The 55,880-nt window shown below is 67.8% G+C and carries 56 protein-coding genes and 1 tRNA gene (1 of these 57 only partly in view); 28 read left to right on the forward strand and 29 right to left on the reverse strand.

The window, feature by feature from the left end; translation table 11 throughout:
- Window positions 1-32 precede the first annotated feature (32 nt).
- The 7 genes from dnaN to CJ301_RS06330 all read left to right on the forward strand — a co-directional run bounded on the left by dnaN (window position 33) and on the right by CJ301_RS06330 (window position 7,474).
- Window positions 33-1,151 (forward strand): DNA polymerase III subunit beta, encoded by a 1,119-nt coding sequence (gene dnaN / locus CJ301_RS06300; protein ID WP_099275427.1) that lies wholly within the window; start codon window positions 33-35, stop codon window positions 1,149-1,151.
- 49 nt (window positions 1,152-1,200) lie between these two features.
- A complete protein-coding gene (recF, locus tag CJ301_RS06305; protein WP_099275429.1) occupies window positions 1,201-2,301 on the forward strand; it encodes a DNA replication/repair protein RecF in 1,101 nt (366 codons plus the stop codon).
- A gap of 245 nt (window positions 2,302-2,546) precedes the next feature.
- Entirely contained in the window at window positions 2,547-4,961 is a 2,415-nt protein-coding gene (gene gyrB / locus CJ301_RS06310) for a DNA topoisomerase (ATP-hydrolyzing) subunit B (protein ID WP_099275431.1), read from the forward strand.
- A gap of 65 nt (window positions 4,962-5,026) precedes the next feature.
- Entirely contained in the window at window positions 5,027-6,148 is a 1,122-nt protein-coding gene (locus CJ301_RS06315; protein WP_301553812.1) for a PAS domain-containing protein, read from the forward strand.
- Window positions 6,149-6,164: 16 nt separating this feature from the next.
- A complete protein-coding gene (locus CJ301_RS06320) occupies window positions 6,165-6,554 on the forward strand; it encodes a response regulator (RefSeq protein WP_162620436.1) in 390 nt (129 codons plus the stop codon).
- Between the two features lie 372 nt (window positions 6,555-6,926).
- A complete protein-coding gene (locus tag CJ301_RS06325; protein WP_099275432.1) occupies window positions 6,927-7,190 on the forward strand; it encodes a hypothetical protein in 264 nt (87 codons plus the stop codon).
- 29 nt (window positions 7,191-7,219) lie between these two features.
- Complete coding sequence (locus tag CJ301_RS06330) at window positions 7,220-7,474, forward strand: hypothetical protein (RefSeq protein ID WP_099275434.1); 255 nt, start codon at window positions 7,220-7,222, stop codon at window positions 7,472-7,474.
- Between the two features lie 55 nt (window positions 7,475-7,529).
- Here CJ301_RS06330 and CJ301_RS06335 read toward each other — a convergent pair whose 3' ends face one another.
- The 8 genes from CJ301_RS06335 to leuC all read right to left on the reverse strand — a co-directional run bounded on the left by CJ301_RS06335 (window position 7,530) and on the right by leuC (window position 15,429).
- The gene (locus CJ301_RS06335; protein WP_099275436.1) at window positions 7,530-8,552 is read right to left on the reverse strand and encodes an aspartate-semialdehyde dehydrogenase; all 1,023 of its coding nucleotides are present in this window, start codon (window positions 8,550-8,552) and stop codon (window positions 7,530-7,532) included.
- A gap of 98 nt (window positions 8,553-8,650) precedes the next feature.
- Window positions 8,651-8,727 (reverse strand) — tRNA-Pro (locus CJ301_RS06340).
- A 54-nt stretch (window positions 8,728-8,781) separates the two neighbouring features.
- On the reverse strand, window positions 8,782-9,747 hold the full coding sequence (locus CJ301_RS06345; protein WP_099275438.1) for a DMT family transporter: 966 nt from the start codon (window positions 9,745-9,747) through the stop codon (window positions 8,782-8,784).
- A 111-nt stretch (window positions 9,748-9,858) separates the two neighbouring features.
- On the reverse strand, window positions 9,859-10,965 hold the full coding sequence (gene leuB, locus CJ301_RS06350; RefSeq protein WP_099275440.1) for a 3-isopropylmalate dehydrogenase: 1,107 nt from the start codon (window positions 10,963-10,965) through the stop codon (window positions 9,859-9,861).
- A gap of 115 nt (window positions 10,966-11,080) precedes the next feature.
- Window positions 11,081-12,193: an endonuclease/exonuclease/phosphatase family protein gene (locus CJ301_RS06355; protein WP_173812329.1), complete on the reverse strand. Its 1,113-nt coding sequence runs from the start codon at window positions 12,191-12,193 to the stop codon at window positions 11,081-11,083.
- On the reverse strand, window positions 12,190-12,954 hold the full coding sequence (locus CJ301_RS06360) for a hypothetical protein (RefSeq protein WP_348773634.1): 765 nt from the start codon (window positions 12,952-12,954) through the stop codon (window positions 12,190-12,192). Before CJ301_RS06360 ends, CJ301_RS06355 begins: the two co-directional genes overlap by 4 nt.
- A 466-nt stretch (window positions 12,955-13,420) precedes the next feature.
- On the reverse strand, window positions 13,421-14,026 hold the full coding sequence (gene leuD, locus CJ301_RS06365) for a 3-isopropylmalate dehydratase small subunit (protein ID WP_099275444.1): 606 nt from the start codon (window positions 14,024-14,026) through the stop codon (window positions 13,421-13,423).
- Entirely contained in the window at window positions 14,026-15,429 is a 1,404-nt protein-coding gene (gene leuC, locus CJ301_RS06370; protein ID WP_099275446.1) for a 3-isopropylmalate dehydratase large subunit, read from the reverse strand. The genes leuD and leuC overlap by 1 nt, the downstream gene beginning before the upstream one ends.
- 289 nt (window positions 15,430-15,718) lie before the next feature.
- Here leuC and CJ301_RS06380 point away from each other — a divergent pair, with 289 nt between their 5' ends.
- The 8 genes from CJ301_RS06380 to CJ301_RS06415 all read left to right on the forward strand — a co-directional run bounded on the left by CJ301_RS06380 (window position 15,719) and on the right by CJ301_RS06415 (window position 23,248).
- Window positions 15,719-17,146: a mechanosensitive ion channel family protein gene (locus tag CJ301_RS06380; protein ID WP_099275450.1), complete on the forward strand. Its 1,428-nt coding sequence runs from the start codon at window positions 15,719-15,721 to the stop codon at window positions 17,144-17,146.
- A 132-nt stretch (window positions 17,147-17,278) separates the two neighbouring features.
- A complete protein-coding gene (rsfS, locus tag CJ301_RS06385; protein WP_099275452.1) occupies window positions 17,279-17,644 on the forward strand; it encodes a ribosome silencing factor in 366 nt (121 codons plus the stop codon).
- Window positions 17,644-18,114, forward strand: a complete 471-nt coding sequence (rlmH, locus tag CJ301_RS06390; RefSeq protein WP_099275454.1) for a 23S rRNA (pseudouridine(1915)-N(3))-methyltransferase RlmH — start codon at window positions 17,644-17,646, stop codon at window positions 18,112-18,114. Before rsfS ends, rlmH begins: the two co-directional genes overlap by 1 nt.
- 112 nt (window positions 18,115-18,226) lie before the next feature.
- Window positions 18,227-19,741: a 2,3-bisphosphoglycerate-independent phosphoglycerate mutase gene (gene gpmI / locus CJ301_RS06395; protein WP_099275456.1), complete on the forward strand. Its 1,515-nt coding sequence runs from the start codon at window positions 18,227-18,229 to the stop codon at window positions 19,739-19,741.
- Window positions 19,738-20,856: a murein hydrolase activator EnvC family protein gene (locus CJ301_RS06400; protein WP_099275458.1), complete on the forward strand. Its 1,119-nt coding sequence runs from the start codon at window positions 19,738-19,740 to the stop codon at window positions 20,854-20,856. Before gpmI ends, CJ301_RS06400 begins: the two co-directional genes overlap by 4 nt.
- Before the next feature lie 63 nt (window positions 20,857-20,919).
- The gene (locus CJ301_RS06405; RefSeq protein ID WP_099275460.1) at window positions 20,920-22,302 is read left to right on the forward strand and encodes a S41 family peptidase; all 1,383 of its coding nucleotides are present in this window, start codon (window positions 20,920-20,922) and stop codon (window positions 22,300-22,302) included.
- Entirely contained in the window at window positions 22,299-22,781 is a 483-nt protein-coding gene (locus CJ301_RS06410) for an RNA pyrophosphohydrolase (protein WP_099275462.1), read from the forward strand. The genes CJ301_RS06405 and CJ301_RS06410 overlap by 4 nt, the downstream gene beginning before the upstream one ends.
- A gap of 53 nt (window positions 22,782-22,834) precedes the next feature.
- Window positions 22,835-23,248: a hypothetical protein gene (locus CJ301_RS06415; protein ID WP_099275464.1), complete on the forward strand. Its 414-nt coding sequence runs from the start codon at window positions 22,835-22,837 to the stop codon at window positions 23,246-23,248.
- Between the two features lie 30 nt (window positions 23,249-23,278).
- Here the strand turns inward: CJ301_RS06415 and CJ301_RS06420 are convergent, their stop codons facing one another.
- The 9 genes from CJ301_RS06420 to dapD all read right to left on the reverse strand — a co-directional run bounded on the left by CJ301_RS06420 (window position 23,279) and on the right by dapD (window position 32,958).
- The gene (locus tag CJ301_RS06420; protein ID WP_420215839.1) at window positions 23,279-24,535 is read right to left on the reverse strand and encodes a lytic murein transglycosylase; all 1,257 of its coding nucleotides are present in this window, start codon (window positions 24,533-24,535) and stop codon (window positions 23,279-23,281) included.
- Between the two features lie 107 nt (window positions 24,536-24,642).
- Complete coding sequence (locus CJ301_RS06425; protein WP_099275468.1) at window positions 24,643-26,157, reverse strand: FAD-dependent oxidoreductase; 1,515 nt, start codon at window positions 26,155-26,157, stop codon at window positions 24,643-24,645.
- A gap of 69 nt (window positions 26,158-26,226) precedes the next feature.
- Complete coding sequence (gene rnr, locus CJ301_RS06430) at window positions 26,227-28,491, reverse strand: ribonuclease R (protein WP_099275470.1); 2,265 nt, start codon at window positions 28,489-28,491, stop codon at window positions 26,227-26,229.
- A 53-nt stretch (window positions 28,492-28,544) separates the two neighbouring features.
- Window positions 28,545-28,973 carry a GNAT family N-acetyltransferase gene (locus CJ301_RS06435; RefSeq protein ID WP_099275472.1) on the reverse strand — a complete coding sequence of 143 codons (429 nt, stop codon included), beginning with the start codon at window positions 28,971-28,973 and terminating at the stop codon, window positions 28,545-28,547.
- On the reverse strand, window positions 28,970-30,118 hold the full coding sequence (gene dapE / locus CJ301_RS06440; RefSeq protein ID WP_099275474.1) for a succinyl-diaminopimelate desuccinylase: 1,149 nt from the start codon (window positions 30,116-30,118) through the stop codon (window positions 28,970-28,972). Before dapE ends, CJ301_RS06435 begins: the two co-directional genes overlap by 4 nt.
- Window positions 30,119-30,183: 65 nt before the next feature.
- Entirely contained in the window at window positions 30,184-30,549 is a 366-nt protein-coding gene (locus CJ301_RS06445) for a hypothetical protein (RefSeq protein WP_099275476.1), read from the reverse strand.
- A 108-nt stretch (window positions 30,550-30,657) separates the two neighbouring features.
- Window positions 30,658-30,915, reverse strand: a complete 258-nt coding sequence (locus CJ301_RS06450) for a GlsB/YeaQ/YmgE family stress response membrane protein (RefSeq protein ID WP_099275478.1) — start codon at window positions 30,913-30,915, stop codon at window positions 30,658-30,660.
- 87 nt (window positions 30,916-31,002) lie between these two features.
- Window positions 31,003-32,031: a sodium:calcium antiporter gene (locus CJ301_RS06455; RefSeq protein WP_099275480.1), complete on the reverse strand. Its 1,029-nt coding sequence runs from the start codon at window positions 32,029-32,031 to the stop codon at window positions 31,003-31,005.
- 93 nt (window positions 32,032-32,124) lie between these two features.
- Window positions 32,125-32,958 (reverse strand): 2,3,4,5-tetrahydropyridine-2,6-dicarboxylate N-succinyltransferase, encoded by an 834-nt coding sequence (dapD, locus tag CJ301_RS06460; RefSeq protein ID WP_099275482.1) that lies wholly within the window; start codon window positions 32,956-32,958, stop codon window positions 32,125-32,127.
- 90 nt (window positions 32,959-33,048) lie between these two features.
- On the opposite strand from dapD, the gene CJ301_RS06465 reads away from it, so the two are divergent.
- On the forward strand, window positions 33,049-33,900 hold the full coding sequence (locus tag CJ301_RS06465) for a TIGR00730 family Rossman fold protein (RefSeq protein ID WP_099275484.1): 852 nt from the start codon (window positions 33,049-33,051) through the stop codon (window positions 33,898-33,900).
- Window positions 33,901-34,034: 134 nt separating this feature from the next.
- On the opposite strand, the gene CJ301_RS06470 is transcribed toward CJ301_RS06465, so the two are convergent.
- The 6 genes from CJ301_RS06470 to serB all read right to left on the reverse strand — a co-directional run bounded on the left by CJ301_RS06470 (window position 34,035) and on the right by serB (window position 38,513).
- Window positions 34,035-34,247 (reverse strand): DUF2945 domain-containing protein, encoded by a 213-nt coding sequence (locus tag CJ301_RS06470; RefSeq protein ID WP_099275486.1) that lies wholly within the window; start codon window positions 34,245-34,247, stop codon window positions 34,035-34,037.
- A 55-nt stretch (window positions 34,248-34,302) separates the two neighbouring features.
- Entirely contained in the window at window positions 34,303-35,115 is an 813-nt protein-coding gene (locus CJ301_RS06475) for a hypothetical protein (protein ID WP_099275488.1), read from the reverse strand.
- 41 nt (window positions 35,116-35,156) lie between these two features.
- On the reverse strand, window positions 35,157-36,344 hold the full coding sequence (gene rlmN / locus CJ301_RS06480; RefSeq protein ID WP_099275489.1) for a 23S rRNA (adenine(2503)-C(2))-methyltransferase RlmN: 1,188 nt from the start codon (window positions 36,342-36,344) through the stop codon (window positions 35,157-35,159).
- Between the two features lie 114 nt (window positions 36,345-36,458).
- Complete coding sequence (locus CJ301_RS06485) at window positions 36,459-36,998, reverse strand: invasion associated locus B family protein (RefSeq protein ID WP_099275491.1); 540 nt, start codon at window positions 36,996-36,998, stop codon at window positions 36,459-36,461.
- Window positions 36,999-37,243: 245 nt separating this feature from the next.
- A complete protein-coding gene (locus CJ301_RS06490; RefSeq protein ID WP_099275493.1) occupies window positions 37,244-37,567 on the reverse strand; it encodes a YciI family protein in 324 nt (107 codons plus the stop codon).
- A 73-nt stretch (window positions 37,568-37,640) separates the two neighbouring features.
- A complete protein-coding gene (serB, locus tag CJ301_RS06495; protein WP_099275495.1) occupies window positions 37,641-38,513 on the reverse strand; it encodes a phosphoserine phosphatase SerB in 873 nt (290 codons plus the stop codon).
- 159 nt (window positions 38,514-38,672) lie between these two features.
- On the opposite strand from serB, the gene CJ301_RS06500 reads away from it, so the two are divergent.
- The 10 genes from CJ301_RS06500 to CJ301_RS06545 all read left to right on the forward strand — a co-directional run bounded on the left by CJ301_RS06500 (window position 38,673) and on the right by CJ301_RS06545 (window position 49,504).
- Window positions 38,673-39,827, forward strand: coding sequence for a phosphoserine transaminase (locus tag CJ301_RS06500; RefSeq protein WP_099275497.1), 1,155 nt, complete (start codon window positions 38,673-38,675; stop codon window positions 39,825-39,827).
- Between the two features lie 85 nt (window positions 39,828-39,912).
- Window positions 39,913-41,508 (forward strand): phosphoglycerate dehydrogenase, encoded by a 1,596-nt coding sequence (gene serA, locus CJ301_RS06505; protein WP_099275499.1) that lies wholly within the window; start codon window positions 39,913-39,915, stop codon window positions 41,506-41,508.
- A gap of 216 nt (window positions 41,509-41,724) precedes the next feature.
- Window positions 41,725-42,777, forward strand: a complete 1,053-nt coding sequence (gene mnmH, locus CJ301_RS06510) for a tRNA 2-selenouridine(34) synthase MnmH (protein WP_099275501.1) — start codon at window positions 41,725-41,727, stop codon at window positions 42,775-42,777.
- 54 nt (window positions 42,778-42,831) lie between these two features.
- Window positions 42,832-43,434, forward strand: coding sequence for a bifunctional nicotinamidase/pyrazinamidase (pncA, locus tag CJ301_RS06515; RefSeq protein WP_099275503.1), 603 nt, complete (start codon window positions 42,832-42,834; stop codon window positions 43,432-43,434).
- A 96-nt stretch (window positions 43,435-43,530) separates the two neighbouring features.
- On the forward strand, window positions 43,531-45,276 hold the full coding sequence (locus CJ301_RS06520) for a carbamoyltransferase family protein (protein ID WP_162620438.1): 1,746 nt from the start codon (window positions 43,531-43,533) through the stop codon (window positions 45,274-45,276).
- 5 nt (window positions 45,277-45,281) lie between these two features.
- Window positions 45,282-46,145, forward strand: a complete 864-nt coding sequence (locus tag CJ301_RS06525) for a polysaccharide deacetylase family protein (protein WP_099275507.1) — start codon at window positions 45,282-45,284, stop codon at window positions 46,143-46,145.
- A gap of 10 nt (window positions 46,146-46,155) precedes the next feature.
- Window positions 46,156-47,445 carry a nicotinate phosphoribosyltransferase gene (gene pncB / locus CJ301_RS06530; RefSeq protein ID WP_099275509.1) on the forward strand — a complete coding sequence of 430 codons (1,290 nt, stop codon included), beginning with the start codon at window positions 46,156-46,158 and terminating at the stop codon, window positions 47,443-47,445.
- Between the two features lie 22 nt (window positions 47,446-47,467).
- A complete protein-coding gene (locus CJ301_RS06535; RefSeq protein WP_099275511.1) occupies window positions 47,468-47,707 on the forward strand; it encodes an Lrp/AsnC ligand binding domain-containing protein in 240 nt (79 codons plus the stop codon).
- Between the two features lie 115 nt (window positions 47,708-47,822).
- Complete coding sequence (locus CJ301_RS19285; protein ID WP_099275513.1) at window positions 47,823-48,065, forward strand: AAA family ATPase; 243 nt, start codon at window positions 47,823-47,825, stop codon at window positions 48,063-48,065.
- Window positions 48,066-48,070: 5 nt separating this feature from the next.
- Window positions 48,071-49,504, forward strand: coding sequence for an ATP-dependent nuclease (locus CJ301_RS06545; RefSeq protein ID WP_162620439.1), 1,434 nt, complete (start codon window positions 48,071-48,073; stop codon window positions 49,502-49,504).
- Window positions 49,505-49,549: 45 nt separating this feature from the next.
- Here CJ301_RS06545 and arfB read toward each other — a convergent pair whose 3' ends face one another.
- The 6 genes from arfB to CJ301_RS06570 form a co-directional block, all read right to left on the reverse strand.
- Window positions 49,550-49,975, reverse strand: a complete 426-nt coding sequence (gene arfB, locus CJ301_RS06550; RefSeq protein ID WP_099275517.1) for an alternative ribosome rescue aminoacyl-tRNA hydrolase ArfB — start codon at window positions 49,973-49,975, stop codon at window positions 49,550-49,552.
- A gap of 343 nt (window positions 49,976-50,318) precedes the next feature.
- Window positions 50,319-51,173, reverse strand: coding sequence for an esterase-like activity of phytase family protein (locus CJ301_RS06555; protein ID WP_254050088.1), 855 nt, complete (start codon window positions 51,171-51,173; stop codon window positions 50,319-50,321).
- Between the two features lie 4 nt (window positions 51,174-51,177).
- Window positions 51,178-52,086, reverse strand: a complete 909-nt coding sequence (gene mepA, locus CJ301_RS06560) for a penicillin-insensitive murein endopeptidase (RefSeq protein ID WP_099275521.1) — start codon at window positions 52,084-52,086, stop codon at window positions 51,178-51,180.
- Complete coding sequence (locus CJ301_RS06565; RefSeq protein WP_367869637.1) at window positions 52,083-52,949, reverse strand: MFS transporter; 867 nt, start codon at window positions 52,947-52,949, stop codon at window positions 52,083-52,085. The genes mepA and CJ301_RS06565 overlap by 4 nt, the downstream gene beginning before the upstream one ends.
- Window positions 52,949-53,443, reverse strand: coding sequence for an MFS transporter (locus CJ301_RS19290; RefSeq protein ID WP_367869638.1), 495 nt, complete (start codon window positions 53,441-53,443; stop codon window positions 52,949-52,951). Before CJ301_RS19290 ends, CJ301_RS06565 begins: the two co-directional genes overlap by 1 nt.
- Window positions 53,444-53,705: 262 nt before the next feature.
- Window positions 53,706-54,275, reverse strand: a complete 570-nt coding sequence (locus CJ301_RS06570; RefSeq protein ID WP_099275523.1) for an acyl-CoA thioesterase — start codon at window positions 54,273-54,275, stop codon at window positions 53,706-53,708.
- 169 nt (window positions 54,276-54,444) lie between these two features.
- On the opposite strand from CJ301_RS06570, the gene CJ301_RS06575 reads away from it, so the two are divergent.
- Together CJ301_RS06575 and recQ are read left to right on the forward strand one after the other, a co-directional pair.
- Window positions 54,445-54,732, forward strand: a complete 288-nt coding sequence (locus CJ301_RS06575; RefSeq protein ID WP_099275525.1) for a YggT family protein — start codon at window positions 54,445-54,447, stop codon at window positions 54,730-54,732.
- 107 nt (window positions 54,733-54,839) lie between these two features.
- Window positions 54,840-55,880, forward strand: partial view of a DNA helicase RecQ gene (gene recQ / locus CJ301_RS06580; RefSeq protein WP_099275527.1) — the 5' portion only. Its footprint extends 1,008 nt past the window's final position; the window shows 1,041 of its 2,049 coding nt (coding positions 1-1,041); it begins with the start codon at window positions 54,840-54,842; its stop codon lies beyond the right edge, outside the window.

Genomic DNA, 55,880 nt, shown 5'->3' on the forward strand with positions numbered 1-55,880 from the left:
CCCCGGTCGGCGACAACAGCGGAGCGAAGCACATGAAATTCTCGATCGAACGCGGCGTTCTGCTCAAGGCCGTCGCACAGGCCCAGTCGGTCGTCGAACGGCGCAACACCATCCCGATCCTCGCCAACGTGCTGATCGAGGCCACGGGCGGCGAGGTGCGCTTCCGCGCGACCGATCTCGACATCGAGGTCGTGGACCGTGCCGCCGCCACCGTCGACACCGAGGGCGCGACCACCGTCGCCGCGGTGCTCCTCAACGAGATCGTGCGCAAGCTGCCCGACGGGGCGCTGGTCACGCTCACCGATCAGGGCGGCAATGGCCGGCTGACCATCGAGGCGGGGCGCTCGAACTTCCAGCTCGCGACCCTGCCCAAGGAAGACTTCCCGGTCATGGCTTCCTCGGAATACGAGGCGAGCTTCACCGCGCCTGCGCCGGTGCTGCGCCGCCTCTTCGACAAGGCCAAGTTCGCCATCTCCACCGAGGAGACGCGCTACTACCTCAACGGCGTCTACATGCATGTGGCCGAGGGCGATGGCGGGCGCGTGCTGCGCTGCGTCGCCACCGACGGGCACCGCCTTGCCCGGATCGACGCCGAGCTGCCCGAGGGGGCCGAGAAGATGGCCGGGGTCATCGTGCCGCGCAAGACCGTGAACGAGCTGCGCAAGCTGCTCGACGACGACGAGGCGCAGATCGAGGTCTCGGTCAGCGAGACCAAGGTGCGATTCGTCACTCCCTCGATCACCCTGACCTCCAAGGTCATCGACGGCACCTTCCCCGATTACAGCCGGGTGATTCCGCAAAACAATCAGAAGCGGCTCGAAGTCGATGCCAGCGAATTCGCCAAGGCGGTCGACCGAGTCGCCACCGTCAGCTCCGAGCGGTCGCGCGCGGTCAAGCTCTCGCTCGAAGAGGACCGGCTGGTGCTTTCGGTCAATGCCCCCGATTCGGGCGCGGCCGAGGAGGAGCTCGCCGTGGCCTATGGCGACGAGCGGCTGGAGATCGGCTTCAACGCGAAATACCTGCAGGAGATCGCCAATCAGGTCGACCGCGAGAACGCGGTGTTCCTGTTCAACTCCTCGGGCGATCCGACCCTGATGCGCGAGGGCGACGACACCTCGGCCGTCTATGTCGTCATGCCGATGCGCGTGTGACGCGGGCGGGATTTGCGTATTTGAAGAAAGATGAAGGGGAGGGTCGCGCGTGAGGGCGGCCGTCACCGCGCTCGAGCTGTCGCATTTCCGCTCGCACAAGCGGGCGCGGCTCGCGCTCGACGGGCGGCCCGTCGCCATCCACGGCCCCAACGGCGCGGGCAAGACCAACCTGATCGAGGCCGTCTCGCTGCTCTCCCCGGGGCGGGGGATGCGCCGGGCGGGGGCCGAGGAAATCGCGCGCCGGCCCGAGCGGCTGGGGTGGAAGGTGCTTGCCTCGGTCGAGGCCGAGGGCGCGCCGCACGAGATCGAGACGCGCGCCGAGGCCGGGCAGAGCCGGGCCGTGCGGATCGACGACAAGACCGTGCCGCAGGTGGCGCTGGCGCGGGTGCTGCGGGTGCTGTGGCTGGTGCCCTCGATGGACCGGCTCTGGATCGAGGCGGCCGAGGGACGCCGCCGGTTTCTCGACCGCGCGGTGCTCAGCTTCGAGCCCGGCCATGCCGAGGCGGTGCTCGACTATGAAAAGGCGATGCGTGAGCGCAACCGGCTCTTGAAGGACGGGGTGCGTGACGCGCATTGGTACGGCGCGCTGGAAGGGCGCATGGCCGAGGCGGGAGAGGCGATCGGCAGCGCGCGCCGCGCCGCGATCGCCCGGCTCATGGCCGCGCAGGACGAGACCGAAACCGCCTTTCCCACCGCCGACCTCGCGCTGTGCTACCCCGACGAGACGCCCGAGGAGGCCGAAGGGCTGCGCGCGGCCCTAGCCGCGATGCGAAGCCGCGACATGGCGGCGGGGCGCACGCTGATCGGCCCGCACCGCGCCGATCTCGACGCGCTGTGGCGCGCCAAGGGGGTGGCCGCGCGCGATGCCTCGACCGGCGAGCAGAAGGCGCTGCTCATCTCGCTCATCCTCGCCAATGCCCGGGCACTGGCGGCCATGGGCGGCGCGCCGCCCGTGCTGCTGCTCGACGAGGTGGCGGCGCATCTCGACACGCGCCGCCGCGCGGCGCTCTATGACGAGATCTGCGCGCTCGGGCTGCAGGCCTTCATGACCGGCACCGAACCGGGGCTGTTCGAGGCCCTGGGCGACCGCGCACAGCGCATCGAAGTCACCGAGACCGCCGGTGTTTCGCAGATCAGGGACGAGACATGACGCCTTGGGGGTGAACCCGGACGCCCTTGGGGTGGACGACCTTACGCCCGATGCCGGTCCGGGCCGCGCGGGCCGCATCCCGACCTTGCCGCCAGCGCCCGGGCGGGCCGGTCTCTGGGCCATCGCGGCGCCGGTCGGCATGGGGCTGCTCATACCCCTATTATGGCGCAAAATATGGGGGAAAATCGTGACATCCCCCACCATAGGTCGTATATTCCGCGGGTAACGTCCCGAGGATTTCCCCCATGGCTGAACCCGCTTTGCAACCCAACGCCTACGGCGCCGATTCCATCAAGGTTCTCAAGGGCCTGGATGCGGTCCGCAAGCGTCCGGGCATGTATATCGGCGACACCGATGACGGCTCGGGCCTGCACCACATGGTCTACGAGGTCGTCGATAACGGCATCGACGAGGCGCTGGCCGGTCATGCCGATTTCGTGCAGGTCAAGATCCACGCCGACAACTCGGTCAGCGTGCGCGACAACGGCCGCGGCATCCCCACCGACATGCACCGCGAGGAGGGCGTCTCCGCGGCCGAGGTCATCATGACCCAGCTGCATGCGGGCGGCAAATTCGACCAGAACTCCTACAAGGTGTCGGGCGGCCTGCACGGTGTCGGCGTCTCGGTGGTCAACGCGCTGTCGGATTGGCTGGAGCTCAGGATCTGGCGCGATGGCAAGGAACACGTCGCCCGCTTCGAGCGCGGCGAGACCGTCAAGCATCTCGAGGTGGTGGGCGAGACCGAGCAGACCGGCACCGAGGTCCGCTTCCTCGCCTCGACCGACACCTTTTCCAATCTCGACTACGAGTTCTCCATTCTGGAAAAGCGCCTGCGCGAGCTGGCCTTTCTCAATTCCGGCGTGCGCATCATCCTCGAGGATGACCGTCCGGCGCAGCCGCTGCACACCGAGCTCTTCTACGAAGGCGGCGTGCGCGAATTCGTGAAGTATCTCGACCGTTCCAAGCATGCCGTCATGCCCGAGCCGATCTGGATCGAGGGCGAGAAGGACGGCATCGGCATCGAGGTGGCGATGTGGTGGAACGATACCTTCCACGAAACCGTGCTGCCCTTCACCAACAACATCCCGCAGCGCGATGGCGGCACCCACATGGCGGGCTTCCGCGGCGCGCTGACCCGGACCATCAACGCCTATGCGCAATCCTCCGGCATCGCCAAGAAGGAGAAGGTGAGCTTCACCGGCGACGACGCGCGCGAGGGGCTCACTTGCGTGCTTTCGGTGAAGGTGCCGGATCCGAAATTCTCGTCGCAGACCAAGGACAAGCTCGTCTCGTCGGAGGTGCGCCCGGCGGTCGAGAACCTCGTGGGCGAGAAGCTCTCCGAGTGGTTCGAGGAAAACCCCACCATCGCCAAGCAGGTCGTCGGCAAGATCATCGAGGCGGCGCTGGCGCGCGAGGCCGCGCGCAAGGCGCGCGAGCTCACCCGCCGCAAGACCGCGATGGACGTGAACTTCCTCGCCGGCAAGCTCAAGGATTGCTCCGAAAAGGACCCCTCCAAGACCGAGGTCTTCCTCGTCGAGGGGGATTCGGCGGGCGGCTCTGCCCAGACGGGCCGTGACCGCGGCACGCAGGCGATCCTGCCGCTCAAGGGCAAGATCCTCAACGTCGAGCGCGCGCGCTTCGACCGGATGCTCTCATCCCAGGAGATCGGCAACCTCGTCATGGCGCTCGGCACCGGCATCGGCCGCGACGAGTTCGACATCAGCAAGCTGCGCTACCACAAGATCGTCATCATGACCGACGCCGACGTGGACGGCGCGCATATCCGGACGCTGCTCCTGACCTTCTTCTTCCGGCAGATGCCGGAGCTGATCGAGGCGGGGCACCTCTACATCGCCCAGCCGCCGCTCTACAAGGTGACGCGCGGCAAGTCCGAGGTCTATCTCAAGGACCAGGCCTCGATGGACGACTACCTGATCCATCAGGGCGTGGAGGGCGCCTCATTGCGGCTTGGCACCGGCGAGGAGATCACCGGCAACGACCTGCTGCGCGTGGTCGAGGAGGCGCGCCAGCTGCGCCGGGTGCTCGATGCCTTCCCGACCCATTACCCGCGCCACATCCTCGAACAGGCGGCGATCTCGGGCGCCTTCGTGCCCGGCGCGGTCGATGCCGACCTGCAGGGCGTGGCCGACAAGGTGGCCCGCCGCCTCGACCTGATCGCGCTCGAATACGAGCGCGGCTGGCAGGGGCGGATCACCCAGGATCACGGCATCCGGCTGGCGCGCATCCTGCGCGGGGTCGAGGAGGTGCGCACGCTCGACGGGCCGATGCTGCGCTCGGGCGAGGCGCGCAAGACCGGCAGCTTCACCAAGTCGCTGCAGGAAATCTACGACCTTCCCGCGACGCTGGTGCGCAAGGACCGCCACCAGCTGATCCACGGCCCGCTCGATCTGCTCGCCGCGATTCTCGAAGAGGGCCAGCGCGGCCTGACGCTGCAGCGCTACAAGGGCCTCGGGGAGATGAACCCCGCCCAGCTGTGGGAAACCACGCTCGACCCGGAGGCGCGCACGCTCCTGCAGGTGAAGATCGAGGATTCGACCGAGGCCGACGATCTTTTCACCAAGCTGATGGGCGACGTGGTCGAGCCGCGCCGCGACTTCATCCAGCAGAACGCGCTCAACGTCGAGCACCTCGATTTCTGACGCAACGACGGGGGTGAATTCCCCCGTCGGTGTTCTATCTTGCGGGCTTGACCGCCGCGCCCGCCATGCGGGTGCGGCGCACAAGCAGCGAGGATGCGCATCACATGAGCGATCAGGCCCATCGCAGCGCGAAGGCGAACGAGACGCACCGCCAGCAATTCGAAAGCGCCCGCCAGGATGCGGAGCGCATGGATCTGGGTGCCGAATCCGGCGTGCTGTTCGAACAGGCCATGGTGCAGACCCGCATGGCCGTCGCGCTGGCCGATCCCAACCGCGAGGATGCGCCGCTGGTCTTCGTCAACCGCGCCTTCCGCGAGCTCACCGGATATCCCGAGGAAGAGATCATCGGCCGCAATTGCCGCTTCCTGCAGGGGGAGGGCACCGATCCCGGCCAGGTGCGCAAGCTGCGCGAGGCGATCGAGAACGAGGATGTCGTGATCGTCGAGCTGCTGAATTACCGCAAGGACGGCACGCCGTTCTGGAACGCGCTGCATCTGGGGCCGATCTACAATGCCGACGGCTCGCTGCGCTACATCTTCGGCTCGCAATGGGACGTGACGGATGTCCATGCCGCGCGCGCCGACGAAAAGCACGCGCGGATGATGGAGCGCGAGATCAGCCACCGCATGAAGAACATGTTCGCGGTGATCTCCTCGATCGTGACCATGACCGGCAAGCTCGATGCCGCCGAGGGGCTGGCCGAGAAGATCAATGCCCGCATCCGCTCGCTCGGGCGCGCGCATGAGGCGATGCTGGAGGTCTCCTTCACCGACGGGCCGACCGACCCGACCAAGCTGTTTCGCGACCTGCTGCAGCCCTATGCGCCCGGCGGCGCGGGCAGCGTCACCCTCGATGGCGGCAAGGTGCCGCTCGACAGCAATGTCGTCTCGCTGCTGGCGCTGTCGCTGCACGAGCTGGCGATCAACGCGGTCAAGCACGGCGCCTATTCGGTACCCGAAGGGCATGTCCGGCTCGATTGGAGCGTGATCGACGGGCCGGAGGGCGAGCCGCAGCTCAGGCTCGGCTGGACCGAGACCGGCGGGCCCGCGCCGCGCGACGGCGCCCGGCGCGAGGGCGTCGGCATGACCATCATCTCGCGCATGCTCGCGCTCGGCGATGGCGAGATCGCCTATGACTGGCGCCCCGAAGGGCTGCATGTCGACATTCACTTTCCGACCAGCCTGTGAGGCACTGATGAATCAAATGGACCCTCAGCTTTGCGCCGGCCTCGGCACATTGGCCGGCAAGACCATCCTCGTCGTCGAGGATGAGGTGCTGATCGCCATGGACATCAACGAATGCCTCGAGGAGGCGGGCGCGAAAGTGCTCTATGGCCGCAACCTGCGGCAGGGGATGAAGCAGCTCGACCACGAGATCGACGTGGCGCTGCTCGATGTCTCGCTGGGCCACAGCGAAACCTGCCTGCCGATCGCCGAGGCGCTGCGCGACCGCGGCGTGCCCTTCGTGCTGCATTCGGGCGATCTGCAGCGCCTTGGCGAGACGATCTCCAGCATCGGTGCGCCGGTCTTGGAAAAGCCCTGCGACGTGGCCGTGATCCGCGGGGCGCTCCTCAAGGCGCTCGCCTCGCGCTAGGTCGAATCGGCGGCGCGGCTCGGGCGCACTTCAAGGTTGCGGCCCCGGAGGAGCTGAAAGCCCCTCCGGCTGAAGGGTGCTGCGCCGGGCGGCGCCGATCATGGTGATGGCCGGAAATTGCAATTCGCACGACCGTCAACGGCTTGGGGCTGCATCCCGCCGCGAGAAATGGTTCCAAAAGGCCAATTCTGACTCGAAAAACCGCGTATTGTTGCCGAATTGTGCAAAATCGCGTAATCTATGGGGACCGGACCATGGAGGCAGCCCCATACGACAGGCGCCATGGCCGGACCATCCTTTGTTGAACCGTCCCTTCACCGGAGCCGCATCGGCACCGGGGAAAGCGCTCTTTACCAGTTGATTGGATACATCATGAAAAGCCTGTCTCTGGCGAGCGGTGTGTTTTGTGCCGCCCTGGCCCTCCCCTCATTCGTCACGGCGCAGGAGACGCCGGGCTATTTCGACGGCGTGATCTCCACGTTGACGCAGAACGGCTACCGCGAGGCCCGGCTGGTCGACGCCGGAACGCGCCGCATCGTGGCCTTCGACGCCTATGGCAGCGAGGTCTCGCTGACCATCCATCCCCGCAACGGCAGCATCGAAAGCTGGGATTACGTCAACCTGCGCGATCGGTGATCGCCCCGGCACGAGGAAAGGAAAACGCCATGACACATATCGTTCGCATGAGTGTGACGCTCGGCCTTCTGGCGGCCGCGACGCTCGCGCAGGCGCAACCCATGCCACGGCAGATGCAGGATTTCGCGGCCCTCGGCTGGACGATCCAGGGCCATGTGGGCCAGGCCGAGGGGCAGGAGAGGATGCTGGTGCGCGATGCCCAGGGGCAGGACCGGATCGCGGTGCTGCACTCCTATTCGGGCCTGATCACCTATGAGATGGCGCCGCATCCGGCGGAACGCTGAGCCATCCCGCCTTGGAAGAGAAGGGGCGGCCCCGGTGGCCGCCCCCGATCCCGTCTCAGCCCTTCTTCAGGGCCTTCTGGCCGAGCGCCTCGGCGATCTGCACCGCGTTGAGCGCGGCACCCTTGCGCAGGTTGTCGGAGACGCACCACAGGTTCAGCCCGTTCTCGATCGTGCTGTCCTGCCGGATGCGGGAGATGAAGGTGGCGAAATCGCCCACGCATTCGACCGGCGTGACGTAGCCGCCGTCTTCGCGCTTGTCGACGACCATGATGCCCGGCGCCTCGCGCAGGATGTCGCGCGCCTCGTCCTCGTCGAGAAACTCCTCGAACTCGATGTTGAGCGCCTCGGAATGGCCGACGAAGACCGGCACGCGCACGCAGGTCGCGGTGAGCTTGATCGAGGGGTCGAGGATCTTCTTGGTCTCGACGACCATCTTCCACTCTTCCTTGGTGCCGCCATCTTCCATGAAGACGTCGATATGCGGGATCACGTTGAAGGCGATCTGGCGCGGATAGACGGAAGGTTCCACCTCCTGACCGGGGACATACATGCCCTTGGTCTGGTTCCACAGCTCGTCGATCGCCTCCTTGCCGGTGCCGGAGACCGACTGGTAGGTCGAGACGACGACCCGCTTGATCTTCGCGCGGTCATGCAGCGGCTTCAGCGCCACCACCATCTGCGCGGTCGAGCAGTTGGGGTTGGCGATGATGTTCTTCTTGGAATAGCCCAGCACCGCGTCGGCGTTGACCTCGGGCACCACCAGCGGCACGTCGGGATCCATCCGGTAGAGCGAGGAGTTGTCGATCACCACGCAGCCCTGCGAGGCGGCCTTGGGCGCGTATTCCTTGGTCGCCTCCGAGCCGATGGCGAAAAGCGCCATGTCCCAGCCGGTGAAGTCGAATGTGGCGAGGTCCTGGGTTTTCAAAGTTCGGTCGCCGAAGCTCACCTCGGTGCCGAGCGAGCGGCGGCTGGCGAGAACGGCGATTTCCTCGATCGGAAACGCGCGCTCGTCGAGGATGTTGAGCATTTCGCGACCCACGTTGCCCGTGGCGCCGACGACGACGACCTTGTAGCCCATGTTCTGGAGCCTCCTGAAAGTTCGTGCGGTCCCTACACGTTTCGCCACGGAAGGGAAAGCGCCCGGGGGCGGTTCATGTGGCGTGATGTGGGAAAAACTGGTCGGAGTGAGAGGATTCGAACCTCCGACCCCCTGCTCCCGAAGCAGGTGCGCTACCAGGCTGCGCTACACTCCGACCGTGGCGCCGACCTAACGCCTCGCGCCGGGCTTTGCAAGAGGGTGCGCGCGCTCAATCCGCGCGGAAGCGTCCGGGCCGCAGAAACCGCTTGAGCACGCTGGCGCGAGGCGCGGAGCCGCTTTCCCAGCGCAGCCGGGTCTGCAGCACCGGCCGATGCGCCGAGCGGCCGCCGCGCCCCTCGCGCACCACGATGTAGAGCCCCGAGGCGATGATGATGCCCGCGCCGAGCATGGTCGGCCCGTCGGGCAGCTCGTCGAAGAACAGCGCGCCGTAGAGCGTGGCCCAGATGATCTGGCTGTATTGCATCGGCGCGACCACGACCGCCTCGCCGGTGGAATAGGCCGCGACCATGATCCGCCCGCCGATCCAGCCCAGAGCCGAGATCACCGCGATCAGCCCGAAATCCGAGATCGGCATCGGCTTGTAGACGAAGGCCAGCGCCATCCCCATCAGCACGAAATTGGCGATCATCGGGTAGAGCAGCAGCACCACGGGCCGCTCCTCATGGCCGATCTTGCGCACCACGATCGAGGCGGTCGAGCCGCCCACCGCCACGCCCAGCGCCGCGAGATGGCCCAGCGACAGCTCGGTCTGGCCGGGGCGCAGCACCACCAGAACGCCCGCGAGCCCCACCAGCACCGCCGCCCAGCGGTGGATGCCGACGGTCTCGCCCAGCACCGGGATCGCCAGCACGGTGATCAGCAGCGGCGTGGCGAAGATCAGCGCGTAGACCTGCGCCAATGGCAGGGCCGAGAAGGCATAGAAGGCGGAGGTGGCGGTGAGGAAGCCCGCGGCGGTGCGCAGCGCGACCCACCACGGGTGGCGCGGCCTCAGCGTGCCGGGTTCGGGATCGCCGATGATCATCACCAGCGCCAGCGGAAAGGCGAGCGTGACCGAGAAGAAGATCAGCTGGACCGGCGAGTAGCCGCTGCCCAGAAGCTTGATGACCGTGTCATGGGTGGCGAAGACGCCAAAGGAAACGAGCGCGAACAGCGCGCCTTTCGCGTTGTTGCCCATGCGTGTTCTCCCGGCCGGTTGATGCTCTCGACATCACCCTTGGCCGAGCCCGCGGCCCGATGCAAGGCGGCGGGGAAGGGGGCCGGGCGGATGCGCCGCCCGGCCACCGGCTCACAGCGAGGCGTCGAGCGCCGCGAGGATGGCGTCGCCCATCTCGGCGGTGGAGATCGGGCTGCCGCCCTCGGGGCCGAGCAGGTCGCCGGTGCGCAGCCCGTCGGCCAGCACCTTTTCGACCGCCTTTTCCAGCCGCTCGGCCTCGGCGCCCTGATCGAAGCTGTAGCGCAGCGCCATGGCAAAGGAGAGGATGCAGGCGATCGGGTTGGCCTTGCCCTGTCCCGCGATGTCGGGGGCGGAGCCATGCACCGGCTCGTAGAGCGCCTTGGGGCGGCCATTGGCCATCGGTGCGCCAAGCGAGGCGGAGGGCAGCATGCCGAGCGAGCCGGTGAGCATCGCGGCGGCGTCCGACAGCAGGTCGCCGAACAGGTTGTCGGTGACGATCACGTCGAACTGCTTGGGCCAGCGGCAGAGCTGCATCGCGCCCGCATCGGCATACATGTGGCTCAGCTCGACATCGGGGTATTCGGCCTGGTGGATCTCGGTCACCACGTCGCGCCACAGCACGCCCGATTCCATGACATTGGCCTTCTCCATCGAGCAGACCTTGTTGTTGCGGCGGCGGGCCAGCTCGAAGGCCGAGCGCGCGACGCGGGCGATCTCGCTTTCGGTGTAGCGCTGGGTGTTGATGCCGACGCGCTCGTTGCCCTCCTTGTGGACGCCGCGCGGCTCGCCGAAATAGACGCCCGAGGTCAGCTCGCGCACGATCACGATGTCGAGCCCGGCGACCACGTCGCGCTTGAGCGAGGAGAAATCGGCCAGCGCGTCGAAGCACTGGGCGGGGCGCAGGTTGGCGTAAAGGTCCATCTCCTTGCGCAGGCGCAGCAGGCCGCGCTCGGGCTTTTGGGAGAAGTCGAGCGTGTCGTATTTCGGCCCGCCCACGGCGCCCAGAAGCACGGCATCGGCGTTTTGCGCCTTTTCCATCGTGGCGTCGGTGAGCGGCGTGCCATGCGTGTCGAAGGCGATGCCGCCGACGAGGTCTTCCTCGACGTCGAAGGCGAGGTCGCGCTTCTCGCCATACCAGCCGATGATCTTCTTCACCTCGTTCATGACTTCGGGGCCGATGCCGTCGCCGGCGAGGATCAGAAGGGAAGGATTGGACACTTTGGCGCTCCGGGTTGAAACGAATGGAATGCCGATGCGGTAGCCTCTGGCCGCCGCAGGGTCAAGTTCGGGGCGGGCGCGAAAGGATCTGCCGCGCGGCTTTCGGGGGGCGGTTCTAGTCGAGCAGCAGGTCGACCCAGACCAGCCGGTGCGCCGAGGCGCGCGTGGCGGCCTCGGCCAGATCGCCCGCCTCGGGCCAGACCACGCCCGCGCCGAGGACGGCGAGCCCCTCGCGCGAGGGCAGGACGTAATCCACGCGCAGGTTGCCCGGGCCCTCGGGCGGCGCGCTCCAATCGGCGGTGTCGAGCGCCGGCTCGCCCGCATGCGCCGCGTCGGCGGCGGCGCGGGCGCCGGGGCTTTCGGGGCGCGCATCCTGCAGGCGCGGATCGGCGAGCAGGGCGCGCATCGTCTCGCGCCGTCCCGCGCCATCGGCGGGGTCGAGATTGGCCAGCCCGAGGATCGCGAAGGGAGGTTTCGGGGGCGGGCCGAGATCGCCGTCCATGAACCGCTGCCAGAGCCGGATCTCGTCGCGGTTGCGCAGCCCGTTGGCGTCCTCCGGCCCGTCGAAGACCGGCGGCGTCGCGGCGAAGGCCATGAGGGTGAGCGGCCCGTCGGGCGTGCGCGCCGTCACCACCCAGTGCCCGGTGCTCGACAGGCGGCGCGCGGCCTGCGCCTCGGCCGAAGGGAAGGGCGCGCCGCCGCGCGCGGGCTGCTCCGCGCCGGGCAGGTCGCGCCACAAGAGCGGGGTGAAGTCGCGCCTGAGGTCGAGCGGGTGGCGCGACATGAGCGCCATCGCGCCCTCGCCGGTGAAGCGGCCATAGCCCTGCGCATCGCGCGCGCGACCGGTCCGGCCATCGCCGTCGAGATCATGGCCCGAGGCGCGGCCCGCATTCGACGGCAGGGCGATGAGATGGGGGTAATCCGGCCCGCCCGCATCGCGCAGCAGCGCCGCGAATGCCGCGAGGGCCGCGCCCTGCGCGTCGTGATCGAAACCGGTCAGCAGCAGGATGTCGGGCGCGGCATGGGCGATGACGCGGGCGGCGTCCTGCACCTGCGCCTCATCGCGGCGGATGTCGCGCAGCAGCAGGCCGGGGCCGTCACGGCCCAGATCCGGGGCATAGGTGGCAAGGCGGAGCGGCTCGGCGCTGGCGGAAAGGGGGGCCGCGAGCAGGGCGGCAAGGGCAGAAAGGGCGGCAGGCAGGGCGCGGTGGCGCGCCGCCTGCCTCACGCCGGGATCAGCCCGGCCTCGCGCGCGGAGGCGCGTTCGCGCTGGGCGCCGATCATCTCGGCCACGCGCTGCAGCGCGACGCCGCGCATCAGAAGGCTCGCCGGCAGGAAGGCCCAACAGGTCATGGTCCAGATCAGCGTATGCGGGTTCGACAGGTCGAGCGGGCCGAGCAGCGGCGCGCCGAGCGACAGCAGCGCCGGGATCACGAAGGGCAGCAGGAAGCCCAGCACGAGGTTGAACTGCCCGTCGCGGCGCAGGCGCCAGATCACGTCCGGCCCGGCGGTCGGGTCGAAGGTGGGCAGGTTGATCCAGACGTTGAAATGGCCCGAGCGCATCGGCCAGCCGCGATAGCGCAGCAGCCCGGCAAAGGTCACCAGCGAGCCGAGCGAAAGCAGGTAGCTCAGCGCCGCGCTGGCGCGGACCTGTTCGGTCAGCGCGGCGGGCGCGCCGTCGGGCAGGGTCAGCATGACGAGGCGCACGGGCGAATAGGGGATGTCGAGCAGCTGGCCCAACCCCGCGCCCAGCGTGGTGACCAGCGCCGCGATGGGCGCGGCTTCGGCCCCGTCGCGCAGCAGCACCGACAGCAGGAACACCGACAGCGCCGCGGCCAGAAAGCGGATGCGGTTGAAGGGCGGCGCGTCGCGGAATTCGACGAGGCTCGGCGAGAGCGAGGTGTATTCGACCACCGTGAAGAGCCCCGCGCCCAGCGCCACGAGAGCGACGATTTCCGGTGTGCCCGAACCGCCTGTCTGCAGCAGCATGGAGGGGGTTGCGATCATCAACACCACCAGCGCCGCCCGCAGGAGTCCTCCTGTCAGTCGCGTGACCATAGTTTGCCCATTTCTACGCCGAGCGGCCACGTTTCGATGTCGCGGCTCTGTACCGACGTGCCTCGGTCCTCGCGGACCCGATTGCCTCAATCCTGCCACTATTTGTGCCCTTTCCCGATGAAGGCAGCAACGACTGTTTTCCAACAAGCCGTTGAACTGCGGCGCTTTTGCGACGGGTCGGGCACGGCAATGAAGCGATAATGCGGCAAATCCCCCAAGATCGCAGGTTTGTCGATCCTTCATGTGGTGGTGAATGAGGGCCAATCCACCATATGGGGGGACCTTGGGCTGACCCTACGGCACGATCCGGCCATATGGGGCCGGATATGCAAGAGGCGGCCCCGAAAGGCCGCCTCATTCCTGTCCGAATCCGGCGATGAGCCGGTGCCCGGAAAGCTCAGACCCAGGGGCGCGCCTGGCCCGCCTGCGCCTCGAAACTGTCGATCGCGCCGGCCTTCTCCATGGTCAGGCCGATATCGTCGAGCCCCTCGAGCAGGCAGTGCTTGCGGAAGGGATCGACCTCGAAGGAGAAGCTTTCGCCCTCGGAGGTGGTCACCGTCTGGTTTTCCAGATCGATGTCGAGCCGGGCGTTGGAGCCCTTCTCGGCATCCTTCATCAGCACGTCGATCTGCTCTTGCGGCAGGGTGATCGGCAGGATGCCGTTCTTGAAGCAGTTGTTGAAGAAGATGTCCGCGAAGGAGGTCGAGATCACGCATTTGATCCCGAAATCCTTGATCGCCCAGGGCGCGTGCTCGCGCGAGGAGCCGCAGCCGAAATTGTCGCCCGCGACGATGATCTCGGCATTGCGGTAGGCCGGCTTGTTGAGCACGAAATCGGGGATCTCGTTGCCCGCGTCGTCATAGCGCATCTCGGCGAAGAGGTTCACCCCGAGCCCCGACCGCTTGATGGTCTTGAGGAACTGCTTGGGGATGATCATGTCCGTGTCGATGTTGACCAGCGGCATGGGGGCGGCGACGCCCGAGAAGCTTTCGAACTTGTCCATCACATGATCTCCCGCACGTCGGTCAAATGTCCGGTGATCGCGGCGGCCGCCGCCATCGCCGGGCTCATCAAATGGGTCCGCCCGCCGCGGCCCTGCCGGCCCTCGAAATTGCGGTTCGAGGTCGCGGCGCAGCGCTCGCCGGGGGCGAGCTGGTCGGGGTTCATGGCAAGGCACATCGAGCAGCCCGCGAGGCGCCACTCGAAGCCCGCCTCCTTGAAGATCTCGGCCAGGCCCTCTTCCTCGGCCTGTGCGCGCACGAGGCCCGAGCCGGGCACGACCATGGCGCGCATGCCGTCCTTGACCTTCTTGCCCTTGAGGATCGCGGCCGCGGCGCGCAGATCCTCGATCCGGCCATTGGTGCAGGAGCCGATGAAGACCGTGTCGATCTCGATCTCGCTGAGCTTCTGACCGGCCTTGAGCCCCATGTAATCGAGCGCGCGCCGGGCGGCGTCGGCCTTGCCGCCCTTGAAGCTTTCGGGCGCGGGCACGACATCGGTGATCGGCAGCACGTCCTCGGGCGAGGTGCCCCAGGTGACCAGCGGCGCGATCTCCTCGCCGGGGATGGTGATGACCTTGTCCCAATGGGCGTCGTCGTCGGAATGGAGCGTCTTCCACCATTCCATCGCCGCCTCCCACTGCGCGCCCTTGGGCGCGTGGGGCCGGCCCTTGACGTAGTCGAAGGTGGTCTGGTCGGGCGCGATCAGACCGGCGCGGGCGCCGCCCTCGATCGCCATGTTGCAGACCGTCATCCGGCCTTCCATCGACAGCGAGCGGATCGCCTCGCCGCAATATTCGATCACGTAACCGGTGCCGCCCGCCGTGCCGGTGCGGCCGATCACCGCCATGGTGATGTCCTTGGCGGTGACGCCCGGCGCGAGCCGGCCGGTGATCTCCACCTTCATGTTCTTGGACTTGGACTGGATCAGCGTCTGGGTGGCGAGCACGTGCTCGACCTCCGAGGTGCCGATGCCATGCGCCAGCGCGCCGAAGGCGCCATGCGTCGCGGTGTGGCTGTCGCCGCAGACCACGGTCATGCCCGGCAGGGTCCAGCCCTGCTCGGGGCCGACGATGTGGACGATGCCCTGGCGGATGTCGGAGACGGGATAGTAGTTGATGCCGAAATCGCGCGCGTTCCTGTCGAGCGCCTCGACCTGGATGCGGCTGTCCTCGTTCTCGATGACCTTGTCGCGGCCTTCGGTGGTCGGCACGTTGTGGTCCGGCACGGCGATGGTCTTTTCGGGCGCGCGCACCTGGCGGCCGGCCATGCGCAGCCCTTCGAAGGCCTGCGGGCTGGTGACCTCGTGCACGAGGTGGCGGTCGATGTAGAGCAGGCTGGAGCCGTCCTCGGCCTCGTGGACGAGATGCGCGTCCCAGATCTTGTCGTAGAGTGTCTTGCCGGTCATGGGAGATGTCCTCTTGCGGCTGGATGATGGTGACAAGGCGCGATGGCGCGCCCGCAGGGGTCGATCGGGCGCGCGGTCGCGCCCCGCCGCGTCAAAGCCGCGCGAGGATCGTGCAGGTCGCGCCGAAGAACCGCCAGGGCAGCCGCGCGCGATCGTCCATGTCGAAGACCCGTGTCATGCGGCCGGGATACTCTTTCGGACCCTGCGGCACAAGAGCCTCGCGCGGCTGGACCGGGGCGGGGCGGCGCTACATGCTGCGAAGGCAGGCGGAGGCAGGACGGAGCGCGGAATGGAGCCGGAAACGGGGGGCGAGGCGGCGGCGGAGACCGCCGAGGAGATCGCGGCGCAGGCGGCCGAGGCGCCGGAGGTGATCGCCGCCGCCGCCAGCGATTTCGGCGAGCGGCTCGTGAGCGATGCCGAGCGGGTGGCGCAGGGCGTGATGCAGCCCTGGAACGCCTGGCAGCTCCTGATCGTGCTGGCGGCCTTCGCCCTCGCGCATCTGGGCCGGGCCTGGCTCGCGCCGAAGCTGCATCGCTGGATGCGCGGGCGGGCGAACTGGCCGCGCTGGCGGATGCGCTACGCGGTGACGCTGCACCGGCGGCTGCGCGCGGTGCTCTTCGTGGCGCTGTTGTGGCTCATGGTCGCGGTGCTGCGGCAGCTCGACCCTTCGGGCGGGGCGGCGGTGCTGCGCATCGCGGCCAACCTCGCCACCGGCTGGCTCATCGTGGCGCTGGTGGCGCGGCTGATCTCCAACCCGCTGCTGCGCGGCATCGTGCGCTATGGCGCCTGGACCTGGATCACCCTGCGCATCCTCGACCTGACGGAAGAGACGGCGCGGCTGCTCGACAGCCTTGCCATCCAGACCGGCGATCTGCGCCTTTCGGTGCTTCTGGCGCTCAAGGCGGCGCTGGTGCTGGGGGTGGCCTTCTTCGTGGCGCGGCTCCTGGCGCGCAGCTCGGCCCACCGGATCGAGAGCAACCGCGAGATCAGCCCCTCGATGCAGGTGCTGGCGGTCAAGCTCAGCCAGCTGCTCTTTTACGGCATCGCCGTCTTCGTCGGGCTGCGCGCGGTGGGGGTGGACCTGACCGGGCTTGCGGTGCTGTCGGGCGCGATCGGGGTGGGCTTGGGCTTCGGCCTGCAAAAGGTGGTGTCGAACCTCGTTTCGGGGCTGATCATCCTGATGGACAAGTCGATCAAGCCCGGCGACGTGATCTCGGTGGGCCAGACCTTCGGCTGGATCTCGACGCTGGGGGCGCGCTACGCCAGCGTCGTCACCCGCGACGGCAAGGAATACCTCATTCCGAACGAGGACCTGATCACCACGCAGGTCGTCAACTGGACCCATTCCAACAACTCGGTGCGCATCGACATAGATTTCGGCACCTCCTATGGCGACGATCCGCATCTCGTCCGGCGGGTGGCGGTGCAGGCGGCGGCGGGTTGCGGCCGGGTGCTGGCGCAGCCCGTCCCGGTCTGCCATATCACCGCCTTCGGCGATTCGAGCGTGGACTACACCCTGCGCTTCTGGATCGACGACGCGAAGGCGGGGCTGGTCAATATCCGCGGCGACGTGTTCCTCGCCCTGTGGGACGCGTTCAAGGCCGAGGGCATCTCGATTCCCTTCCCGCAGCGCGAGGTGCGGATGCTCGACGGCTCGGCCCTGCGCGTCGCGCAAACCCCCGCCGAAGTGACGGCGCGAGAGGGGCGGGATCGTTGAAAAAGAGCCCTCCTCTTGCTACATTGGAACCATGCCCGGCGCCGGGGCAAAGTCGGCGGCGTGAAACCGGAGGATGATGACCTGTCCCTTTCCACCCAAGCGGCACAAGCCGCTCCCCAGGGCGCGGGCCTGATGGCCGGGGCGCCCTCCGCGACGAGCGAAAAGCTGCTGGCAGCGATCCTCGTCTCCCTCGATGACGACAAGGCCGAAGAGGTCGTGCAGATCGATCTGCGCGGGCGCTCCGAGATGGGCGATTACATGGTGATCGCCTCGGGCCGCTCCTCGCGCCAGGTCGCCGCCATCGCCGAACACCTGACCGACAAGCTCAAGCAGGAGTACGGCGTGCTCTCGAAGACCGAGGGCAAGGAGACCGGCGACTGGGTGCTGATCGACACCGGCGACGTGATCGTGCACGTGTTCCGTCCCGAGGTGCGCGAGTTCTACCAGCTGGAGAAGATGTGGGCGCCCCAGGGGGCGGCCGCCGACGCCTTCCGCTGATGCGCGTCAGGATCTGCGCGGTGGGCCGGATGAAATCCGGCCCCGAACGCGCGCTGGTCGACGACTACACCACCCGGTTCGACCGGACCGGGCGGGCGCTGGGCCTCGGACCTCTCACCATCAGCGAAGTCGACGACCGCAAGGGCGGCGGCATGGCCGCCGAGGCCGCCCTGCTGGAGCGCGCCATCCCGAACGGGGCCGTGATCTGCGCAATGGACGAGCGCGGCCGCGAGATGACCTCGCCCGATTTCGCGAAGATGCTGGCGGGCTGGCGCGATGCGGGCCGCTCCGATCTGGCCTTCGTGATCGGCGGCGCCGACGGGATCGACCCCGCCCTGCGCGCCCGCGCCGACGCCATGCTCTCTTTCGGCCCGATGGTCTGGCCGCACATGCTGGTGCGCGCCATGCTGACCGAACAGCTCTACCGCGCCGCCTCGATCCTTGCCGGATCGCCCTATCACCGGGTCTGAGACGGTCTTCGAGACGGCCCGCGAGACTGGTCACAAGACGGGCCTTCGGTGGACAAGCGCGCCGCTTTGGCTCAGGACTGGGCCCGAGTTTTGAGCGAAGGGGCTTTTTCCGATGGCGACACCCAAACCCGTGGTCCTGTGCATCCTCGACGGCTGGGGCCTGCGCGCCGAGCGGGAGGGCAACGCGCCCGCTCTGGCCCGGACCCCGGCCTTCGACCGGATCATGCAAGGCCCCAACGCGACGCTGACCACGCATGGACCGGATGTCGGCCTGCCCTCGGGCCAGATGGGCAATTCCGAGGTCGGCCACACCAATATCGGCGCGGGCCGCGTCGTCGCCATGGATCTCGGTCAGATCGACCTCGCGATCGAGGACGGCTCCTTCCACGACATGGAGGCGATCGAGAGCTTCGCGAAGACCTTGCAGGATTCGGGCGGCACGGCGCATCTCTTCGGCGTGGTCTCGGATGGCGGCGTGCATGGCCATCTCGATCATATCGTCGCGGCGGCGAAGGCGCTGCGCGACCGAAACGTGGCCGTGACCATCCACGCCATCACCGACGGGCGCGACGTCGCGCCCTCCTCGGCGGATGCCTATGTCGAGGATCTGCAGGAGAAGCTGCCCGAGGGCACCAGGATCGCCACCGTGATCGGGCGCTACTTCGCCATGGACCGCGACACCCGCTGGGACCGGGTGAAGACCGCCTATGACGCCATCGTCCGGGGCGAGGGGCCGACCGCCGCCGACCCGCTTTCGGCGGTGAAGGCCGCGTGGGAGGCGGGCAAGACCGACGAGTTCATCCCCGCCACGGTGATCGAGGGCTACGAGGGCATGCAGCCGCAGGACGGGCTGTTCTGCCTCAACTTCCGCGCCGACCGGGCGCGCGAGATCCTCGCCGCCATTGCGGACCCGGCCTTCGACGGCTTCGATCGCGGCGAAGCCCCGGCGCTGGCCGCGCGGCTCGGCATGGTGGAGTATTCCGACCGCCACGTGGACTGGTACGAGACGGTGTTTCCCAAGCGCGACATCGTCAACACGCTGGGCGCATGGGTGGCTGCGAAGGGCCTCACGCAGTTCCGCCTCGCCGAGACCGAGAAATACCCGCATGTCACCTTCTTCCTCAATGGCGGCAAGGAGGAGCCCGAGGCGGGCGAGGACCGCTTCATGCCGAAATCGCCCAATGTCGCGACCTATGACATGCAGCCCGAGATGTCGGCGGGCGAGGTGACGGACGCCTTCGTCGGCGCGATCGAGAAGGGCTATGACCTGATCGTCACCAACTTCGCCAACCCCGACATGGTCGGCCATACCGGCGATCTCGACGCCGCGATCGCGGCCTGCGAGGCGGTGGATCGGGGGCTGGCCAAGGTCTGCGAGGCGCTGGAAAAGGCGGGCGGCGCGATGATCGTGACCGCCGATCACGGCAATTGCGAGATGATGATCGACCCCGAGACGGGCGGCGCGCATACCTCGCACACGCTGAACCCGGTGCCGGTGGCGCTGTTCGGCGGGCCGGAGGGCGCGGCCTTGCGCGACGGGCGGCTCGCCGATCTCGCACCGACGCTGCTCGATCTCATGGGGCTCGACCTGCCGCCCGAGATGACCGGGCGCAGCCTCATCGGATGAGGGCGGCGCTTTTCCTCGCGCTGGCGCTCTTCGCCGCGCCCGCCGCGGCGCAGGACACGGCCCGGGCGGCGGAGGCGGCCGCCGACCGGCTTGCCGCGGCGTCCGAGCAGCTTGCCGCGGCGCAGGCCTCGCGCGACCGGGTCGCCGCCCTCACGGAGACGGTGCGCGCCTATGAGGCGGGGCTCGCCTCCCTGCGCGACGGCCTGCGCCGCGCCGCGATCCGCGAGCGCAGCATCGCGGTCGAGCTCGAGGCCCGGCGCGACCGGATCGCCGCACTCCTCGCCGCGCTGCAATCGATCTCGCAGACGCCCGCGCCCGTCTTGATGCTGCATCCCGGCGGCGCGCTGGGCACGGCGCGTGCCGGTCTCATCGCCTCGGAGGTGACGCCCGCATTGCAGGCCGAGGCGCAGGCGCTGCGCGCCGATCTGCAGGAGGCCGCCGATCTTGCCGCCTTGCAGCAAAGCGCCATCGGCACGCTGGAGGAAGGGCTGGCGGGCGCGCAGACCGCGCGCAGCGCCCTGTCGAAGGCGATCTCGGACCGGACCGACCTGCCCAGGCGCTTTACCGAAAACCCGGTGGCGACGGCGTTGCTGCTGGCCTCGACCGACACGCTCGATGCCTTTGCCTCGGGGCTGGCGCGGACCATCGACGCGGAGCTGTCGGGCAGCGCGCCGGACGCCACCGCGCGCAAGGGGGAGATCCCGCTGCCGGTGCAGGGGCAGGTGCTGCGCGGCTTTGGCGCGGCCGATGCGGCGGGCGTCGCCCGGCCCGGCCTCGTCATCGCCACCGCGCCGCGCGGGCTGGTTTCCACCCCCGTCGCCGCGACCTTGCGGTTTCGCGGCGAGCTGCTCGATTACGGCAATGTCGCGATCCTCGAGCCCGCCGCCGGGGTGCTGGTGATTCTCGCCGGTCTGGCCGAGGTCTTCGGCGAGACGGGAGAGATCCTTCCCGAAGGCGCGGCGGTGGGGCTGATGGGCGGAGACCCGCCCGCTTCGCACGAAATCTTGACCGAAACGGCGCAGGGCGGTGGCGCACCGCAGACGGAAACGCTTTATCTGGAAGTGCGGGAGGGGGATGTCCCCGTCGACCCCGCCACATGGTTCGCCACCGGTTGAAGGTCGGTCGCGGAGCCGATGAAGGCCCGGCGCGGCGCGCCGGAAGCAGGAGAAAGGGCGCGCATGAGGAAACTGGTATTGGCGGCATTGGGCGGAACCGCCCTCGGTCTTGCCGTCACGACGCAGGTCGCGGGGCCGCTGGTGGCCCAGGAGGCCGAGCGCAACGCCAGCGTCTACGAGCAGCTCGACCTGTTCGGCGACATCTTCGAGCGGATCCGCGCCGAATATGTCGAGGAGGTCGACGAGGGCGAGCTGGTCGAGGCCGCGATCAACGGCATGCTGACCTCGCTCGATCCGCATTCGAGCTACCTGTCGCCCGAGGACGCCGCCGACATGCGCACCCAGACGCGCGGCGAGTTCGGCGGTCTCGGGATCGAGGTCACGCAGGAGGACGGCGTCGTCAAGGTCGTCTCGCCGATGGACGGCACCCCGGCCGATGCCGCGGGCATCCTCGCGGGCGACTACATCACCGCCGTCGATGGCGAGAGCGTGCTCGGCCTGACGCTCGACGACGCGGTGGACCTGATGCGCGGGCCGGTCGGCTCGGAGATCATCATCACCGTGGTGCGCGAGGGCGAGGACGAGCCCTTCGACGTCTCGATCATCCGCGACACGATCAAGCTCAACGCCGTGCGCGCCCGCACCGAGGGCGAGACCATCGTGATGCGCGTCACCACCTTCAACGACCAGACCTTCCCCGATCTGAAATCGGGGCTGGCCGAGGAGATCGAGAAGGCCGGCGGGCTCGATCAGGTCAATGGCGTGGTGCTCGACCTGCGCAACAACCCCGGCGGGCTGCTCAACCAGGCGATCTACGTCTCCGACGCCTTCCTCGAGGCGGGCGAGATCGTCTCGACCCGTGGCCGCGACGTGGTCCAGTCCGATCGCAACAATGCCACCCCCGGCGACCTGATCGACGGCAAGCCGATGGTGGTGCTGATCAATGGCGGCTCGGCCTCGGCCTCCGAGATCGTCGCGGGCGCGCTGCAGGATCACCGCCGCGCCATCGTCGTCGGCACCCAGAGCTTCGGCAAGGGCTCGGTCCAGACGGTGATGCCGCTTCGGGGCGAGGGCGCGATGCGGCTGACCACCGCGCGCTACTACACCCCCTCGGGCCGCTCGATCCAGGCGCTGGGCATCTCGCCCGACATCATCGTCGAGCAGCCGCGCCCCGAACCGGTCGACGAAAGCGCCGAGGAGGAGACGCCGCGCCTGCTGCGCTCCGAGGCCGATCTGCGCGGCAGCCTCGACAATGACAGCCTGAGCGAGGACGAGATCAAGCAGCTCGAGGAGGACCGCGAGCGGGCCGAGAAGGCCGCGGAGCTGCGCGAGCAGGATTACCAGCTCGCCTATGCGATCGACATCCTCAAGGGGCTCTCGGCGCTCGGCCCGCGCGCCTTGCCCGATCCCGAGCAACGCGCCGAGGCGGAGGACGCCCCCCAGTGAGACCCGCCTCGATCGCCGCCCTGCCGTTTCGCCCCTGCGTCGGGGTGATGCTCGTCAATGCCGAGGGGCAGGTCTTCGTCGGTCAGCGGATCGACCGCGACCGCGATGCCTGGCAGATGCCGCAGGGCGGCATCGACCCGGGCGAGAACGTGACCACCGCCGCGCTGCGCGAGCTGGGCGAGGAGACCGGCGTGACGCCCGACAAGGTGATCATGGTGGCCCAGACCGAGGAGCCGCTGCATTACGACCTGCCCGTCGACGTGGTGCCGCATATCTGGGGCGGCCGCTATCGCGGCCAGGCCCAGACATGGGTGCTGATGCGGTTCACGGGGCAGGATTCGGACATCGACATCGCCACCGACCACCCGGAGTTCAGCGCATGGAAATGGATCGACCCCGCCGAGCTGGTCTCGGCCATCGTGCCCTTCAAGCGGCGCGTCTACGAACAGGTGCTGGAGCGGCTCGGGCCTTTGGTCTGAGCCTTGCACTGAGCGCGGCGGCGGCGCAGCCCGCCGCCGCGCTGTCCTGCCTCGTGCCCGATCCCCTTCGCAGCTTTGCCGAGATCGACGCGGCACCCGAGACCTACCGCGCCTATATCGGCCGCTTTGCCTTCGACGCCTCGAAGCTGCCCCGAATGCAGGCCCCGGCCGATATCGACATGACCTCTGCGCCGATCCCGGCGGATTTCGAAGGCCACCAGCTCGGGCCGACCGGCTTCGACACGGTGATCGAGACGGCGATGATCCTGCAGCCCTCCTGCGCCGGGCCGTGGTGCGGCGCGCTCGTGCCCGGCGAGGAGGTGCTGGTCTTCGCGCGGGTCGAGGAAGGCGCGCTCATCGTCGATCTGGAGCCTTGCCCCGGCAAGGTGCAGGCCGCGCCGGATGCCGAAACCCGTGAAAAGCTGGCCGCCTGCATGCGCGGCGAGGATTGCGCCCCGGCCGAATGAAAAGGGCCACCCCGCAGGGTGGCCCATCTCTCAGCGCAGCCGCTTCAGGAGATCCTCGGAGGCGAAGCCGTCCACCGGCAGCCCGTTGGCCTGCTGGTAGCGGCGGATCGCGGCGATGGAGTTCGGGCCGATGATGCCGTCGGCGCCGCCGGTGTCGTAGCCCAGCGCGGTCAGGCGGCGCTGCAGCTCGGCCTTCTCGGCCCGCTTGAGCGCCCGGCCCGTCATCATCTTGGTCCTGAGCGGCCCCGCCCCCGCGATCCGGTCGCCCAGATGGCCCACGCCGATCGCATAGGCGTCGGCGGCGTTGTAGCGCTTGATGACGTCGAAATTGCGGAAGGTCATGAAGGCCGCGCCCTGCGCGCCCTCTGGCACGAGGATCTCGGCGGCGCCGAAATCGCCGATCTGCCCGCCTGTCGCCGCGCGCACGCCGAGCGCCTGCCATTCGGCGGCGCTCTTCTTCGTGCCGCCGGCGAGGCCGTAATTGAAGCCCGCGGGCAGCACCACCTCCACGCCCCAGGGCTGGTTCTGCCGCCAGCCGAAATTCGACAGGTATTTCGCGGTCGAGGCGAGGCCGTCGGTCGGATCGTCCGACCAGATGTCGCGCCGACCGTCGCCGCGGAAATCGGCGGCATAGGCCTCGTAGCTCGTGGGAATGAACTGGGTATGGCCCATCGCCCCGGCCCAGCTTCCGGTCATCTCGGAGGGCGCCACGTCGCCGTTTTGCAGGATCTTCAGCGCCGAGGTGAGCTGCTGTTCGAAGAAGCGGCCGCGGCGGCCCTCATAGGCCAGCGTGGCGAGCGCCGAGACGACGGGGATCTCGCCCCTGCGCTTGCCGAAATTGCTCTCCATGCCCCAGACGGCGAGCACCGTCTCGCGGTCCACGCCGTAGCGCGCCTCGATCTCCGACAGCAGGGTCGAATATTGCGACAGCATGGCGCGGCCCGTCTCGACGCGGGTGTCGGAGGCGGCGGTGGAAAGATATTCGCCCAGCGTCTTGGTGAACTCGGCCTGGTTGCGGTCCTTTTCGATCACGCCGGGGATGTAGCCCGCATCGGCGAAGGCGCGCTCGAAGGTCGCGCCGGAGACGCCCGCCGACAACGCGCGGGAGCGGTAGCCGCCGACCCAGTTGGAAAAGCCTGCATTGGGTCGGGGTCGCATCGAATCGTCCATCTGTTCCGCGCGCGCCGGTGGCCGGAGCGAAGTGTCGAGCGGGCCCGAGACCGCCCCGCAGGACGCCAGAGCCGCAAGTGCGAAGCCCAGAAGGCCCGCTCGTCCGAGAGTCGTCAAGTTCCGCACGCTTTGCTCCCCTTGCAATTGTGGCAGCTCTACCGCGATCCGAAGCGGAGCGGCAGCGGGGGAGGCCGGGGTGCAGCAAAGATCCGCCGAGCCGCGCCTCATGCGGGAAGCGGCCCGCCCGCGCGGATCATCTCGGCATGGGCGCGGGCGATCTCGGCGTCGCGGCCCGCGCCCAAAAGCGCCATGACGCGGCCATCCTTGACGTAGCGGGCGACGAAATCGCCCGTGGCTTCGCCATCCATGCGGATCTCGTCCCAGCCCTCGGCATGGCCGAGATAGCGGTATTGCCGCCCCAGCGCGGTCCAGAAGAAGGGCACGTCGATCTCGCCCTCGGGCTTGCCCAGCATCGCCCGCGCCGCGCGTGCGCCATGCTGGCGCGCGACGCGCCAATGCTCGATCCGAACGGGGCCCCATGGCGTCGGCACACGCGCCACGTCGCCCGCCGCCCAGACGTCCTCCAGCCCCTCGACCGCGAGGTCGGGGCCGGTGCGCAGCCCGCCATCCTGCTGAGGCGAAAGCCCCGCGATGTCGGTGGCCGGGCGCACGCCGATGGCGAGCAGCGCGAGGTCGGCATCGAGCGTCTCGCCGTTCTCCAGCCGCACCGCGGAGACCTGCCCCTCGCCCTCGAAGCCCGCGACCTTCGCGCCGGTGACGAAGCGGACGCCCTTGGCCTCGTGCTCGGCCCGGATCGCGCGGCCGATCTCTTCGCCGACCACCTTGGCGAGCGGCACCTCCTCGCGCAGCGCGACGGTCACGTCGAGCCCGCGCTTGGCGAGGCTCAGCGCCGCTTCGAGCCCGATGAAGCCGCCGCCGATGAGGACGGCGCGGCTTGCCTTGCCCGCCGCCTTGGCGAGCAGCTCGCCCTGCTGGCGCGAGCGCAGGTGATGGAGACCGCCGAGATCCGCGCCGGGCAGGTCGAGCAGGTTGGCGGTGCCGCCGGTGGCGATCAGCAGTGAATCGTAGCCCTGCGTCGCGCCGGTGTCGGTGCGGATCTCGCGGGCGGCGGCGTCGATTTCGGCCACATGCCCCTCGACAAGGTCGATGTCGCGCTCGGCCAGCGCCTGCGGAGAGGTGATGGTGAGGTGGCGCGGCAGATCGCCCGTGGCCAGCACCCCCTTGCTCAGAAGCGTCCGGTCATAGGGCGACTGGCCTTCGGGCGAGATCATCGTGATCGCCCCCTCGAACCCTTCCTCGCGCAGCGTCAGCGCGCAGGCATCGGCGGCGGCACCCGTCCCTGCGATCACCACGCGGCGGCTCTTGTCGCCCGCGCGGACATGCGGCGGGGCGGGGTGCGGCTCGGCGTTCTCGGGCAGCTCGACGAGCACATGGCCGTCGCGGTGTTCGACTTCGTAGCGGCGCAGGTCGCCATGGCCCGGCGGCTGGGTCTGCCTGCCGGATGAGACGTCGAAACAGGCATGGTGGAAGGCGCAGATCAGCCGGTCGCCGTCGAGATGGCCCTTGGAAAGCGGCAGGCCGAAATGCGGGCAGGCATGGGCGAGGGCGGTGACCTCGTTCCCGCGCCGGATCACGAGGATCGCGGTGTCGCCGGCCATGACCTTGAGCGGGCGGTTCTCTTCGAGATCCGCAAGTGCGCCGATGTCGTGCTGTGCCATTGCTTGCCCCTTCGCCGGTTGCCCATTGGGCGAACCGGCGAGGGGAGGGGGAGTTCCACGCGGGGCGGATCAGCGGCGGCGCGTGACCTTGCGCTTTTCCTTCTTGGCCTTCGCCGCCGCCTTCTTCTTGGCGACGCCGGCCTTGCGGCGCGGCGGCTTGCCGGGGCGGCGCGAGGGGCCGCGTTCGAGCCCCGCGCCCTCGATCTCCACCAGCTCGGCGATCAGCCCGCCCGAGATCGGCGCCGCCTCGACCAGACGCGCCACGACGCGCTGGCCCAGCGCGACCACCCGGCCGCTATCCGAGCCCATGAGCGTCTGGTCCTCGGCGTCGTAATGGAAGAACTCCGCCCCCAGCGAGCGGATCGGCACCAGCGCGTCGGCGCCGGTCTCGTCGAGCTTCACGAAGACGCCGAAGCGGGCGATGCCACTGATCCGGCCCGAAAGCTCCGCGCCGATCCGGTCGGACATGAAGGCCGCGAGGTAGCGGTCGGTGGTGTCGCGCTCGGCCAGCATCGAGCGGCGCTCGGTGTCGGAGATGTGCTTGGCGGTCTCGTCGAGGCGTTCGAGGTCGTGGTCGCTCAGCCCGTCCTTGCCCCAACCATGCGCCGAGATCAGGCCGCGATGCACGATCAGGTCGGAGTAGCGCCGGATCGGCGAGGTGAAATGCGCGTAGTCCCTGAGCGCGAGGCCGAAATGGCCGAAATTCTCGGCGTTGTAATAGGCCTGCGTCATCGAGCGCAGCGTGGCGAGATTTATCAGCTCGTCCTGTTCGGTGCCCTCGGCCTGCGCCAGAAGCCGGTTGAGATGCGCGGTCTTGAGCACCTGCCCCTTGGCCAATGTGAGCCCCGATCCCTTCACCACCTCGCGCAGCGCGTCGAGCTTGTCGGGGTTGGGCTCCTCGTGGACGCGGAACAGGAGCGGCTGGCGCTTGGCGATCAGCGTCTCGGCGGCGCAGACATTGGCCAGCACCATGAATTCCTCGATCAGCCGATGCGCGTCGAGCCGCTCCTTGAAGGAGATCGAGGCGACCTGTCCCATCTCGTTCAGCTCGATCCGCCGCTCGGGCAGGTCGAGCTCCAAGGGTTGGCGCCGCTCGCGCGCCTTCTTCAAAGCGGCGTAAGCGGCCCAGAGCGGGCGCAGCACCGGATCGAGCATGGTGGCGGCGCGGTCGGTCGGATTGCCGTCGATCGCGCTTTGCGCCTCCTCGTAGGACATCGAAGCCGCCGAGCGCATCAGCGCGCGTTCGAAGCGATGGCCGATCTTCTCGCCTTCGGCGTCGATGCGGATGCGCGCGACGATCACCGCGCGCGGCACGCCCTCGTGCAGGGAGCACAGGTCGCCCGAGAGCCGGTCGGGCAGCATCGGCACGACGCGGTCGGGGAAATAGGAGGAATTGCCGCGCTTGCGCGCCTCGCGGTCCAGCTCGGAGCCGGGGGTGACGTAATGGGCCACGTCGGCGATGGCGACCCAGAGGATGTGTCCGCCCTCATTGTCGGGCGCGTCGTCCGGCTGGGCGAGGACGGCGTCGTCATGGTCGCGCGCATCCGACGGGTCGATGGTGATCAACGGCAGCTCGCGCAGGTCGGTGCGGCCCTTGAGGCCCGCGGGCTTCATGGCGTCGGCCTCGGCGAGGACCTGATCGGGGAAATGATCGGGAATGCCGTGCTGGTGGATCGCGATGAGCGAGACGGCGCGCGGCGCGGTCGGATCGCCCAGCCGCGACATGATCCGCGCCTTGGGGAGGCCCATCCTGCCCTTGGGGCCCGCCTGCTCGGCCTCTACCAGCTCGCCATCCCTGGCGCCGTGCTCGGCCCCTTCGGGGACGATCCACTGCTTGTCCACGCCCTTGTCGACCGGCACGATGCGGCCGCCCTCCGAGCCCTTCTTGAAGACGCCGAGGATGCGCAGCGGGTTGGTGCCGATCTTGCGGATGAGGCGGGCGGTGTAGTCCTGATCCTCGCCCGGCGTGGCGGTCAGCTTGGCGAGGATGCGGTCGCCCGCGCCGAGGCTCGCATCGCTCTCGCGCGGCAGGATCAGCACGCGCGGCTCCTCGCCCTCGCCGTGCCATTCGAGCGGGCGCGCCCAGAGATCGCCATCGGCGTCGGGCGGCAGCACCGAGAGGACCGAGACGGGGGGCAGGCGGTCCGGGTCGCGGTAGGACTTGCGCTTCTTCTGGAGGTGCCCCTCCTCCTCGAGTTCGCGCAGCATGCGCTTGAGGTCGATCCGCGCGGCGCCCTTGATGCCGAAGGCACGGGCGATGTCGCGTTTCGCGGTCTGGGTCGGGTTGTCGGAGATCCATTGCAGGATCTCCTCGCGGGAGGGCAATCTGTTCATGCGCAGCAGGTAGCACGCGCATGGGGGGTCGTCACGCGATCCCGGATGACGCCCTAGCGATCGAGCCGCTTTTCCATGTCGCGATGCGGGATGCCCGCGTCGTCATATTCGGGGCCATAGGCGCTGTAGCCGAGCTTTTCATAGAAGGGCAGGGCATGGGTCTGGGCCGAGAGATAGAGCCGGGTGATGCCCGGGCGCGAGCGCAGCGCCTCCTCGGCCTGCCGCATGATCGCGGCACCGAGGCCCGTGCCGCGATGCGTCCGCAGCACCGCGACGCGGCCGATCTTGCCGGTCTCGCCACGTACGAGCAGCCGCGCGGTGCCCACGGGCGCGCCGTCGCAGGTGGCGATGAGGTGGATCGCTTCGGCGTCGAGCCCGTCCATCTCGTCTTCTTCGGAGACGTTCTGCTCCTCGATGAAGACGGTGCGGCGCAGCGCGTGGCAATGGGTAAGGTCGGTGGTCTCGGAAATCTCGTGTTTCACGTGAAGTAGCTTTCGAGAATGCGGGTATAGACGGATTTCAGCCGATGGATCTGCTCGATCTCTACCCGCTCGTCGACCTGGTGCATGGTCTGGCCGACAAGGCCGAACTCGACCACCGGGCAGTGATTTTTCACGAAGCGCGCATCCGAGGTGCCGCCCGTGGTCGAGAGCACGGGCTTGAGCCCCGTCTCGGCCTCGACCGCCCGCGATACCATCGCCGACAACTCGCCCGGCGGCGTCACGAAGGCCTCGCCCGAGACCTTCATGTCGATGCCGATCTCGACCTCGAACTCCTCGGCGACCCAGCGCGCCTCGGCCCAGAGCCATTCCTTCAGGCTTTCGGCCGAATGCAGGTCGTTGAAGCGGATGTTGAGCGTGGCGCGGGTCTGGCGCGGGATCACGTTGGTCGCCGGGTTGCCGGTGTCCATGCTGACCACGGCCAGGGTCGAGGCGTCGAAATGATCGGTGCCCTGGTCGAGCGCATGGGTCGAGAGCCGGTCCACCAGCCGCGCCATGGCCGGGATCGGGTTGTTGGCGCGGTGCGGATAGGCGGCGTGGCCCTGCACGCCGGTCACCGTGACGAAGGCGTTGAGCGAGCCGCGCCGGCCGATCTTGATCATCTCGCCGAAGGTTTCGGGGCAGGTCGGCTCGCCGACGAGGCACATCCGCATCCGCTCGCCCGTCTCGTCCATCCAGTCGAGCAGCGCCGCCGTGCCGTCGATGCCGGGGCCTTCCTCGTCGCCGGTGATGGTCAGGATCACCGCGCCCTCGGGCGGGGTGGCCTGCACGAAATCGATGGCGGCGGCGACGAAGGCCGCGACGCCCGATTTCATGTCGCAGGCGCCGCGCCCGTAGAGCTGGCCGTCCTTTTCCTCGGCGCCGAAGGGATCGACCGACCAGTCGTCGCGGTTGCCCACCGGCACCACGTCGGTATGGCCGTTGAAGCCGAAGCTCTTCTCCGCGTCCTTCTCGCCCCAGCGGGCAAAGAGGTTCGACACGCCGCCGCGATCGACGCGGGTGCAGTCGAAACCGGCCCGCTCCAGCATCTCCTGCAGCAGCACCAGCGCGCCGCCCTCCTCCGGCGTGACCGAGGCGCAGCGGATCAGCCGCGCGGTCAGCTCTGCGGGGTCTGTGGTCTGTGGCATCCGCTCACTCCTTGGGGGCAGGGCAAGGCGTAGCGCGGGGGCGGGGCGGTTTCAATCGACCGCGTTCAATGAACCGTGTCGCCGCCGCCCTTGGCGTCTTCGAAGAAGGGCGTCATCTGCGCCACGATGACCGAGTTTTCCTCGAGCGCGCGGCCCATGAGCGCGCGCTCCTCCTCGTCGATGTCGTGGCCTTCGGCGAGGCGCTCGTCGAGCGTGCCGTAGCCGGTGACGTCGAGCGGCGCGAGATCGGCCTGCTTGAGAATGGCGACGGTCTCGCGCACCGCCTCGGCCTCGTCCACGCCAGAGGCGTAGCACATCAGCGCGGCGCCGGTGGCGCCCTTTGGCAGCCCGTCGCCCGATCTGCGCCCGACCTCGACCAGCAGCGTGTAGACCTGCTGCACCCGCTTGGGCTTGTCCTGCTTATCGGCCATGCGCCTCTCCCTCATCCGGTCCGCCCGCAGGTGGCACCCCGGACCCGGATGCGCAAGACCCCGCGCCATCCGGGGCGCGGGGTCCTTGGCTCCGATCTCGCGGCGCGGTCAGCCGCGCTTGCCGCGCACCATCCGGGCGAGGAAGATCAGGATGCACGCGCCGATGAAGCCCGCGATGAGCGACCCCCAGAAGCCGACGAGGCCCTCGCCCATGACCAGGGCCAGCAGCCAGTTGAACAGCAGCGCGCCGAGGATGCCGATGATGATGTTCATCAACAGCCCCATATCCGCCTTCATCACCTTCTCGGCCAGCCATCCGGCGATCGCGCCGATGATGATGGTCATGAACCAACCCACACCCGTCATGTCGTCACTCCGTACCTGTCGCCCGGTCCATCCGGGCTGTCGAAGCGGCAACGAACCGCTCACGAAATCGTTCCCACCCCCCGGGGCTCAGCCCAGCACCTCGATCGTCGCCGCGATGGCATAGACCGCCAGCATGGCGACGCTCTCGAAACCGATCCGCGCCGGGCCCTGGCGCTGCCGCGCGATCAGCCCGGCCAGCAGGATGCCGGTCATCAGGAGCCCGGTGCCGAGCCAGTAGAGATCGGTCGTGCCGACCGCGTGGTAGAGCGAGCCCTCGCGCAGGCTCACATCCGAGGCGACGAGGAACAGCGTGTCGAAGGTGTTGCCGCCGATGATGCCGCCCACGGCGAGCTGCAGCGCGCCGCGCCGCACCGCGACGATGGTGGTGACGAATTCGGGCAGCGAGGTCACCACGGCGGTGATCAGCGAACCGACGAGGCTGGAACGCAGGCCGAAGCGTTCGATGAAGGTGCCGCCGACCTGGCTGATGACCCATCCGCCGAGCCCCATCACCGCGACCAGCCCCGCGAAGCGCAGCGCCGGGCCCATGGCGGAGCGGCTCGCCTCGTCCTCGTCCTCGGGTTCGTCGGTGCGGGTTTCGGAGGTCATCACCGGGCGCCACATCGGCTCTTCGGAGACGCGGGCCGAGACGCGCAGCCCGTAGAGATAGGTGAGAAACAGCGCCACCGAGACGGGATGCACGCCGAAATAGGCGATCTCGGGCCCGGCGATGGCGGAAAGCGGCAGGCTGAGCAGGATGATCAGCATCACCGCCTGGAACAGGTTGGCGGGCTCGGCGGCGGCGTGTTCGAGATTGGCGCGGCGATAGATCAGGTCGGCGATGGCGAGAAACAGCGTCTGCGCCGCGATCCCGCCCACCGCGTTGGAAAAGGCGAAGGAGGCGTTGCCGTCGAGCGCCGCGTTGACCGAGACGACCACGCCCGCGAGCGAGGTCGCGCCGCCCAGGATGATGCCGCCCGCCATCGCCTCGCCCATGCGGGTCCGGTCGGCGATGATGTCGGCCAGCGCCGTGGCGCGGATCGAGGAGATGATGACGGCCGCGCCCGCGAGGGCAAAGACGAGGAGGAGAAGCGGGAGGGGCAGGTTCGCGATCATGGCGTCCCAAGCCCTCCGGCGGGGCGGGGGTTCCGCCGCCGACGCGAAAGGGGGCGCCGAAGCGCCCCCTGCCCGTGTCGCATCTGCCGCGGCTCAGTCGCGCAGCAGCTCGTTGATCCCGGTCTTGGAGCGGGTCTGGGCGTCGACCTTCTTGACGATCACCGCGCAGTAGAGGTTCACCCCGCCCTTCGAGGGCAGCGAGCCCGAGACCACGACCGAGTAGGGCGGGATCTCGCCATAGGAGACCTCGCCGGTCTCGCGATCGAAGATCTTGGTGGACTTGCCGATATAGACGCCCATGCCGAGCACCGAGCCCTCGCGCACGATGCAGCCCTCGACCACCTCGGAGCGCGCGCCGATGAAGCAGTTGTCCTCGATGATGGTCGGGTCGGCCTGCAAGGGCTCCAGCACGCCGCCGATGCCGACGCCGCCCGAGAGGTGCACGTTTCGGCCGATCTGGGCGCAGGAGCCGACCGTGGCCCAGGTGTCGACCATGGTGCCCTGATCGACATAGGCGCCGAGATTGACGAAGGAGGGCATCAGCACCACGCCCGGCGCGATATAGGCCGATTTGCGCACCACGGCGTTCGGGACGGCGCGAAAGCCCGCGTCGCGCCAGCGGTTCTCGCCCCAGCCGGCGAACTTGCTGTCGACCTTGTCCCACCAGCCGCCGCCCTGCGGGCCGCCGGGCTGCATTTCCATGTCCTTGATGCGAAAGCCCAGCAGAACGGCCTTCTTGGCCCACTGGTTCACGTGCCAGTCGTCCCCGCGCTTTTCGGCGACGCGCAGCGCGCCCGAATCGAGCGCGTTCAGCGTGTCCTCGATCGCCTCGCGGGTCTCGCCGCCGGTCGCGGGGGTGATCGTGTCGCGCGCCTCCCAGGCGGCCTCGATCGCGGTTTCGAGCTGGGCGGTGTCGGTATCGGCCATGGGTCGGGCTCCGGTTTGTGATGCGGCTCGGGGGCGGCTATAGACCGGATGCGGCAATCGGCGCAACGCGCCCCAGGGTAAGGGACAGGCATGACCAAGGACAGACGACACCTGATGCGCGACAGCCAGGAGGACCAGCGCACGGCCGGGCAGGTGCCCCAGACGCCGCAGACCATGTCACCCTCCTATCGGCTGGCCTTCACCGACGAGGAATTCCTGCTGCGCGACGAGCTGCGCCCGGTGCGCTGGCAGCTGGAGCTGATGAAGCCCGAGCTCCTGATGAACGAGGCGGGGGTGAACTCGACCGTGGTGCTGTTCGGCGGCGCGCGCATCCCCGAGCCGGCGCAAAAGCATGCGGCGCGCACGCAGACGCTGGCCGACCTCTCGGCCTTCTACGAGGAGGCGCGCGCCTTCGCGCGGCGCGTCACCGAATGGTCGCTGAGCGAGGGTGGCACCGAGAACGTCATCGTCACGGGCGGCGGCCCCGGCGTGATGGAGGCGGGCAACCGCGGCGCCGAGGAGGCGGGCGGCCGCTCGGTGGGCCTCAACATCGTGCTGCCGCACGAGCAGGCGCCCAACGCCTATGTGACGCCGGAGCTCGCGTTCAACTTCCACTACTTCGCGATCCGCAAGATGCATTTCCTGATGCGCGCCAAGGCGGTCTGCGTGTTTCCCGGCGGCTTCGGCACGCTCGACGAGCTGTTCGAGACGCTGACGCTGATCCAGACGGGCCGGATGAAGCGCGTGCCCTTCCTGCTCTTCGGGCGCGCCTTCTGGGAGAAGATCGTGAACTGGGAGGCGCTGGCCGAGGCGGGCACCATCGCCGACGAGGATCTTCAGCTCTTCAAGTTCGTGGAGACCGCCGACGAGGCCTTCGAAGCGATGCGCAGCTGGACCCATGCGGGCGAGCGGCGCGAGCATATTCCCGGCCGCAGGGAATGAGCCCCGGCGTCGGGATTTGCGTATTTGAAGAAAGATGAAAGGGAAGGGGCGCGCATGGCATCGGGCCGGGCGCGCCCCTTTGGTTCATCTTTCCATAAATACGCATGGCCCACCGCTGGCCATGGCCGCGCCGTTTAGGCCTTGGAGAGTTCCGAGCCGCTCTTGAGCACCTCGTCGCCATCCTCCTGCTCGATCAGATAGGCGGGCTCCTCCTCGCTGGCGTTGCGGGTGATCTCGGAGCCCTTGATCTTGCGGGTGATCTTCTGGGTGTAGACCTTGGTGACCTTGCCGGTCCCGGTGCCATTGGCCCAGTTCCACGACACCTTGTCGCCTGTCGAATAGCTCATGGCCGTGCGCCCCCTCTGGATGCACGGCCAACCCTTCGGCGCGGCCGGAGGTTCCTCAGGCGGTCGCGCGGGGCACCGGGCGCGCGGCGGGGCGGCCGGGCTGGGCGGCGCGGGCCTGCGTCGCCGATTGCGCCAGCATGCGCAGCTCGGCCTGGTTGCGCCCGATCCGCATGCGCAGCGCCTCGGGCAGCTCCTCGGCGGTCTTGCCCTGGGCCTGCGCCGCAAGCTCGCGGGTCTGCGCCATCAGCGCCGTCGCCCGCATCTCGCGATTCGCCTTCGACTGAGCAGGCACGAGGAACATCGGCGTCAGCGTCTTCAGCTCGGGCTTTTCGGCCATCAGCGCCTCGTGGCCCGCCCGGTCCACGATCTCGGTGATCTCGTGATGAAAGCCGACCTGACCGGGCACGAGGACATAGGCCTGCAGGTTGCGGCTGGCATTGCGCAGGCGCAGCACCGAATGCTCGACATGCATCTTCAGCGTGAAGGAGGCGACCGGCTTCAGCGGATCGAATGCCTTGGGCAGCACCTTTTGCGGCAGCCCCAGAAGCCGCGCCATCGCCTTGAGCACGTCGATCGAGGATTTCACGCCCAGCGCTTTGAGAAAGCGCTCGCCCGAGGTCTTCGAGGCGCTCTCGTTCTTTTCGAGCTGCGCACCTTTCGGCACGTAAAAGGAGATGCCGTTGGCGAGCGGGATGGCGCCGGCCTTGGTCACCGGGCCGGTGGGCTGGCCCTCCTGCGCGCGGCCGTCCCAGGCATAGACATCGCGCCACACCGCGCGCGCGACGATCGGATCGCCGAGGATCGCCTCGCGCAGATCCCCCTCCACCGCCGTCACGTCGAACTCGATCCCGTTGAGCTTGATCTTCACCGCTCTCTCCCCCTCGGTGGCGCCGGTTTGTCCCGCGCGCCTTATCCCTGAACTTCGGCCGCGATCTGCGCGCGGCTCTTGCGCTGGCGCTCGGTCGCGGATTTCAGCTGGCCGCAGGCGGCCATGATGTCCTCGCCGCGCGGCGTGCGGATCGGGCTGGCATAGCCCGCCTTGTAGATGATGTCGGCGAAGGCCCGGATCCGGTTGTTCGAGGACCGCTCATAGGGCGAGCCGGGCCATTCGTTGAAGGGGATCAGGTTGATCTTCGCCGGGATGCCCTCGATCAGCTTGACCAGGCGGCGCGCATCCTCGTCGCTGTCGTTCACGTCCTTCAGCATCACGTATTCGAAGGTGATCCGCTCGGAGTTCGACAGCCGCGGATAGGCTTTCAGCGCCTCCAGAAGCTTTTCGATGTTCCACTTCTTGTTGATCGGCACCAGCTTGTCGCGCACCTCGTCGGTGGTGGCATGGAAGCTCACCGCGAGCATGCAGCCGATCTCTTCCGCCGTGCGCGCGATCTCGGGCACGACGCCTGAGGTCGAAAGCGTGATCCGGCGGCGCGACAGGGCGATGCCCTCGCCATCCATGGCGATCTGCATCGCGTCGCGCACGCCCTCGAAATTGTAGAGCGGCTCGCCCATGCCCATCAGCACGATGTTCGACAGGAGCCTGCGCTCTTCCTTGGGCACGCCCGGGCGCGGCCATTCGGCGAGGTCGTCGCGCACGATCATCACCTGGCCGATGATCTCGCCCGGCGTCAGGTTGCGCACCAGCTTCTGGGTGCCGGTGTGGCAAAAGGAGCAGGTCAGCGTGCAGCCGACCTGGGAGGAGATGCACAGCGTGCCGCGCTCATCCTCGGGGATGTAGACCGTCTCGACCTCGTGGCCGCCCGCGATGCGGACGAGATACTTGCGCGTGCCGTCGGTCGAGACCTGTTTGGAGACGATCTCGGGCAGCTCGATCACGAAATTCGCGGCCAGAAGCTCGCGATAGGGCTTGGCGAGGTTGGTCATCTCGTCGAAGCTGCGCACGCCCCAGTGGTAGATCCACTGCCAGAGCTGGTTCACCCGCATCTTGACCTGCTTTTCCGGCGTGCCGGCGGCGAGCAGCGCCTCGCGCAGCGCCGGCCGCGTCAGCCCGACGAGGTTGGGCAGGCCCTCGCGCGCCTTGCGCGGGATGGTCATCATGTCCTGGGTGATCGGTGCGGTCGGGGTGGCGGGGGCGGTCATCGGAAATACCTCGGGGCCGGGGGTGCCCGGCTCATATGGGAAAGCGGGCCCGGTCATCAAGGAAAACCGGCCCCGCTTTCGGTGCAACGTGCCGCGCCCGGCGGGCGCGTATCTTCAGCTGGCGCAGCGCTTGGAGGCCTCTTCCACCGCCGCGGTGAAGCCCAGAAGCGAGAAGGTGTCCTGGGTCTTGGTGCCGCGGCCCGACATGCCGGTCACGACCGCCTCGGCGCCGCGCTTCATCGCGGCGACGATCTCGGCGTCGTCCTGCGGCGTCGCGGGCCAGGCCCAGTCGCCCTCGGTGAAGAGCTGGTAGTCATTGCCGCCGACCTCGAGCGTCACGGTCGAGCCGGAGGCGAAGGGATAGCCGCCGGTGAAGGTCACCTGGCCGTTCACGCCCTGGGCGGGGCGGTAGAACACGAAGAGCAGCGTCTCGCCGCGGTTCACCGTGACCGGCTGGCCGCCCTTGGTGTTGAGCTGGCTCTTGGGGGCCGAGACGCCGAAGCATTCGACCGGGTCGGTTTCCTGAAACACGCTCCAGTCGGTTTCCGCGGCGACGCGGTTCGACGCCTCCTGCGCGGCGGCGCTCGTGGCGGCGGCGGCGATCACCGCGCCTGCCGACAGGGACCCGATCGCGCGGAATAGTCGTGACATCATGTAGCAGCCTCCAGCTGTCTGGCCTCTTTGGATGCCCCCGGCGCCTTTTCGACTGGAAGGGGCGGGTTCAACTCGATGAACAGAGGCTTATCAAGATTCCCGCCCCGTGGGAAAGCCCCGCCCGGTCACATGTCTGCGCGGATATCCGCGCAGAAAGAGGGCACGGCGCCCCGAAAGGGGAACCGTGCTCCATCCGCCACGCAGGCCCCGAGGGGCGCGGCCCGCCCCGATCGGGGCGGGGGCGGTCACATCTCGATGGCTTCGCAGACCTCGACGCGGCCGCCATCCTCGACCATCGGGCAGCCCTTGGCCATCTCGATCGCAGCGTCGATGTCGGGCGCGGTGACGATGGTGTAGCCATAGGCCGGGTCGGCGCCGCCATCCCCGGTCACGCCGTCCCGGCTCACGGTGTGGGATTTGCCCGCCGGCGCGCCCTCGTCGGCGATATTGTCGCGGATGCCGTCCATCCAGCCCTGCCAGCGCGCCATCGCCTCCCGGCCCGCCTCCTCGCCTTCGGGCATGGTCATGCCATTGCCGTGATAGATATACATGAAACGCTTGTCGGCCATGTCGGTCTCCCCCGGATGACGGGGCGATGCTGCCCCTGCGTCAGTCTCGGTCAGATGGCCGATTCGAGCAAGATCAAATAGTGAACATTTCCTTGCGGTAGCCCTGGATGTAGAGCAGCGCCGTCAGGTCGCCGTGGTTCACGCGGACCTCGCATTGCTCGGCCACCACGGGCTTGGCGTGCAGCGCCACGCCCGTCCCCGCGAGCCCCAGCATGCCCAGATCATTGGCGCCGTCGCCCACGGCGATGACGTCGTCGGGCGTGAGGCCGAGCCGGGCGGTGATTTCGTGCAGCGCCTGCACCTTGGCCTCGCGCCCCAGAATCGGGCGCGCCACGTCGCCGGTGAGCCTGCCGCCCGAGGCCAGCAGCGTGTTGGCGCGGTGCTCGTCGAAGCCCAGCGCTTCGGCCACCTTTTCGGTAAAGGCGGTGAAGCCGCCCGAGACCAGCGCCGCGTGGCCGCCATTGGCCTTCATCGTCGCGATCAGTTCGCGCCCGCCGGACATGTGGGTGATCCGGCTTTCCAGAACGCGGGCGATCACCGTCTCGTCGAGATCCTCCAGGAGCCCGACCCGCTCGATCAGCGCGCCTTCGAAATCGAGCTCGCCATTCATCGCCCGCTTGGTGATCTCGGCCACGCGCTCGCCCACACCCGCCTCGGCGGCCAGCTCGTCGATGCATTCCTGCTCGATCATGGTGCTGTCCATGTCGGCGAGCAGCATCTTCTTGCGCCGGGTTTCGGTCTTCTGGATCACCAGATCGACGCCGCTCTTCTGCAGCTCGGCCCAGACATCCCAGCGGTTGGAGGGCACCTCGGGCATGCCGAACTCCACCGCCTCGCCGGGGGCGAGCCAGTCGAGCGGCGCGCCGCCCCATGCGCTGCGGAGATTCTCGGCAAGCTGCGGATCGAGCCGGGTGCCGGGGGCGGAGAGGAGAAGCGCGGTGAACATGGGCGAAAGTTTCCGATAGTGGCGCGGGAATGCCCGCTTGCGACATTTGGCGCTGCCTTAGCGGCAATTTGCATGTTGTGAAAGCGCGGGGCAGGGCGTATCTGCGGCGGCGGGACACCTCTCCCCAACGAGAGGCGCTTATCTGCAAGGATACCAGCAATGGCAAACACGACTCCGGACACCCGTCCGGCCAATCCGCGTTTTTCCTCCGGCCCCTGCGCCAAACCCCCCCATTGGAGCCTCGACAAGCTCGCCGACGCGCCGCTTGGCCGCTCGCACCGCGCCGCCATCGGCAAGGGCAAGCTCGCCGCCGCGATCGACGAGACGCGCGAGATCCTCGGCGTGCCCGATGATTACCGCATCGGCATCGTGCCCGCCTCGGACACCGGCGCCGTCGAGATGGCGATGTGGTCGATGCTCGGCGCGCGCCCCGCGACCATGGTCGCGTGGGAAAGCTTCGGCGCGGGCTGGGTCACGGATGTCGTGAAGCAGCTCAAGATCGAGGCCGAGGTGAAGACCGCCGAGTACGGCCAGATCGTCGATTTCGCCGAGATCGACTTCGACACCGACGTCGTCTTCACCTGGAACGGCACCACCTCGGGCGTGCGCGTACCGAACGGCGACGCGATCCCCGAGGGCCGCGAAGGCCTGACCATCTGCGACGCCACCTCCGCCGCCTTCGCGCAGGACCTGCCCTGGGACAAGCTCGATGTCGTGACCTTCTCCTGGCAGAAGGTGATGGGCGGCGAGGCGGCGCATGGCATGCTGATCCTCTCCCCCCGCGCGGTCGAGCGGCTGGAAAGCTACACGCCCGCTTGGCCGCTGCCCAAGATCTTCCGTATGACCAAGAGCGGCAAGCTGATCGAAGGCATCTTCAAGGGCGAGACGATCAACACGCCCTCGATGCTCTGCGTCGAGGATTACCTCGTGGCGCTCGACTGGGCGCGCGAGGTGGGCGGTCTCGAAGGGCTTAAGGCCCGCGCGAATGCCAATGCGCAGGCCATCTGGGATTTCTGCGACGCGCGGCCCTGGATCGCCAACCTCGCCGAGGACGAGGCGACCCGCTCGAACACCTCCGTCTGCCTGAAGTTCACCGATGATCGCATCAAGGACGGCGCGGCGTTCGCCAAGGCGGTCGCCAAGCGGCTGGAGGGTGAGGGCATCGCCCTCGACATCGGCGCCTATCGCGACGCGCCCGCCGGCCTGCGCATCTGGTGCGGCGCCACGGTCGAGACGAGCGATATCGAGGCGATGCTGCCCTGGCTCGACTGGGCCTTCGAGGCCGAGATCGCGGCGCAGGCCGAAGCCGCCTGATCCCCTTACCGGGGCGCGCGAGACGCGCCCCGCATCCCCCCCATTCCCCGGACGCATTCCGTCCGACCGCCACAGGAGCATCCAAATGCCCAAGGTTCTCATTTCCGACGCCCTCTCCGACGCCGCCGTGCAGATCTTCCGCGATCGCGGCATCGAGGTCGACTTCCAGCCCAAGCTCGGCAAGGACAAGGAGAAGCTCGCCGAGATCATCGGCGATTACGACGGCCTCGCCATCCGCTCGGCCACCAAGGCGACCGAGAAGCTGATCGAGCGCGCGGCCAACCTCAAGGTGATCGGCCGCGCCGGGATCGGCGTCGACAATGTCGATATCCCGGCCGCGTCGAAGAAGGGCATCATCGTGATGAACACGCCCTTCGGCAACTCGATCACCACCGCCGAGCACGCCATCTCCATGCTGATGGCCGTGGCGCGCCAGATCCCCGAGGCCAACGCCTCGACCCATGCAGGCAAGTGGGAAAAGTCGCGCTTCATGGGCGTCGAGGTCACCGGCAAGACGCTCGGCGTGATCGGCGCGGGCAATATCGGCTCGATCGTGATCGACCGCGCGCATGGGCTCAAGATGAAGGTCGTGGCCTATGACCCCTTCCTGTCGGAAGAGCGCGCCGCGCAGATCGGCGTCGAGAAGGTCGAGCTCGACGAGCTTCTGGGCCGCGCGGATTTCATCACGCTGCACGTGCCGCTGACCGACCAGACGAAGAACATCCTGTCCAAGGAGAACATCGCCAAGCTCAAGCCGGGCGTGCGCATCGTCAACTGCGCCCGCGGCGGGCTGGTGGACGAGGCGGCGCTTGCCGAGGCGATCACCGAAGGCCGGGTCGCCGGTGCGGCCTTCGACGTCTTTGCCGAAGAGCCCGCGACCGCCTCGCCGCTGTTCAACCTGCCCAACGTCGTCGTCACGCCGCATCTGGGCGCCGCGACGAGCGAGGCGCAGGAGAACGTGGCGCTGCAGGTGGCCGAGCAGATGTCGGACTACCTGCTGACGGGGGCCGTGACCAACGCGATCAACATGCCCTCGATCAGCGCCGAAGAGGCCAAGGTCATGGGGCCGTGGATCGGCCTGTCGGGCCATCTGGGCAACTTCATCGGCCAGATGACCGACGAGCCGGTCAAGTCGATCAACATCCTCTATGACGGCGTCGTCTCGGAGATGAACCTCGCCGCGCTGAACTCGGCGCTGGTCGCGGGGATCATGCGCAAGGTGAACCCGGACGTGAACATGGTCTCGGCCCCGGTGATCGCCAAGGAGCGCGGCATCCAGATCTCGACCACCAAGCAGGACCAGTCGGGCACCTTCGATGGCTACGTCAAGGTGACCGTGACCACCGACAAGCGCGAGCGTTCGGTCGCGGGCACGGTGTTCTCGGACGGCAAGCCGCGCTTCATCCAGATCAAGGGCATCAACATCGACGCCGAGATCGGCCGCCACATGGTCTATACCACCAACAAGGACGTGCCGGGCATCATCGGCGTGTTGGGCACCACCATGGGCGAGAGCGGCGTGAACATCGCCAACTTCACCCTGGGCCGCAACGACCGCGCCGGAGAGGCGATCGCCATCCTCTATGCCGACGAGGCGGTCCCGGAGGCAGTGCTGCAAAAGCTGCGCGACACCGGCAAGTTCCAGCAGGTCAAGACGCTGACCTTCGACGTCGAGGAGTGATCCTTCCGAAAGTCACAGGACACGGGGCAGGGGGCCGCGGTTGCACGCCGCGGCCCCTTCGTCGTTCCCGGCCCCGGCGCCGCGGCATGCGTATTTGAAGAAAGATGAAAGGGGAGGCGCGCCCCTTGGTTCATCTTTCTCCAAATACGCAGATCCCGCCCGCGCGGCCGGGCGCACCGCTTCCCGCGCTGGCGCCGGCGCTGTAGAGAGGCCCGCATGAGCACCCGTTTCGACACCATCCCCGCCTTTCTCGACCACGGTTTCGACGACGTGATCGACGTGCGCAGCCCGGCCGAATTCGCCGAGGACCACGTGCCCGGCGCGATCAACCTGCCCGTCCTGTCGAATGCCGAGCGGGCCGAGGTCGGCACGATCTACAAGCAGGTCTCGCCCTTCGACGCGCGCAAGATCGGCGCGGCGATCGTCTCGCGCAACGCCGCCGACCACATCGCGGGGCCGCTGGCGGACCGCGAATATCGCTGGCGGCCCTTGGTCTATTGCTGGCGCGGCGGGCAGCGTTCGAATTCCTTCGCCTCGATCCTGAGCCAGATCGGCTGGCGCGCCGAGGTGGTCGAAGGCGGCTACCAGACATGGCGCCGCCTCGTGCATACGGCGCTCTATGACGCGGCGCTGCCGCACCGTTTCGTGCTGCTCGACGGCTTCACCGGCACCGCCAAGACCGCGCTTCTGCCGCTGGTGGAGGGGCGCGGCGGTCAGGTGCTCGATCTCGAAGGGCTGGCGGGTCATCGCGGCTCTCTCTTGGGCGGCGATCCCGCCGAGCAGCCCGCGCAGAAGGGCTTTGAGAGCCGGCTTGCCCAGCGCCTCGCGCGGCTCGATCCCGAACGCCCGATCCTTGTCGAGGCCGAAAGCTCCAAGATCGGCCGCATCACCCTGCCGCCCGCGCTCTGGGCGCTGATGACCCGCGCGCCGCGGATCGAGATCACCGCGCCGATCGAGGCGCGCGCCCGTTTTCTCGCGCAGGCCTACGCGGATGTCAGCGCCGATCCCGCCCGGCTTTCGGGGCTGCTCGACCAGCTGCGTGCCCATCGCGGCCACGAGGTGGTGAATGGCTGGCAGAAGCTTCTGGCCGAGGGGCGCATGGTCGAGCTGTCGGCGGCGCTGATGGTTGAGCATTACGACCCGGCCTATGCCCGCTCGCGCGCCGCGCATGAGCCGGTCTTCTCGGCCCATGTGGCGGCCGACACGCTCGATGCGGCGGGGCTTGAGCGGGCGGCGGATGAGATCGTGGCGGCGATGCGCGGCATTTGACGGCGCAGGGCGCATGGGCTTACCTCGGCCGGGCACGGACCAGAGGAGACGCCCATGCGCCCGGCCAACGAGGCATTGATCGTCATCGACATGCAGAACGATTTCTGCCCCGGCGGCGCGCTGGCGGTGGCGGAGGGCGACGCGATCGTTCCCGGCATCAACGCGCTGATGGAGGAATTCCGCGCCGTGGTGCTGACGCAGGACTGGCACCCCGCCGATCATCTCTCCTTTGCCAGCCAGCACGCCGGCGCGGCACCGATGACGATGACGACGATGCCTTACGGCCCGCAGGTGCTCTGGCCCGATCACTGCGTGCAGGGCAGCCCCGGCGCGGCGTTTCACCCCGATCTGCGCACTGACGCCGACCTCATCATCCGCAAGGGGTTTCGCCGCGAGATCGACAGCTACTCGGCCTTCTTCGAGAACGACCACGAGACGCCCACAGGGCTGCATGGCTACCTTTCCGAGCGCGGCATCACCGCGATCACGCTCGTGGGGCTCGCCACCGATTTCTGCGTGAACTACTCGGCGCTCGACGGGGCCCGGCTCGGCTACGCGGTGACGGTCGATGAGCGCCTGTCGCGCGGCATCGATCTCGATGGCTCGCTCGATGCGGCGCGGCGGGCCATGGCGGGGGCGGGGGTGACGCTCGTCTGAAGCCCCCGGGCCGGGCGGCGCGGCTTGCCAAGGCGCGGGGCGGTTGGTTTAACCGCCCCTGATGCGGCTCTGCGCATCGGTAGGGCGGAGCATGCCGTGTATATCCTTGGACTGGCGACGATGGGGGCGAGCGCGGCCTGCCTGTTTCGCGACGGCACGCTCATCGCCGCCGTCGAGGAGGAGCGGCTGAGCCGGATCAAGAACGACGGCGCCTTTCCGAGCCGGGCCATCGCCGAATGCCTGCGGATCGCGGGGATCGGCATTGGGGATGTCCACGAGATCGCCGTCTACTGGCAGCCCTGGCGCCTGCGCCGCCGGGTGCTCGGCACGCTGGGCAAGGGCCTGGGCGGGGCGGATGCGATGCGCGGCGTGGCCTCGCGCGTCAATGCCTTCTTCCTGCGCCGCGCGCCCGACGCCGCGCGCCCCGAGGATGGCGGCTCCTGGCGTCACCTGTTCCGGCTGCGCGCGATGATTGCGCGCGAGATCGGGCCGACCCGCGCCCGCATCCGGTTTCACGACCACCATGCCAGCCATCAGCGCTATGCCGAGGCGATGATCGACCCCGGCGAGCTGATCTCGCTGAGCTATGATGGCGGCGGCGAAAGCGCCTCGACCGTGGTTACGGTGGTGGGCGAGGGCGGGCGCAAGCGGGTCTCGACCCATGACTGGCCCAATTCTCTGGGCCATTTCTATTCGACCTTCACCGGCTATCTCGGCTTTCGGATGCTCGAGGGCGAATACAAGATGATGGGGCTCGCGCCCTATGGCACGCCGCGCTGGAAGGAGGCGCTGCTCGAACATGTGCTGAAGCTGGAGCCGGGCGGGCGCTACCGGCTCGACACCCGGCTGTGCGATTATCACGCAGCACTTCAGGGCCGGTTCCCGGCGCGGCTGGCCGAGCTGTTCTGCGCTCCGCGCGCGCCCGACGAGCCGCCGAGCACGGATCACATCGACCTCGCCGCCAGCGTGCAGGCGGCGCAGGAGGCCGCGCTCGACCATATCCTCGCGCCGCTGCGCGACAGCCACCCGCAGATCCGCCGCCTCGTCGTCTCCGGCGGCTGCGCGCTCAACGTCACCGCCAATGGCAAGCTGATCGAGAGCGGCCGCTTCGACCGCGTCGCCATCCCGCCCGCGCCGCATGATGCGGGCTGCGCCATCGGCGCGGCGATGCTGAGCCTGCCCACCGGCGTCGATACCGTGTCGCTGCGCAGCCCCTATCTCGGCGCGGGCTTCACCGCCGCCGAGATCGAGGAGGCGCTCGCGCCGCATCTCCTGCGGTTGCCGGAACCGCTCTCCGACGAGGATCTCGTCGAACAGGTGGCCGCGCTTTTGGAGGAGGGGCGGATTGTCGCCTGGTTCCAGGGCCGGGCCGAGTTCGGCCCGCGCGCCCTGGGCGCGCGCTCCTTCCTTGCCGATCCGCGCCGCGACGAGATCCGCGAGGACATCAACGCCAAGATCAAGAAGCGCGAGTTGTTCCGCCCCTTTGCCCCTTCGGTGACCGAAGAGGCCGCGCCCGATTTCTTCGAGATCGACCAGCCCAGCCCCTACATGAACATCGTCTCGAAGGTGCGCCCCGCGCGGCGCTCCGAGATCCCGGCGGTGACCCATACCGACGGCACCGCGCGGGTGCATGCGGTTCCGCGCGCAGCCAACCCGCTCTATCACGCGCTCTTGTCGGAGTTCGGCCGCCGCAGCGGCGTGCCGGTGCTGCTCAACACCTCGTTCAACATCCAGGAGCCGATCGTCTACGATCCGGGCCAGGCGCTCGCCACCTTCCGCGCCTCGGGCGTCGATGCGCTGGCGATCGGGCCCTATCTCGTGACGCGGGACATGCTGGCGTGAGCGGCATGTTCCTCAGCATCGATTTCGAGGATCTCGCGCATGACATGAAGCGCGATCTCGGGCTGTGGAAGACCGGCCCGCTGCGCATCGACGGGCTCTGGCGGGGTTTCGAGGCGATCGAGGCCTTTCTTCAGGCGCAGGGCGGCGCGCGCGTCACCTTCTTCTGCACCGGCATCATCGCCGAGCAGGCCCCCGATCTCATCGCCCATATCGCAAGCCGCGGCCATGAGATCGCCTGCCACGCGCATCACCACGAAACGCTCGACCAGCTGGAGACGGCGGAGGTCGACCGGGTGCTGGGCCGCGCCAAGACGCTGCTGGAGGCGGCGGCCAACCGCGAGGTCACCGGCTTTCGCGCGCCGAGGTTCCGGATCGACAGGACCGGCCCCGCGCAATACCGCCTCGTCGAGCGCCGCTTTGCCTATGACAGCTCGCTCAATGCGGGGTCGGTGGCGCAGGTGGCGGCGTTTCGCGCGGCGATGGGGCTTTCGACGCTGCGGCTGCTGCCGATCTTTCGCGCCCCTGCCGTGCCGGGCCTGCCGCCGCTCAATCTCGGTGGCAGCTACTTCAAGCTCTTTCCCGCCCGCGTGGCCGAGCGGCTGGTGGCCGGGGCGCAGGCCGCGGGCTTCACGCCGCATGTCTACCTGCACCCTTTCGAGTTTCTCAGCTCCGGCGCCTTCGAACTGAGGCTGGCCGAGCTTGCCCCCCTGGGCCGCCGCAGGCAGCTCTACTGGCGCGCGCGACAGGCGCAATGGCACCGCATCGGCAATGCCGGCCTGCCTGCAAAGCTTGGCCGCTTCGTCTCCACCCTCGGCCTCGGGGGGCGTTTGTGCGACAATCTCGACGCCGCCGATCCGCTGGCCGCCTGAAGGAAGATCCATGGTCGACATCGCCACCCGCGTCTGGAACCACAAGTGGAAGATCGACCCGATCGTCCGCTCCCTGATCGACACCGATTTCTACAAGCTGCTGATGTGCCAATCGGTGTTTCGCAATCACCGCGACACGAATGTCACCTTTTCGCTCATCAACCGCACCAGATCCATCCGCCTCGCCGAGCTGATCGACGAGGGCGAGCTGCGCGAGCAGCTCGACCATATCCGCTCGCTTTCGCTCAGCCGCGGCGAAAGCACATGGCTGCGCGGCAACACCTTCTATGGCAAGCGGCAGATGTTCACGCCCGAATTCATGGAGTGGTTCGAGAACCTCCGCCTGCCGCCCTACCATCTCGAAAAGCGCGACGGGCAATACGAGCTGACCTTCGAGGGCAAATGGCCCGAGGTCATGCTGTGGGAGATCCCGGCGCTGGCGGTGCTGATGGAGATGCGCTCGCGCGCCGTGCTCGACGACATGGGCCGGTTCGAGCTTCAGGTGCTCTATGCCCGCGCCATGACCCGCACATGGGAAAAGGTCGAGCGGCTGCGCGGCACGCCCGGCCTGCGCATCGCCGATTTCGGCACCCGGCGGCGGCACAGCTTTCTCTGGCAGGACTGGTGCGTGCAGGCGATGCTCGAAGGCATGGGCCCGGCCTTCACCGGCACCTCGAACTGCCTGATCGCCAAGAACCGCGATCTGGAGGCCATCGGCACCAATGCCCATGAGCTGCCCATGGTCTATGCAGCACTTGCCGAGACCGACGCCGCGCTGGCCGAGGCGCCCTACAAGGTGCTGGCCGACTGGCACGACGAGCACGAGGGCAACCTGCGCGTCATCCTGCCCGACACCTACGGCACCGAGGGCTTCCTGAGCCGCGCACCCGACTGGCTCGCCGGCTGGACCGGCATCCGCATCGATTCGGGCGATCCGGCGACCGGTGCCGAAACGGCGATCCGCTGGTGGCAGGAGCGCGGCGAGGACCCGCGCGACAAGCTGGTGATCTTTTCCGACGGGCTCGACGCCGACAAGATCCTCGATCTGCATGCGCGCTTTTCGGGCCGGGTGCGGGTCAGCTTCGGCTGGGGCACCATGCTGACCAACGATTTCAAGGGGCTGGCGGGCGACGCGCTCGCGCCCTTCTCTCTGGTCTGCAAGGCCATCGCCGCCGAGGGGCGGCCCACCGTGAAGCTTTCGGACAACCCCGAAAAGGCGATGGGGCCGCCCTCCGAGATCGCCCGCTACAAGCGCGTCTTCGGCGTCGGCCCGCAGGACGCCATTCCCGTCACCGTCTGACCCCCATCGAAAGGGCTTTCCCATGTCGCTTCCGCTCTTCGTCCAGATCCGCTGCACCCCCGGCACCACCTACAAGGTGGCCGACGCCATCGCCCTGAAGGAAATCCACTCCGAGCTCTACTCGACCTCGGGCGCGTTTGATCTTCTGGTGAAAATTTATGTGCCGGAGGGCGAGGATATCGGGATGTATCTCAACGAGCATCTGATGGGCATCGAGGGGATCGAGCGGACGCTGACGACGCAGACGTTTCGGGTGTTTTGAGTCTTTCATAGTGGCGGGTTCAGCACACCCTTTGGTTGTTTCGTTTTTGTTTCAGCCTTTTGTCGATAAAGTCATAGATATTAGATAAGTCCTCGAAAAAATCGAGGTGATCTAAGTGAAGATATCAGCAATCAAGGTTAAAGGATACCGCACTGTTAAGGATGAGTTGGAGCTCCCGTGCCAATCCTCCTTAACACTAGTAGGGCCAAATAACTCTGGAAAGACTAATACTCTGAGGGCTATACGTAGTTTCTTCACTGGATACGAGAACGAGCTTGGATATAACTACGAGCGCGATCTATGTAAGGGCAGCAGGCCAAACAGAAGACCAACATTCAACTCGGCATTTCTGATATAGATGAAGTGGAAGACGCTGAAGTTTTAGAAGCTGTACGCCAAGTTCGAGATCGCTTGGGCGTAACTTCCGGATCGGATAGGGAGATAACACTCTATCTAAGTTTTTCGGAAAGGTCCAATCCGTCTTATAGGGTTTTTCAGAATACGAAGCGCCCCAAGGGGGCGGAAGGAACGGCTTACTCAAGGGCCGAGCGCCAACTGTTCAACTTGGTGCTGTCCAAAATATCTGTTCATTATATACCATCTGAGAAAAGTGTTCAGCAGCTCTATAAAGATTTGGTGCAGCCGTTTTTGTTTGACACTGCATTCGAGGTGGTGAGGCCGCATCTGGACCAGATTGAACGCCGTCTTTCCGAAGTTTCGGACGAAGTAAATGAAAGTTTGCGCTGCGTAGGATTAGAGAAATATACTACATCATTCCACGTCCCGTCGGCAGCTCGAGATTTTATGAGGGCTGTAAGGTTTAATATTGCAGATGATAATAAGACGGAGATTTTTGATAAAGGGATGGGAGTACAGTCAGTGGCGCTGCTCAGTGCCTTCTGTTGGATTTCGAGGAAGGAGAAAGAAGCCGGAAAGACGGTGCTATGGTTGATGGAGGAGCCGGAGTCCTACCTGCATCCTGAGCTTGTTGGGCAAAGTGAAGGTTTGATGAGAAGGCTAAGTGAAAACTCCCAAGTTATTCTTACTACCCATTCTCTCGGCTTTGTTCCTCAGGATCCTTCCCGCGTATTAGGGTTGGACCTAAAATCCGGTTGGACAACCTCTACTAAATTTCGAACTTATCACGAAGCTACAGCACATATTCGAAGATCTCTTGGTGTAAGGTTCTCAGACTATTACAATCTTTCGAGGTACAACCTTCTAGTCGAAGGGGAAACTGATAGGGGCTACATAGATCACGTTCTGAAGTGCTTGCAGGAGATTCCAGAATACTCCGAGAGATACTCAGTCGTGTTTTCTAGTGATTTTTCGATGCAAGACTTTGGTGGGGTTCGCGGGGTCGAGGGGTTCTTGAGATCCACGTTTTCATTCATTCGTTCGGAGCGTGCGGTTGTCGCTTTGTTTGATGGAGATGAAGCTGGTCAAAAGGCCTATCGTGCTCTTCAAGGCTACTTCGGGAAGAAGCAAGTGCCGTTTGAGTCGAATAGAAACTTCGTTGTTGTGCGAGATCGGTTTGATATTGAAGGTTTGCTGCCAGACTCTTGGGTCGCGAGGGTTCATAAAGACCACCCGACTTGGTTTGAAAGCTATTCTTTAGATGCGCAGGGTTTGCTACTGCCATTTAAGGTGGCTGACAGTAGGAAAAATAGCTTTTTGAATGTGTTTAAGGAAATGGCGACGTCGAGCAACTTGGACGACTGGGTCGAGAGATGGTTGCCTGTTTTGGATGCCATTGAGCGCGCTTTGGTGGCCGAGCATGAACGGTTGAAGGCCTGATTGAGTGTTCTTCTAAAGCTTAGATCAAACAAAGCTTTCCTATATTCAATTTTTCGGACTAGTAGGCCCTTTCCGCAACGCCTTCACCTCCCCCCGCTGCTTCTTCGCCTCCAGCCGCCGACGCACCGAACCCTTGGTGGGCTTCGTCGGCACTCGTCGCTTCGGCACATGCACTGCCGCACGGATCAATTCGGCCAGCCGCTCGCGGGCGATCTCGCGGTTGCGGGGCTGGTGGCGGGTGTCCTGGACGAAGATCACCACCGCGCCGTCATTGGTCCAGCGCCGCCCGGCGAGCCGTCTGAGCCTCCGCTTGACCGGATCGGGCAGGTTGGGCGAGCGCTCCGCCTCGAAGCGCAGCTCCACGGCCGTGCTGACCTTGTTGACGTTCTGCCCGCCGGGGCCGGAGGCGCGGGTGAACTGCTCGGTCAGCTCCCAATCCTCGATCGTGATGCGGTCGTCGATCCTCAGCATGCGTCCCTCCCGGCCTTCGCCCCACAGATAGCGCGGGGCCGCGCGACATACAAAAAGGGCCGTTCCCGGCGATGGGGAACGACCCTTCGAAGTTCAGGAGGTGGGTCGGTTAGACCGAGATCCACCTGGGGTCACCAGCGGCCAAGGGCTGCCTCAGCCACGCACTCCCCAAGCTGTCCCGACACATTTCTCCAATACCCTTCTCGACACTGGATCACCTCCTTTCAGTTGGTTTCGCCTGTTCCAAAGCTGGCACGGAAGCGCGCGTCGTCAAACAGAAATTCACGAGAGGTGACGCTTGGGAAACCGGGGTGTGGCGCAGGGGCCGACAGCCCGACCCGGATCAATCCTCCACCGCGTATTCGACGAGCTCCGTGGTCTGGAAGAAGCGGAAATTGTCATCCGAGATCATGGTGAGCCGGATCCGGCCCAGATCGTCGCGCCAGACCGAGAGACCTTCGAGATTGTCATGCACGCCGAGACCGGTCTCCAGAAGCACCTCCTCGCCCGTGCCGTCGGGGGCGAAGCGGCGCACCCGGCTGCGAAAGCCGATGCCGGCGAAATCGCGCTCCAGCACGTAGAGATTGCCGTCGGGGCCGAAATCGGCCCCGGTGACGAGAAAGGCACCGCGGCGCGGGATGGAGAAGGGGATCGTCCATTGCCCGTCCTTCCAGCGATAGACCGGAAAGGGCCGGTCGAGCCGGCCCGAGCGTTCGGGCATGGTATAGAGCGCGCCCTCCGCGTCGATCGCCAGCGCCTCAAGCGCGCTGTTGAACTGCATCTGCGGAAAGGCCTGGGGACGGGGCAGGACTTCCGGGCCGCGGGGCCCGGTTTCCGAACGCACCCGCGCCTTGCCCTCGAACGAGATCCAGCGCCGCCCATCCGCGCCGATCGCCAGCCCCTCGCTGTCGGCGAGATGGCCGGTCATGATCCCCTCGCGCCCCGAGCGCAGCGGCTCGGAGCGCAGGATCTCGACCCCGGTGATGCGGCCCGCCTCGTCGCGGAGGAGGCGCCCGTCGACGATCCGCGCGCGGTCGCTGATGGTGACGAAGCCGCGCCCGTCCTCGTCGATCTCGAGCGCGGAAAACCCGCCCGAGCCGTGCGCTTCCTCGGGCCAGACATGGCTGCCGATGTAGTCGGCGCTTTGCTGCGAGGGCGCCCCGCCCGAGAGCAGGGCCGCCAGAACCATGGCTTTCATGCGCTCACTCGCTCGCCAACACGGAGGCGCATTGGCCGGGCAGGTCGGCCATGGTGATCTCGCGCTTGGGCTTGGGTGGGGGCGCGTCCGGGTCGGGGGCGGGCGGGTTCAGGATGTTGGCCTGCCATTCGCGCGCCTGATCGCAGCCATCGCCCGGCGGCGGCGGCTCCTGCGGCTCGCAGCTCGCATCGCCGGGCAGGCAGTTCAGCCGCACGTGGAAATGCGTGTTGTGCCCGTACCAGGGGCGGACCTTCCTGAGCCAGTCGCGGTTGCCGGTCTCGGCGTCGCACATCGCCACCTTGGCGCCCGGAAAGATGAAGATCCGCGCCGTGCGCGGGTCCGAGGCCGCGGCCTTCACGAGCGCCATGTGCTGCGGGGTCCAGCTGTCGTTGGCATAGGCGCCGCCGCGGGCCTGCATGTTGGTCGAGGATATCGCCTCGCGCTCGGCCCGGCTCAGATCGAGCCGGTCGGTGCGGCGCAGCCAGATGTCGGCGTCGATGCCGGTCTGGTGGCTGGCATGGCCGGTCAGCATCGGGCCGCCGCGCGGCTGGCTCAGATCGCCCACATAGATGCCGTTCCAGCCGGGCAGCTTCGCGGCTTCGCGCGACAGGTCCTGCAGGAAGTCGATCGTCTCGGGCTGGGCCCAGTTGCGGTTGCGCGACAGGCGCATCGCCTGCCATGTCGGCCCGGTTTCGGGCAGCTGCACGGCACCGGCCTGACAGCCCTTGGAATAGAAGCCGATCGATTCGGGGCGCTGGGACGAGCCGGTCGGGACATGGCCGAAGAGCTTCTTGGCGATGCGGCTGTCATCCGCGTTCTGCGAGGATATGACGGCGCGCGGCGCGGGCGGCTCGCTGTCGCAGGCGGCGAGAAGGCCGAAGCCCAGCAGGGCGGCGGCAAGGGGGCGGATCATGCTGCTCGGTCTCCGTTCTTGTTGACCCACCCTAGCAGAAACAGCGCCAATGCGAACAGGGCGATCACCGGGACCAGCCCGGCGCGCACCGATCCGCTCATCCACGTGGCGAAGGTGATCGCCATCGGCGCGAGAAAGGCGGTGGCCCGCCCCGACAGCGCGAAAAGCCCGAAGGCTTCGGTCGCGCGGGCCGGGTCGGCATGGCGGACCATCAGGCTGCGCGAGGCGGCATAGAGCGCGCCGCCCGCGCCGCCGATCAGCGCGCCGCAGACATAGAACAGGATGTCGGGCAGCTTCGAGCCGGGCGCGAGCGCGACGCCGAACAGGCTGTCGCGGTTCATCGAGACGACCAGCACCGAGACCGCGATCAGCACCCAGACCGAGGCGCGGATCACCGGCTTGGGGCCTGTCCGCGCATCCGCCAGCCCGCCCGCCCATGTCAGCACCGCCGCCGCCACCGCGCCGATGATGCCGAACACGCCGATCTCGATCACCGACCAGCCGAGCACCAGCGTGGCATAGAGCCCGCCGAAGGCGTAGATCGCGGCGAGCGCGTCGCGGTAGAGCATCGAAGCCGCGAGAAAGGCGGCAAGGCTCGGGCGGCGCATCACGTCGCGCAGCGTTTCGGCCAGCCGGGCGGCGATCAGGCGCGGCGTCACCCGCGCCCGCGCCACCGGCCCCGCATCGCGCACCCAGGCGAAGAAGGGGATGATGAAGACCGCGTACCACGCCGCGATGATCGGCCCCGTGGCCCGCGTGCCCTCGCGCATCTCCGGGTCGAGCCCGAGCGCGGGCGGGTGGCCAAGGAGTGTCACGCCCGCCGCGTTCTCGGCGAACAGCAGCAGCACGAGGATCAGCGACATCACCCCGCCCCAATAGCCCACGCCGCGCCCGAGCCGGAGATCCGTCCGATCATCGGCCCGGTGGCGAGCGAGGGCAGCAGCGCGTTGTTGACGTTGGTCGCCGATTCGGCGGCGACGAAGCCCGCGAAGAACAGCACCAGCGCCGGGATCAGCATCGCCCCGTCGGGCTCCAGCACCCAAAGCGACGCGGCGCAGATCACGGCGATGACCGAAAACCCCGCGATCCACGGCATCCGCCGCCCCGAGGCATCGGCCAGCGCACCCAGCACCGGCGCGGTAAAGGCGATGACGAGCCCGGCCACGGTCTGCCCCGTGCCCCACAGCGATTGCGCCGCCGCATCGGCCTCGGCCGGGGAAAGCCCTTCGCGGGCAAAGCGCGCCGTGGCCACGGCGGCGAAATAGGGGCCGAAGATGAAGGTCAGGCCGAGCGTGGCATAGGGCTGCTGCGCCAGATCGAAGATCATCCAGCCCCAGATCCGTTTCCTGCCCGCCATCGCCGATCCCCGTCCTGTTCGGGCGGATCAGACAGCGGCGCGGCGGAACTGTCCACGCCCCGGCGCGGATTTCGGCCCGGCTGCGTCCGGCTTGCGCGCCATTGCCGGGGATGGCGCCCGCCATCGGCCTCGGGATTTGCGTATTTGAAGAAAGATGAAAGGGAAGGCGCGCCCCCTGGTTCATCTTTCTCCAAATACGCATGGCGAAGCATCGGCCCCGGAGCGCCCCTTCGGGTCGAAGGCGCGCGGGCGGCAGACGACCCTATTCCGCCGCCATCGCCTCCGCGCTCGCATCCGCCATGGGTGGCCAGGGGCGCTCGGCCTCGGCCCGGACCCAATCGGCGATCCAGTCGGGCATGGGGGGCGAGGCCGGGTTCTGCCCCAGCGCCTCCATCAGCCGCGCCGGGTTCACCACGCCGCCCTTCTTGCGGTCGGTGATGGCGAGCCGCACCAGCGCGTGGCTGGTGCATTCGCCGTCGGCGCGAAACATGCCCTGCTCGGTATAGACATAGCGGTCGTCCCAGCAAATGGCGCGGCTGCGCATGGTCAGCCGGGCAAAGCCCTGCACCCGGCGGCGATAGCGCACCGAAACGCCCGCCACCGCCATGCCCCAGCCGTTCCGACGCAGCCCGCCGATCACGCCGATCCGCTGCGACAGCGGCATCCGGCCAAGGTCGAACAGCGTCAGCGTCCGGCCGTTGTTCAGCTCGTTCCAGAAGTCGAGATCCCAGGGCATCACGACATGCCGGCTCTCATGCGTGCCGGTGATGGGCAGGGGGGCGTCCTTGCGGTGGCGCCTGAACTGCCAGAACATGCGGATGAAGGGATACATCGAGAACTCCGAGGGCGAGGATTGCCGCGCAAGTTGCGCGAGGGTGACGGGCGCGTCAACGGGTGACGCGAAAGCACCCATGGTCGCAAGGCGGGCCTTCGGGATTGCTCTTGGGGGTCTGGCTCCTTACCTGTCATGCGACCCAAAGAAGCCCCGGACGGACCGCCCCATGACCTCGCTCTTCCAGATCCTGATGCTCATCCTCGACATCGCGACCTTCTTCATCTTCGCGCATTTCATCATGAGCTGGCTGATCAGCTTCCAGGTGCTGAACCTGCGCCAGCCGCTGGTGGCGCAGATCTGGGACGGTCTGACCCGCCTTTTGGAGCCGCTCTACGCGCCGGTGCGCCGCATCCTGCCGCAGATGGGCGGGCTCGACCTCGCGCCGCTGGTGGTGCTCGTGGGCATCTACGCGCTCGAGATCATCCTGAGAAACAACGCCGCCGCGTTCTACTGAGGCGCGGCCCCGGCCTCCGCGCCGGGATGCCGCCCATGGCAGGACCGAAGCACACCCGCGCCGCGCCCTCCGGGGCACGGCGCTGACCCATCCGAAGCGAGACCCCGATGAGCCCAGCGACCCATCTGCGCGATGTCTTCGGCTTTGACGCCTTCCGCCCCGGGCAGGAGGAAATCGTCGATGCCGTGGCGGCGGGGCACGACGTGCTGGCGATCATGCCCACGGGGGGCGGCAAATCGCTGTGCTACCAGCTGCCCGCGCTGGTGCGCGAGGGCGTGACGGTGGTGATCTCGCCGCTGATCGCGCTGATGCGCGACCAGGTGCGCGGCCTGCGCGAGGCGGGCGTCGAGGCGGGCGCGCTGACCTCGGGCAACATGCCCGAGGAGACCGACGCGGTGCTGGCCGCGCTCCGCGAGGGACGGCTTAAGCTCCTTTACATGGCGCCGGAGCGGCTCGCCTCGGGGGCGACCGTGCCGCTCCTGCAGCGCGCGGGCGCCTCGCTCATCGCCGTGGACGAGGCGCATTGCGTCAGCCAGTGGGGGCATGATTTCCGGCCCGATTACCTGCGCATCGGCGATCTCAAGCGCCAGCTCGGCGTGCCGCTCGCGGCCTTCACCGCCACCGCCGACGCCGAAACGCGCGAGGAGATCGTCCAGAAGCTGTTCGAAGGCCAACAGCCCGAGACCTTCCTGCGCGGCTTCGACCGGCCCAACATCCACCTCGCATTCGCCGTCAAGGACAGCCCGCGACGGCAGATCCTCGATTTCGCCGACCGGCGGCGCGGCCAGTCCGGCATCGTCTATTGCGGCACCCGCGCCAAGACCGAGGCGCTGGCCGCCGCGCTGCGCGAGGCGGGACATTCGGCGCTGCACTATCACGGCGGCATGGAGGCGGGCGACCGGCGCGAGGCCGAGACGCGCTTTCAGCAGGAAGACGGGCTCATCGTCGCCGCCACCGTCGCCTTCGGCATGGGCATCGACAAGCCCGATATCCGCTGGGTCGCGCATGCCGACCTGCCCAAATCCATCGAGGCCTATTACCAGGAGATCGGCCGCGCGGGCCGCGACGGCGCGCCGTCGGAGACGCTGACCCTCTATGGCCCCGACGACATCCGCTACCGCCGCCAGCAGATCGACGAGGGGCTCGCC

Source organism: Limimaricola cinnabarinus, assembly GCF_002723615.1.
GTDB classification, from domain to species: Bacteria; Pseudomonadota; Alphaproteobacteria; order Rhodobacterales; family Rhodobacteraceae; genus Limimaricola; species Limimaricola cinnabarinus_B.

What these genes read in the sequence shown, in the direction of transcription:
- dnaN (WP_099275427.1), top strand. Translation starts at nt 33, where the DNA reads ATGAAATTCTCGATCGAACGCGGCGTTCTGCTCAAGGCCGTCGCACAG.
- gyrB (WP_099275431.1), top strand. Translation starts at nt 2,547, where the DNA reads ATGGCTGAACCCGCTTTGCAACCCAACGCCTACGGCGCCGATTCCATC.
- CJ301_RS06315 (WP_301553812.1), top strand. Translation starts at nt 5,027, where the DNA reads ATGCGGGTGCGGCGCACAAGCAGCGAGGATGCGCATCACATGAGCGAT.
- CJ301_RS06320 (WP_162620436.1), top strand. Translation starts at nt 6,165, where the DNA reads ATGGACCCTCAGCTTTGCGCCGGCCTCGGCACATTGGCCGGCAAGACC.
- CJ301_RS06325 (WP_099275432.1), top strand. Translation starts at nt 6,927, where the DNA reads ATGAAAAGCCTGTCTCTGGCGAGCGGTGTGTTTTGTGCCGCCCTGGCC.
- CJ301_RS06330 (WP_099275434.1), top strand. Translation starts at nt 7,220, where the DNA reads ATGACACATATCGTTCGCATGAGTGTGACGCTCGGCCTTCTGGCGGCC.
- CJ301_RS06335 (WP_099275436.1), bottom strand. Translation starts at nt 8,552, where the DNA reads ATGGGCTACAAGGTCGTCGTCGTCGGCGCCACGGGCAACGTGGGTCGC.
- CJ301_RS06345 (WP_099275438.1), bottom strand. Translation starts at nt 9,747, where the DNA reads ATGGGCAACAACGCGAAAGGCGCGCTGTTCGCGCTCGTTTCCTTTGGC.
- CJ301_RS06360 (WP_348773634.1), bottom strand. Translation starts at nt 12,954, where the DNA reads ATGCTGCTGCAGACAGGCGGTTCGGGCACACCGGAAATCGTCGCTCTC.
- leuD (WP_099275444.1), bottom strand. Translation starts at nt 14,026, where the DNA reads ATGGACAAGTTCGAAAGCTTCTCGGGCGTCGCCGCCCCCATGCCGCTG.
- leuC (WP_099275446.1), bottom strand. Translation starts at nt 15,429, where the DNA reads ATGACCGGCAAGACACTCTACGACAAGATCTGGGACGCGCATCTCGTC.
- CJ301_RS06380 (WP_099275450.1), top strand. Translation starts at nt 15,719, where the DNA reads ATGGAGCCGGAAACGGGGGGCGAGGCGGCGGCGGAGACCGCCGAGGAG.
- rsfS (WP_099275452.1), top strand. Translation starts at nt 17,279, where the DNA reads ATGGCCGGGGCGCCCTCCGCGACGAGCGAAAAGCTGCTGGCAGCGATC.
- rlmH (WP_099275454.1), top strand. Translation starts at nt 17,644, where the DNA reads ATGCGCGTCAGGATCTGCGCGGTGGGCCGGATGAAATCCGGCCCCGAA.
- gpmI (WP_099275456.1), top strand. Translation starts at nt 18,227, where the DNA reads ATGGCGACACCCAAACCCGTGGTCCTGTGCATCCTCGACGGCTGGGGC.
- CJ301_RS06400 (WP_099275458.1), top strand. Translation starts at nt 19,738, where the DNA reads ATGAGGGCGGCGCTTTTCCTCGCGCTGGCGCTCTTCGCCGCGCCCGCC.
- CJ301_RS06405 (WP_099275460.1), top strand. Translation starts at nt 20,920, where the DNA reads ATGAGGAAACTGGTATTGGCGGCATTGGGCGGAACCGCCCTCGGTCTT.
- CJ301_RS06425 (WP_099275468.1), bottom strand. Translation starts at nt 26,157, where the DNA reads ATGGCACAGCACGACATCGGCGCACTTGCGGATCTCGAAGAGAACCGC.
- rnr (WP_099275470.1), bottom strand. Translation starts at nt 28,491, where the DNA reads ATGAACAGATTGCCCTCCCGCGAGGAGATCCTGCAATGGATCTCCGAC.
- dapE (WP_099275474.1), bottom strand. Translation starts at nt 30,118, where the DNA reads ATGCCACAGACCACAGACCCCGCAGAGCTGACCGCGCGGCTGATCCGC.
- CJ301_RS06445 (WP_099275476.1), bottom strand. Translation starts at nt 30,549, where the DNA reads ATGGCCGATAAGCAGGACAAGCCCAAGCGGGTGCAGCAGGTCTACACG.
- CJ301_RS06450 (WP_099275478.1), bottom strand. Translation starts at nt 30,915, where the DNA reads ATGACGGGTGTGGGTTGGTTCATGACCATCATCATCGGCGCGATCGCC.
- CJ301_RS06455 (WP_099275480.1), bottom strand. Translation starts at nt 32,031, where the DNA reads ATGATCGCGAACCTGCCCCTCCCGCTTCTCCTCCTCGTCTTTGCCCTC.
- dapD (WP_099275482.1), bottom strand. Translation starts at nt 32,958, where the DNA reads ATGGCCGATACCGACACCGCCCAGCTCGAAACCGCGATCGAGGCCGCC.
- CJ301_RS06465 (WP_099275484.1), top strand. Translation starts at nt 33,049, where the DNA reads ATGACCAAGGACAGACGACACCTGATGCGCGACAGCCAGGAGGACCAG.
- CJ301_RS06470 (WP_099275486.1), bottom strand. Translation starts at nt 34,247, where the DNA reads ATGAGCTATTCGACAGGCGACAAGGTGTCGTGGAACTGGGCCAATGGC.
- rlmN (WP_099275489.1), bottom strand. Translation starts at nt 36,344, where the DNA reads ATGACCGCCCCCGCCACCCCGACCGCACCGATCACCCAGGACATGATG.
- CJ301_RS06485 (WP_099275491.1), bottom strand. Translation starts at nt 36,998, where the DNA reads ATGATGTCACGACTATTCCGCGCGATCGGGTCCCTGTCGGCAGGCGCG.
- CJ301_RS06490 (WP_099275493.1), bottom strand. Translation starts at nt 37,567, where the DNA reads ATGGCCGACAAGCGTTTCATGTATATCTATCACGGCAATGGCATGACC.
- serB (WP_099275495.1), bottom strand. Translation starts at nt 38,513, where the DNA reads ATGTTCACCGCGCTTCTCCTCTCCGCCCCCGGCACCCGGCTCGATCCG.
- CJ301_RS06500 (WP_099275497.1), top strand. Translation starts at nt 38,673, where the DNA reads ATGGCAAACACGACTCCGGACACCCGTCCGGCCAATCCGCGTTTTTCC.
- serA (WP_099275499.1), top strand. Translation starts at nt 39,913, where the DNA reads ATGCCCAAGGTTCTCATTTCCGACGCCCTCTCCGACGCCGCCGTGCAG.
- mnmH (WP_099275501.1), top strand. Translation starts at nt 41,725, where the DNA reads ATGAGCACCCGTTTCGACACCATCCCCGCCTTTCTCGACCACGGTTTC.
- pncA (WP_099275503.1), top strand. Translation starts at nt 42,832, where the DNA reads ATGCGCCCGGCCAACGAGGCATTGATCGTCATCGACATGCAGAACGAT.
- CJ301_RS06525 (WP_099275507.1), top strand. Translation starts at nt 45,282, where the DNA reads ATGTTCCTCAGCATCGATTTCGAGGATCTCGCGCATGACATGAAGCGC.
- pncB (WP_099275509.1), top strand. Translation starts at nt 46,156, where the DNA reads ATGGTCGACATCGCCACCCGCGTCTGGAACCACAAGTGGAAGATCGAC.
- CJ301_RS06535 (WP_099275511.1), top strand. Translation starts at nt 47,468, where the DNA reads ATGTCGCTTCCGCTCTTCGTCCAGATCCGCTGCACCCCCGGCACCACC.
- arfB (WP_099275517.1), bottom strand. Translation starts at nt 49,975, where the DNA reads ATGCTGAGGATCGACGACCGCATCACGATCGAGGATTGGGAGCTGACC.
- CJ301_RS06555 (WP_254050088.1), bottom strand. Translation starts at nt 51,173, where the DNA reads ATGAAAGCCATGGTTCTGGCGGCCCTGCTCTCGGGCGGGGCGCCCTCG.
- mepA (WP_099275521.1), bottom strand. Translation starts at nt 52,086, where the DNA reads ATGATCCGCCCCCTTGCCGCCGCCCTGCTGGGCTTCGGCCTTCTCGCC.
- CJ301_RS06565 (WP_367869637.1), bottom strand. Translation starts at nt 52,949, where the DNA reads ATGTCGCTGATCCTCGTGCTGCTGCTGTTCGCCGAGAACGCGGCGGGC.
- CJ301_RS19290 (WP_367869638.1), bottom strand. Translation starts at nt 53,443, where the DNA reads ATGGCGGGCAGGAAACGGATCTGGGGCTGGATGATCTTCGATCTGGCG.
- CJ301_RS06570 (WP_099275523.1), bottom strand. Translation starts at nt 54,275, where the DNA reads ATGTATCCCTTCATCCGCATGTTCTGGCAGTTCAGGCGCCACCGCAAG.
- CJ301_RS06575 (WP_099275525.1), top strand. Translation starts at nt 54,445, where the DNA reads ATGACCTCGCTCTTCCAGATCCTGATGCTCATCCTCGACATCGCGACC.